This is a genomic window from Croceibacterium xixiisoli (assembly GCF_009827305.1).
In the GTDB taxonomy this organism is placed as follows: domain Bacteria; phylum Pseudomonadota; class Alphaproteobacteria; order Sphingomonadales; family Sphingomonadaceae; genus Croceibacterium_C; species Croceibacterium_C xixiisoli.
Window position 1 is genome coordinate 965,680 of the sequence record NZ_WTYJ01000001.1, and the last position, 53,526, is coordinate 1,019,205.

The following is a 53,526-nucleotide window of genomic DNA, read 5'->3' on the forward strand; positions in this document are numbered from 1 at the left end:
CTGATAACGGATATGGTTCGATCCGCCGGTCCGCTCGCTGCAGCTTTCGCCCCAATCGCGGGTCGGGCGCAGGCGCACGCGGATGCGGGGTGAACCCTGGATCGGGCGCACGATGCGGGCAAAGGCGACCGGGCGATAGGTGCGGCCCATCCGGCGGAAATAGGGGCAGAAATCCACCACCTCTATTTCCCCGCCATGGCTGTCGCGATGGCGGGTGATCACCACCGGTGTGTTGCGGTGGAATTCCTGCGTGGTCGACACGCGGTCTTCCAGATCGATCGCCCACAGCCCTGTATCGGGCTGTTCCCCGCCGAGCAGGGCAGAAAACACCGGATCGCCATCCACCCGGGGGATGCAGCCCCAGACAAACTGACCCTGGCCATCGATCAGCGCGCTGACCTGGCAATTGCCGATAGGCCACAGTTCCAGCGAGGTCATGCCGTTGCCTCGCACGCAGAATGCAGCCAGCCCAGTGTGTCATTCACCCCATCGAGCCGATAGGTGGCGGCGGTGTCACGCGTCGGGCCAATCAGAACCCCGGCGCCGCCCAGTTGCGCGCTGATTGCGAAACCGGCTTCGTCCGTCACATCATCGCCCAGGAACACGGGTGCGGTGCTCTGGAACTGCGGCTGTTCCATCAGGCGGCGGATGGCGCTGCCCTTGTCCCCGCCAGTGGCGCGGACTTCGACCATCATCTTGCCATGCTGCAGGTGCAATTGATGCCGGTCAGCAAGATCCTGCGCCATCGAAAGGCAGTCACTCGCGGCGTCGGGCGCTTGGCGGAAATGCAATGCGGCACCCAAGGGTTTGTCCTCCACGATCAATCCAGGCCGGTCGGCGGCGAACATCTGCATCGCGATCAATGCGGATCCCAGGCCGGGCGGGCGGGGCAGGATGTCAGTTCGCGCGGCAGCCCAATCGAATTCCAGCCCATGGCTGCCGACGATGGTGATGTCGGTGATGCCCAGCAGGGCACGCAGCTCACTGGCAGGGCGACCGCTGATCAGGGCCAGCCTGCCGTGCAGCCGCCGGGCCAGATTGCCGAGCAGATCGCCCAGCCTGGCGTCGATCTCCACCGCATCGGGGCGCTCCGCGATTTCGACGAGCGTGCCGTCGAAATCGAGGAAGAGACTGGCGTTGAAAAGAAGGTCGAGCGGCGGGGGCTGGATGCAATCATTCATAATCAGCAGTAAGCCGGAAGCAGTTCCCTGTCTGAGATGTCGTTGTCATTGTTCCAGATGCTCTGGACTTCATCCGTATGGACGGAAAAGCCGGTCAGGCGGGCTGGGCCAAATGCGGTGGTCAGCGCAGTATCGGTGGCATCGCGCCCCTGCGCCATCAGGATGCGCCCGATGCGCGGTTCATTGTGGCGCGCGTCATAGGTGTACCAGCCCCCATCGATGAAGACATCGAACCAGGCGCTGAAATCCATGGGCAGATCGACCTTGGGCACGCCGATATCGCCAAGATAGCCGGTGCAATAGCGGGCCGGGATGTTGAGGCAGCGGCACAGGGTGATGGCAAGGTGAGCATAATCGCGGCACACACCGACGCCCTGTTCATAGGCATCATGGGCGGAACGCCCCGAATGGGCATATTCATAGCCGAAGGCGATGTGCCGGTGAACGAAATCGACCACGGCATCCACCCGATCGCGGGCAGAGGTGTAATGGCCGAAATTGTTCCATGCCAGTTGCATCAAGCGGTCGGTTTCGCAGTAGCGGCTGCTGAGCAGATAGATCAGCACATCGTCCGGCAGGCATTCGATTGACTGCTGCGGCCCACCAGGCGCGCGACGATCATGCCGGCCGCTGTCTTCGATCACGAAGCTGGTCGCCAGGGTGATGCCGCCGGCCGGGATGGTGAAACGGGTGCAGATATTGCCGAACCGATCAAGATGGTCGCGCATGGTTACATCCGGATGCCCCCGGATGGTGCCCGGGGCACGCAAATCGGAATTGCGGGAAGGGTGCACACTCAACAACGCCAGCATCGGCGTCGGCTGGGCGACCTGGAAAGAAATCTCGAAGCCGGCGCGGATCAGCACGCTTCACCTGTTGGCAGATGATGGAGACGCAGGGCGCAACTGTGCTGGGAACGGATCATCCGCCGGAATCCTTGGTCTGGGTGTGAAGATGGCGCGCATCAGCCCATCTGAATAATGTAACACCCGGATCGGCAGGGCGTTCCCGTCCTGTCTGAAGAGATGGTGAACGGGGATGATGCGTTGGGGCGATTGCGATAGGATGAATCGATGTCATCGACCCTGCCTCTGCTGGCCGCCAACGAAGCGCCGCCCTTTGCCCGGCATCAGGCGCAAGGCCGTTCCCCGTTTCTGTTGATTGGTGATCACGCCGGGCGCGCCATTCCGGGTGGACTGGCTGATCTGGGGCTGGGCGGCGATGATCTTTTGCGGCACATCGCCTGGGATATCGGTGTCCATGGGCTGGGCAGCATGCTGGCTGAGCGGCTGGACGCGGTGTTTATCCGTCAAAACTATTCGCGGCTGGTGATCGACTGCAACCGGGACCCGTCATCGGCGGAGGCGATTCCCCTGGTGTCGGACGAGACGCCGATTCCGGGGAATTGCGGCCTGAGTGAGGGAGACCGACAGGCGCGCGTGGCGCAGATTCATGTGCCCTACCAAGCGGCCATCGCGGCGGAGATCGCCGCGCGGGCCGCCGCCGGCATGCCCACGGTGCTGGTTTCGCTGCACAGCTTCACCCCCGTCATGGCCGGTGTGCCGCGACCTTGGCATGTCGGCGTGCTGCACGACGGGCACAATGATCGCTTCGCGCGGAGTCTGCTGGCCAGGCTGCAGGGCGATGCGGCGCTGCAGGTGGGCGACAACGAGCCCTATCGCATGGATGGTACCGACTACACGGTGCCGCACCATGCCTTCGCGGCGGACTTGCCCTATGTGGAACTGGAAATCCGGCAGGATCTGATTGCCGAGGCTGAGGGGCAGGAGCGCTGGTGCGCCATTCTGGCGGCGGCGCTGGGCGCTGCGTGGGACGGGTGATCAGTCGTCGCGCAGATCCTGCACCATGTAACGCGCTGCCTGACCATAGCTGGCGCGGTTTTCGGCGGGCAGCAGATCGGACGCGTCGTGAAAACCGCAACGGGCCCAGAACGGCGCCGACCCGCCAACCGCGATCAGGCTGAGCGTGGCAAAGCCGGATGCGCGGGCGCGGTCTGAAAGCAGGGTAACGATGGCGCGTGCCGCGCCGCTGCCACGTGCGGAAGGGAGCAGCGCCACATCGTGAATATAGAAGCTGTCGCTATATTGCGGCAGGGTGCCGATCCGGCTGTTGAGCGCAGGCGCGCCGCCCAAGGTCCATGGATGGGCGATGGCATAGCCGCCGACCATGCCGCCATTTTCCAGAATATGTGCGCCGTCGGGGTAAAGCTGCAGCCGTTCGGCAAACACGGCTCGGTCTTCGGGAAAATCGCGATGAACGACGGCGGCGACGGTTTGCACCGCCGCCAGATCCGCCGTTTCCATCGCCCGCCAATGGAAACCGGGCTTCACGCGTCCGCCTGTTCCGTCGCCTTGCCCGTGATCCGGGCGGTTTCACCGCTGGTGCTGGCGACCCCGGTGTTCCGCTTGCTCAGGCCATTGGCGACCGGGTTGCGGTTGAAGGGTTCCGGGTCACCGTCGCGGATCTGCAGGCCGAAGATGTTGGACAGGCCAGGGTGCCGACCGAGCCCGCCATAGAGATCGAACCCACGATCGATCCAGTCGCGCAGGGGGTCATCCTCCACCAGCGCCGGCGTGTCGCAGACCGATGCCAGCCACAGGAAGCAGGCGAGCAGGCGGTGATCGGTGTAATTGGGGGTTTCGCCGCCGAACCAGGGATTTTCCCGCAGCGTGCTGCGCAGCAATTCCAGATTCGCGGAAATCTGCGGCAGGCGATCTTCACGGCCCACGATGATGTCTTCCAGCTTGCGGTTGCCGAACATGCGTTCACGCGTGCTGGTGACATAGTCATGATCCTGCGGCAGCGAGCGGTCGCGATAGGCAACCAGATAGCAGGTCATCCACGGGCCCACGGCGTTCTGCCACAGCCAGGCTTCATTCATTTGCGCACTGGGCCGGATGCCGGGATCGCCGATCAGCGTGGGGCGATCGGGATAGGCCGCGTCGAGATGTTCGGCGATCAGCCAGCTGTCGAGGATCCATTCCCCCTTGTCGACGATGGCGGGCAGGCGTTCGGTCTTTCCGCCGGTCCGTTCCGCAATGCCGGTGAAGCCGCCGGGCACGATATCGGGATCGAAGCCCTTGTGACCCAGGGCAAGCTTGGTGGCCCAGACGAACGGGCTGATCGTTGCGCCGCTGGCCAATTGCAGATCGTAAAGCGTTATTCCGTTGTCAGACATGGGGCATCCTCCGTCTTTAGTTGACTTTGTCCGAGAGGATAGGCCGTGATCGGGCAACCTGCCAGCGCTTCCTTCACCAGTGGCGGCAGGATTTTGCCGCTTTTCCGACAATGCGTGGAAATACTGTCGGGAATTTTGACAAAATTAACCTTTGGTAAGCAGACGGTAACCATGCCTGTCAGCGGAAAAGTGGGAAATTTCTCAACTGGCACGCGACGTGCTATATTTCTGGTACCCGAAAGTCTTCGAACGAGGCGGGACTGACCCCAAGTCCCTGCGGCCAAAAGCCAACGGATCGTCTCCCGGTCCCGCCTCCCCGAAGTTTCCCTCACATCGCAGGAACTGGGCATCGGCGCTGCATGACGCGCGCCAGCGTGAAGCAAGCAAAGAAAAACGCGCGACTTTCGCCGCGCGTTATCTGTTGGGGCCGAAAGCCCGTGCAGAAATGAGCTCTGCGGGATCAGGACGCCTTGGCGACGTTCTGATCGACCAGAAGCTGCTGCAATTCGCCCGCTTCGTACATTTCCTTCATGATGTCGCTGCCGCCGACGAATTCACCCTTCACATAGAGCTGGGGGATGGTCGGCCAGTCAGAAAACTCCTTGATGCCCTGGCGGATTTCCATGTCCTGCAGCACGTCGACGCCATCATAGGCGACACCGCAACGGTCGAGGATGGCAACCGCCAGGCTGGAAAAGCCGCACTGCGGGAACAGCGGCGAACCCTTCATGAACAGGACGACATCGTGTTCGCCCACGATCTTGGCAATGCGTTCATTGGTATCGGACATGATGGCCCCGGATATAGTAAAGTTTGCTGACAATCAGTTGGGAATGGCGGTGACGACTTGCAAGGCGTGCAGTTCGCCGCCCATGCGCCCGCCCAGCGCGTCATACACCATCTTGTGCTGCGCGACGCGGGTTTTCCCGGCAAAGGCGCTGCTTGTCACGCGCGCCCGGTAATGATCGCCGTCCCCGGCCAGATCGTCGATGAAGACGATCGCATCGGGCAGGGCAGCCTTGATAAGCTGTTCGATCTGTTCGGCGGGCATGCCCATCGGATCAGACCTCGCCCATCAACTGGCGGCGCGCTTCGACCTGCTTTTCTTCCAGCGCGGCGCGCACGCCGGCTTCGTCGATGTCCACGCCGGCGGCGGTCAGATCGCCCAGCACCTTGCGGATAACGTCTTCATCGCCAGCTTCTTCGAAATCGGCCTGCACGACGGCCTTGGCATAGGAATCGGTTTCTTCCGGGGTCAGCGCCATCTGCGCGGCGGCCCACTGACCGAGCAGGCGGTTGCGCCGGGCGGCAATGCGGAAGGCGGTGTCTTCGTCCAGCGCGAACTTGGCTTCTTCGGCGCGTTCGCGGTCATTAAAAGCGTTCATGTCGTGCCCCTTGAAGCCTTATGTTCTGAAATTGATATGCTGCAGATAGCGCGCCGGTGACCCGGGCGGCAAGTGTTCACCGCCCGCAGGTCAACCCTTGAGCAGAGCCGGCGCCTCAGGCGGCCAGATCGGTGCCGTGAACCAGCCAGGGCTTTTCCGCGCCCAGCTTCGCTTCATAACCGGCAATGGCGGCATCGCGTGCGAGCGTCAGCCCGACTTCATCCAGCCCTTCGAGCAGGCAATGCTTGCGGAAGGGATCGATTTCGAACCGGAAACGATCCTGGAATGGCGTGGTGACGGTCTGGCTTTCCAGATCCACGCTGATCGGATCGGTCGCGGCAACTTCCAGCAGCCGATCAACCTGTTCCTGCGGCAGGATCACGGTCAGAATGCCGTTCTTGAATGCATTGCCGGAAAATATGTCCGAAAAACTCGGCGCGATTACCGCCTTCACGCCCATGTCCAGCAGGGCCCAGGCGGCGTGTTCGCGGCTCGACCCGCAGCCGAAATTGTCGCCCGCCACCAGAATCGGGGCGCCGACAAAATCGGGCTGGTCGAACACATTGTCCGGATCTTCACGGACGGCTTCGAAAGCGCCACGGCCAAGCCCTTCGCGGCTGATGGTTTTCAGCCAACGTGCGGGGATGATCAGATCGGTGTCGACGTTCTTGAGGCCGAAGGGGATCGCTCTCCCTTCGATATGGCGCACAGGCTCCATCAATCGGTCTCGGGCGGTTCGTTGAACGGGGTGGTGAAGCGCTTCTTCTTGTCGCGTTCCTTGCGCTTGTTCACGAACATCACCGCTGCGGCAATCGCTGCCGAACCGATGGCTCCTGCCAGGGCGGCCTTGCCGCCGGGCCCTATGTCTGATCGCTTGCTCATGGTTTCATAAATGATCGCCACGCGGGATGGTGGCAAGGGGTTCAGGCGAGGAATTCGCACAATTTGCCCCATTGTCGCTGCTTTGCCGCAAGTGGCAGTGCAGCATAGGCGGGGCTGGATGAAGGAAGCGCGATCAGTTCCGCTGTGATGTTCGCCAAAAGGGGGCGGCCAATGCTTTCGGCCTTGCGCCCGTTGAAAGCGATGGCGCGCAGATCGGGCAAAGTGGCGACCAGATCGGACAGCGCGTTGTGCTGCGCATTGCGGATTGCGGAATCGAGACTGCCGCTGCGTTCGGCGGAGGCCACCACATCCCACAAGCCGATGCGCGCGGCGATCAGGGCGTCCAACTGGTCAGGGTAATCCAGCGATACCAGATCGCGCCCGATCGCATCGCCGACAAGCTGCCAGAAACGGTTTTGCGGGTGGGCGTAATAGCGACCGGCCGCGAGCGAGCGTTCTCCGGGCAGACTGCCGAGGATCAGCACGCGTGTGTCAGCGGATACGACCGGCGCGAAGGATGATTTGCGACTCATCCCGGCCACCGCAGGGGCGGCCGGGATGGGCAAAGCTGCAATGCGCGGATCAGCCGACCAGTTCGCGCACGTCGGTCAGCCGGCCGGTGACGGCGGCTGCGGCGGCCATGGCCGGGCTGACCAGATGGGTGCGCGCACCCGGACCCTGGCGGCCGACGAAATTGCGGTTGCTGGTGCTGGCGCAGCGTTCGCCGGCGGGCACCTTGTCCGGGTTCATGCCGAGGCAGGCCGAACAGCCCGGTTCGCGCCATTCCAGACCGGCATCGGTGAAGACCTTGTCGAGCCCTTCGGCTTCGGCCTGTTCCTTCACCAGCCCCGAACCCGGCACGACGATCGCCCATTTGATGTTGGGCGCGGTGTGGCGCCCCTTCAGAACGGCAGCAGCGGCGCGCAGATCCTCGATCCGGCTGTTGGTGCAGGATCCGATGAAGATGTTCTGCACCTCCACCTCTTCCATGCGCGTGCCGGGGACCAGGCCCATGTAATCCAGGCTCTTGCGCGCAGCATCCTGCTTGGACGGATCGGCAAAGCTTTCCGGCGCCGGGACGACGCCGCCGATGGCGACCACGTCTTCCGGGCTGGTGCCCCAGGTGACCGTGGGTTCGACGTCGGCGGCGTTGATCACCACCGTCTTGTCGAACACGGCGCCTTCATCGGTCTGCAGCGTGCGCCAATAGGCGACCGCCTGATCCCATTCGTCGCCCTTGGGGGAGAAGGCGCGATCCTTCAGATAGGCGAAGGTCTTGTCATCGGCGGCAACCAGGCCGGCGCGGGCGCCGCCTTCGATGCTCATGTTGCAGACCGTCAGCCGGCCCTCGACGCTCATATCCTCGAACACGCGGCCGCGATATTCGATGACATAGCCGGTGCCGCCAGCCGTGCCGATCACGCCGATGATGTGCAGGATCAGATCCTTGGAGGTGACGCCCGGCGTCAGATCACCTTCCACGCGCACCTCCATCGTCTTCGACGGTTGCAGCAGCAGGGTCTGCGTGGCCATCACATGTTCGACTTCGCTGGTGCCGATGCCGAAGGCCAGCGCGCCGACGCCGCCATGGGCCGCCGTATGGCTGTCACCGCAAACGATCGTGGTGCCGGGCAGGGAGAAACCTTGTTCCGGGCCGACCACATGGACGATGCCCTGTTCGCGCGCGGTCGCGCCGAAATAGCGGACGCCGAATTCCTCGACATTGCGTTCCAGCGCGGCGAGCTGCTGCGCGCTTTCCACGTCCAGGATCGGGATACGGTTGCCGGCTTCGTCCACACGCGCGGTGGTGGGGACATTGTGGTCCGGCACGGCCAGCGTCAGTTCCGGCCGGCGCAGCTTGCGGCCCGCCATGCGGAGCGCTTCGAAGGCCTGAGGGCTGGTGACTTCGTGAACCAGATGGCGATCGATGAAGATCAGGCAGGTGCCATCATCACGGCGTTCGACGACGTGGGCGTCCCAGATCTTTTCATACAATGTGCGGGGTCGGCTGCTCATGGCGGTGAGCTAGTCCCGCCGACCCCGGCTGACAAGATATCATCGCTTGATCTGCGCAAAGGATTTGCGTGGAAGATCAGCGGCGGTTGCCACCCCGATTGTTGTCGCGGCTGTCATGGCGGTCATTGTCCCGGCGATCATGGTCCCGGCCGCGATTGTCATCATGCCGGCTGTCGCGGGTCTTGGCGGCCAGTTGCGATTTCACGCTGTCGATCCGGTTGCCGAGCGTGCGCAGCTCCGTGCGGGAGAAACCGCCGCGGGCATATTGGCGCGACAGGTTCTGCAGCTGGTCGACCTGGCGGCTCAATTGCTGGGCGTCACGCTGGTTCAGATTGCGGCTGCGCTGGGCATTGCTGATCTGCCGGTCCAGCTGGCTGATCTGGGCGTTGATCTGCTGCCCGCTGTTCCAGACGGCGGCGGAGGCGGGGGTGGCGCTGATGAGCGCTGCGGCCAGGGCGATCGGGGCGGCGAACAGGAATGTCTTCATGGCGTTGTCTCCTTGATCCTTGCGGTCCGGATGCCTGGGGACAATCCCTTTGGTGCCGTTCCGATAACCAGGGTTTGCCACGAATTTTCGCGCTTGAGCGTCGCCTTTGGTAAGATAGTGTCGCGCCGCTGGTGCAAAGCTGTCCCGCAGCTGCACGGGCTTGCGGGTGATTATTCAGGTCGCGTCCACAGCCAGATGCCGACCAGGCTCATCGATCCGATCGACCACCAGGCGGTGGGAAATCCGACCAGCAGCGCCGTGGCGATGCCGGCGATCGTCATGGTGATGACGGCGGCACGCTTGCCCTTGCGCGAGATCGCGCGCCGTTCGCGCCAGCTGATCAGATGCGGGCCGATATGCGGATGGTCGAGCAGCTTCTGTTCCATCACCGGGCTGCTGCGGGCAAAGCAGAACGCCGCCATGATGAAGAACACCACGCCCGGCATCATCGGCAGGATCAGGCCCAGCCAGCCGAGCCCGACACAGACGAAACCCGCTGACAGCCAGAGCCGGCGGGCGATCATGTCAGGCCGCCGCGATCCGCGCGGCGTGTTCCTGCACCAGCGCGATCATGTTGGGCACGCCCTGGGTGCGGTTGGAACTCAGCTGATTGCGCAGATCGAATGGGGCGAGTTCGGCCGCGATATCCATCGCCGCGACCTCCGCTGCGGGGCGATCCTGCACGGCGGAAATCACCAGCGCCACGATCCCCTTGGTGATGGCGGCATTGCTGTCGGCCAGGAAATGCAGCTGGCCGTTGGCTTCGGTGGGATAGACCCACACACTGGCCGAACAGCCGCGCACCAGCGTGGCATCGGTCTTCAGCGCGGCCGGCATCTCTTCCAGCTCCCGCCCGAGTTCGATCAGCAGCCGATAGCGTTCATCGGCTTCGAGGAATTCATATTCTTCCCGGATGTCATCAAGCGCGCGCATGGCGGCGCCCTATCAACATGACCGCCCCGGCGGAAGGGGGTGTGATGCATAATGCGTCAGACCGGATGCGCGCCCTGCGGCAGCGGGGCCGACGCCGGGCGGCGGTGCGCCGCAATGCAGCTGAGCACGCCGGTGACGACCAGGCCGAAGGCGGCGATTTCCAGCACGGTCGGCAGGCGCTGTTCCCAGATGAAGCCATAGATCAGCGCGAACAGCGTTTCGAACAGGATCATCTGCCCGACCAGCGTCAGCGGCAGCAGTCGGCTCATCCGGTTCCACAACGCATTGCCCAGGATGGAGGCGAACAGAGCGACCGCGATCGACACCCCGGCCAGTTGCAGCCAGTCTCCGCCGCTGTGCGATGCCGGATAGAGCCACAGCGCCAGCGGGATCAGCAGCAGGCTCTGCGCCCCGGTGACGATGCCGTTCAGCAGGCTCCAGTCATGCGCCGACACATGGTCGAGCCGGTGGAGCCAACGGCTGTTGCCCACGGCAAAGATCGTCCAGGATGCCAGTGCCCCGACCGCGCAGAGCATGCCGATGATCTGCGTGCCCGATGCGTCCCCGCGCGGGCCGGACTGGGCGGCGATCAGCGATTGCCCGCCGATGCACAGCACGCCCGCTGCGCACAGCAGCAGCGACGGAGCCAGCCGGGCCAGCGGCAAGGCGCCCTTGTCCCGGCTGCCGATAATGGTCACGGTGACGGGGATCAGGCCGATGATCAGCGATGTCATGGCGATGCCGCCCATCTTCACCGCATTGGCAAGCAGGATGTAATAGAGCGTGTTGCCGGTCAGCGCGAGCCAGCCGAGCGCCAGCCATTCGCGCCGCTCGATCCGGGGCACGACGGCGCGCCAGCGCGGCGCCAGCAGCACGGCCGCGATCAGGCCGTAGAAGAGATAGCGGCCGATCGTCTGATGCAGCGGGCTGAATTGGGGCACCAGTTCCGGCGCCAGGAACACCAGCCCCCACAGGGCGCCGGCGCCCATGCCGCACAGAATTCCGATGCCGCGCGCACCCAAGGCTGACTGGCTTTCCACTATCTTGCTTTCATGATTGGCCATCTGCCTGATGTGCCGCAGCTTTACCCGAGCAGGGCAATAGCACCGGGTCGGCGGGAAAGGCGCTCTTGATTGGCGGGGCAAATGCAACAATTACTCGCGGATGGCCGGCTCTCCCACTCCCCGCTCCCCTGACGGTTTCGACCGGGCGATTCTGCGCATCATTCAGCAGGACAATAAGACGCCGCAGCGCAGCATTGCAGAGGCGGTGAATCTGTCGACCGCAGCAGTGCAGCGCCGGATTGCCGCGATGGAAAGGGCCGGGATCATCCAGCACAATGTCGCGATCATCGATCCGGCAGCACTGGCACTGACCATCACCGCCATTGTCGAGGTGTTCATGGCCGACGAGCGGGCGGCGACGATCGACCATGCCAAGGCTGTCTTCCGCGCAGCACCCGAAGTGCAGCAATGCTATTATGTGACGGGCGGGACCAGCTTCGTGGTGGTTATCGTGGCATCGGATATGCCGGCCTATCAGGCCCTGGCCCGCCGCCTGTTCGAACAGAACGAGGCGGTTTCCCACTATCGCACAATGGTGGCGCTGGACCGGGTGAAGATGGGGGCTGAACTCACCATCGATTGAGGCGCGGGCGGATTACAGATCCACGCCGCTCGCGATGGCTTCCAGCTTGCGGATGCGTTCGCGCAGATCGGCGATCTCTATGCGGCCTGTACCATCGCCACGGGTTTCGATTTCGCGCGGTTCGGCCCGCATCGGCGCGGCGTGGCGGGTTTCGAGTTCCCGCACTTTCAGCGCCAGCCATCCCTGCCAGCCGCGCAGCGCGGCGGCGGTGACGATCGTCAGGCCGAACAATGCGGTGACGGCGAGCAAAATGTCCTGGCTCATCTTCGCAAATCCTTTCCTGTCGGAGGTGGCGGGTGGTGCGGGAAACCGTTTCAGCGGTCGCGCAGGCTGTCGATCTCTGCAGAGAGCCGCTTGGTGTCGCGGTCTTCGGTGATGATGCGTTCCAGCACCTTCACCCGTTCGCGCAGATCGGCGATTTCGCGTTCGCGCGCGGCCTTTTCGGCCGGATCCTCAAGGGGCGCATTGATGCGCTCATTGCCCATCCAGTCGGTGGTTACGCCGCGCTTGCCCTTGTAGCGTTCCTGGAGAACGCTGGTGACGCAGCCGATGATGACGATCAGCACGATGGCGGTCCAGAAACTCATGATACGCTTATCTCCCTTTGCGCGGAGCCCTGTGCCGCCGGGCCAAAGGCCTCGGCACGGTCTTCCCGCAGCGTTTCCATTTGTGCGGAGACTTCAAATCCGCGGTCGGTTACGATCCGTTCCAGCACGGCCAGCCGTTTCTCGCTGGCATCCAGCCGCAGTTGCAGCCGCTGGTTTTCCTGTCTCAGCCGGTCTGCCGTCTCGCGGTCCGATGCCGTGGCTGTGCCCTTTGCATCATCATCCAGCGGACAGCCCTGGCTGGCGCGGATCCAGTTGTTGACGATCCAGCCGCCCAAGCAGACCCCTGCGATCGCAACGATGATCAGTCCCTGGCCTCCCCAATCCATTGTTCCCTCCTCGGTGGCTTTGGCGGTCCCTCTCGCCTGGAAGCTCACGGTGCGGTTGTGCGTTTCTCCAGCAGATCTTCCACCCGGCGCTGATCACGCAGCGCTTCGATCTGGGTGGCAACATCATAGCCCTTGTCGGTGACGATCCGTTCCAGCACGCGGACGCGGTCTTCCAGTTCGGTGACCTTGCTCGCATATTGGGCGGCCTTTTCCGCACTCTGTTCCGCCGTTGCAGTCAGCCGCTTTTCTTCCAGCTTCGTCCGGCTGCGGATCCAGACGATGCCGATTACCATCAGGAACGGTGCAAGCGGGATCATCAGGGCCAATGCGTCGGTCATGTTTCAAACTCCCGATAAGGCTTAGCGGAGGTTCTCGATTTCGGCCGAGAGGCGCGGATTGCTGGAGACATAGAAGTTTTCCACTTCCGCCAGTCGCCGGTCGATGTCGCGGAACCGGGCGCGGATTTCGCGTGCGGTGCGCTTCGGGCTCTGCCTCACACGCTGCCAGTACCGTTCTTCCTGGGCATCGACATAGAGGTGGGCAGGCTTGTTCTGCAGCAGGAAACCGGTCACGAAATAGAACGGGATGATGAAGCCGCTGGTCATGAACATCAACATGATGGCGCCGAGCCTGACCCACAGAGCGTTGACTCCCGTGTAGTCGGCAATCCCGGCGCATACGCCCATCAGCTTGCCGTTGTGCTTGTCACGATAGAGCGTGGTGCGTTGGCTGGTCATTTGCGTTCTCCCCGTTTGGCCAGCAGCCGATCCAGTTCGCGCAGCGGCTGATTGTCGGCATCCAGATCGGGCGCGATGCGGGCTGGTTTGAAGGACGGATCATCATTCGCCACCAGGCGCTCGACGGTGTCCATCCGTTCGTCCAGCCGCTTGGCCAGGCGATAGAGTTCTTCCAGCAGCACCTCATCATCATTGGTGATGGTGGCGGCGGTCTTCCATTTGGTGATGTAGTGCAGGATCACCCAGGGCAGGCCGATGAAGATACAGGCGACGGCAATTATCTCTTCCATCGGTCAGCCCTCCTTGTCGGTGGCGCCTTTGCCCAGCGCGCGCTTCATGGCTTCGAGTTCTTCATCGACCTTGTCGGAGCCGGCCAGCGCGGCAATCTCGTCCGACAGACTCTGGCGCTGTTCGCTGGCGATCGACAGGGCATCGGCGCGGCCTTCGGCATGGTCGACCCGGCGTTCCAACTGGTCGAACCGTGCCAGCGCTTCGTCCACGCGCTCGCTGGTCAGCAGTGTGCGCAGCTTGACGCGGTTTTCGGCGCTTTCGAGGCGCGCGGCGATCTGCGTCTGGCGGCTGCGGGCTTCGCGCAGGCGGTTCTGCAGCTTGTTGATATCCAGCTCATAGGCGCGCAGCGATTCGTCCAGCACCGCGATTTCGCGCGTCAGCTGTTCACCCATATCGCTCGCTTTGTTGCGTTCGACCAAAGCGGCGCGGGCCAGATCTTCACGATCCTTGCTGAGCGCCAGCTGCGCCTTTTCGCTCCAGTCATCGGCCAACTGCCGCAGCTTCACCGTGTGGCGATGCATTTCCTTCTGATCGGCAATGGTGCGGGCGGCGCTGGCGCGCACTTCCACCAGCGTTTCTTCCATTTCCATGATGATCATGCGGATCATCTTGGCCGGATCATCGGCCTGATCCAGCAGATCGTTGAAATTCGCGGCGATGATGTCGCGGGTACGGGAAAAAATGCCCATCCAGGGAACTCCGGTTGTAAACAGGTTGCGGTTGCGGCCCGTCTGTTGCGGTCGAGGCGAAGGTTGCGTTTCGGCCGTTCCGGCCAGTCGCGTGGCCAGTGGCCGCAGAACATTGGCACGTAAATCCTGCATTTCGCGGTCGATGCGGGCCAGGGCGCGATCCTTGCTGATCGGGGTCAGCGGGTTGCTGTCGGCGCCGGTCATGCCAGTTCAACCATCGATGCATTGCGCAGGGTGGCGGACTGGGTGCTCGAAAGCGGCTGGCTCAGCGCCAGAATGTTCACGGCGACAACCGCGGCCATGCCCAGCAATGCGGCGTGGCCGAATGCACTGGAGAAGAAGCTGCGATCATTCATCGGTCAATTCCTTAAACGGCCACTTGGCCAGTCTGGTGTTGTTCAGGAATTAGCAAGGAGTGTGCCAGACCGAAATATTGAAGGATTATCAAAGGCATGTTGTTGTCAATAAAAGTGTGATGTGGCGATAATTGCCAAGGGTTGGGTTTCAGCACTATATATTGGGGTATGGAGCGCGACAGCCAGTTCATCGGCCAATCCGGGGCCTTTCTCGATGCGGTCGAACGGGCCAGCCGAGCGGCGCTGATGCGCCGGCCAGTGCTGGTTATCGGAGAACGCGGCACGGGCAAGGAACTGATCGCCGAACGTCTTCACCGCCTGTCCAACCGGTGGGAAGAACCGCTGATCACCATGAATTGCGCGGCCCTGCCCGAAACGCTGATCGAGGCGGAATTGTTCGGCCATGAGGCGGGCGCCTTCACCGGTGCGACGCGGGCGCGCGCAGGCCGGTTTGAAGAGGCGGACCGGGGCACGCTGTTCCTGGATGAATTGGCGACCCTGTCGATGGCGGCGCAGGAGAGACTGCTGCGCGCAGTCGAATATGGCGAGGTCACCCGGATCGGATCATCCCGACCCATGCGGGTGGATGTGCGGATCGTCGCTGCCACCAATGAAAATCTGCCGCAACTGGCGCGGGAAGGGCGGTTTCGGGCCGATCTGCTCGATCGGCTCAGCTTCGAAGTCATCACCTTGCCGCCGCTGCGCGTGCGCGAAGGGGATATCGATGTGCTGGCCGATTATTTCGGGCGGCGGATGGCGGCCGAACTCGATTGGGATGCCTGGCCTGGCTTCGCCACCCATGTCCGGCGGCAGATGAATGATCACCCCTGGCACGGGAATGTGCGCGAATTGCGCAATGTGGTGGAACGCGCCGTGTATCGCTGGGACAATTGGGATGCGGCCATCGGCCATGTCCAGTTCGATCCGTTCGACAGCCCGTGGATGCCGGTCGCCAGCCCTGCGTCAGTTGGCGGCGCGGCGCAGGCCGCGCCCGCGGCTGCCGAGACGCCGCCCGCGATGGTGTCGCGCAGCGATTATGACGCGGTCAGCGATCTGCGCGGCGCGGTCGATGCGCATGAACGGGCGATTCTGGAACATGCCCTGGGCCGCAATCGCTGGAACCAGCGACAGACGGCCAAGGCGCTGGGCCTGACTTATGACCAGCTGCGCCACTGCATCCGCAAGCACGGGCTGACCGAAGAGGGGTAGCCTCAGGCCGGGCGACGGGCAAAGATGCCGAAACTGCCGATCACCGCATAGCATAGTGCGGGCAAGGCCAGAGCCATCGCGATGCTGCCCGACAGATCAGCCAGGGCGCCGGTTGCCAGTGGCACCACCGCCCCGCCGAAGATCGCCACGTTGATGATGCCGGAACCGTCAGCCGCGCGGGGGCCCAGTTTTTCGGACGCGAGCGAGAAGATGGTCGGGAACATGATCGAATTCATCAGCCCGATGGCCAGCAGGCTGTAGCCTGCCGTCGTGCCCGTGGCATTGGCGGAAATGATGATCAGTGTAATGGCGCCCAAGGCCACACCGGCCAGAACCAGCCCGGGGCTGACGAACCGCAGCACCAGCGATCCGATGAAGCGACCGACCATGGCGCCGCCCCAATAGAGCGCGATCAGCTTGCCGGCGGGCTGTTCGTCCAGTCCCATGACTTCCGGCAACATCAGATAGCTGACGATCAGCGATCCAATGGACACCTCGGCGCCAACATACAGGAAAATGCACAGCGCCCCGAAACCGAAGCGCGGCCGCTTGAGCAGATTGAGACCGGCCAGGCCATGGCTGGCTTCATGCTTTTCCCCGCGCAGGCGGTTGCGGAACAGCCAGACCGCGCCTGCAACGACGGCCAGGGCGGCTGCCAACCCCAGATAAGCATGCACGATCGCCTGGCTCTCGGCGCGCCGATATTCATCAAGCGCCGCGCCCGACAGCTGGTCGGCGCTGACCGCTGCCAGGCTGCCCAGGATCAGTGTGGCGCCCACCAGCGGAAACAGGAAAGTACCCAGAGAATTGAACGCCTGGGCAAAGGTCAGGCGGCTATGCGCGGTGTCGGCCCGACCGAGCAGGCTGATCAACGGATTCGCCACGACCTGCACGATCACAACACCGCTCGCCAGCACGAACAGGGCGAACAGGAATAGCCCATAGGTGGCGTAGTGTGATGCCGGGATGAACAGCAGGCAGCCGGTCATCATCAGCAGCAAACCGATGACGGCGCCGCGCATGTAACCAACCCGCTGCACCAGTCTGGCGCCGGGAATGCCGACCAGCAGGTAAGCGGTAAAGAAGCAGAACTGCACCAGCATCGCCTGGGTGAAGTTGAGCGTGAACAGCTCTTTCAACTTGGGGATGATGACATCGTTCAGGCTGGTGATGCCGCCGAAGATGAAAAACAGCGCAAAGACGAAAACCTGCAGGCCGAGGATTTTCCCCTGCGGCGCGTCGTCTTGCGAAGGTTCCTGGTGCGTCACATTTGTCTGCGTGGTCGAAAATGCCATGACGCCCCTCAATTCCCGCTGTCTGGGCCTTTCAGCTCAGGCGCGGTTTCCTTCAGTCCGATCGCGCCGAGTAGCGGGATTTGCCCCTTGGGGCGAGAGGCTTGCTGTATCAGCCGCGAATGACCTGTTCGATCGTCAGCGTGCGATCCTTGCCAGTGCGGTCTGGCCAGCTGATGGACTGGCCAGCCCGCAAGCCGATCAGCCCGGCACCCACCGGTGTCAGGATCGACAGGCGCCCTGCGTCGAGATCGGCATCGCCGGGAAACACCAGCTGCACCCTGTGCTGTTCGCCGCTCTTCTGATCGACGAAGGTCACGGTCGATCCCATGGTGACGACGTCAGCGGGAATCTGCGCGGCGTCCACCGTTTCGGCGCGGTCGATTTCCTCGATCAGCAGGTTGGCGACAGTCGGGTTGCGGCTCCGGATGCTGAAGGCCAGATCGGAAAGGGCGTCAGCCTCGCTTTCGATCAGCACGATCGGCGGGCGTTCGGTCAGCTGGGTGGCAGCCATGGTGGTAATCCTTGATATCATGGGGTTTGCCGGCCGGCTTCATGCGGCGGATACGGCAAATTTCGGTGAGTCTTCGCCCCGGGCGCGGGGGGCACGAACCACCGGACCCGGGGCTAACTGCCCGCGAGAAGCTGACCCCCGTGATATCGGATATGCGCCTTGATCATGGGACAAATGCTGTCAGCTTGAGGCAGGGCTGTCAAATGTCACAGCTGTTTCCAAGGCTGTAAAATGGGAGCGAAGCCGTTGTACGGCAGGCGATAAGCAAACCGCTTGATGCCGGACGGGGTTTCGCCTATATGGGCGCAATCCAGACATTGTCGTGACAAAGTCAGGTGCTGGCGCCTCCGGGGGCCGGCCCCAAGTCTCGTGAGCATGATTTAACAGGAATCCCGATGGCCGATACCACGCGCCTTACTGAAGTGATCGAACCTCTGGCCGCTGCGCTGGGCTTTGATCTCGTGCGCGTGAAGCTGAGCGGGCAGGGCGAAGAGCGCACGCTGCAGATCATGGCGGAAGATCCGGCCACCGGCCAGCTTGTGGTGGAACAGTGCATGGCGCTGTCGCGCAGCATTTCTGCCGAAATCGATTCGCTTGAGGAAGCTGGCGAGGATCTGGTCGTGGGCGCCTACAATCTCGAAGTCAGTTCGCCGGGCATCGACCGGCCGCTGACGCGGGAAAAGGATTTTGCCAACTGGGCCGGGCACGAAGCCAATTTCTCCCTGTCGCAGCCGGTGGACGATCACCGCAAGCTGCGCGGGACGCTGGTCGGCATCGAAGACGGCATCGTCACGGTTGAGGACAAAAAGGCGGGGCGGGTTGCCGTTCCGCTTGCACATATTCATTCGGCCAAGCTGGTGCTGACCAATGCGTTGATCGCGGCGACCAGGCCGCTCGACATGAGCGGCGCGGACGAAGTCGAAGAGATAATCGAAGATACACTCGAAGAAGAGAAGGCAGACGACTGATGGCCAGTCCGATTTCCGCCAACAAGGCAGAGTTGCTTGCGATCGCCAATTCGGTCGCTTCGGAAAAGATGATCGACAAGTCGATCGTCATCGAAGCGATGGAAGAGGCGATTCAGAAGGCTGCCCGCGCGCGTTATGGCGCTGAAAACGATATTCGCGCGAAGCTGGACCCGCTGACCGGCGACCTGCGCCTGTGGCGCGTGGTCGAAGTGGTCGAAGACGTCGAAGACTACTTCAAGCAGGTCGATCTCAAGCAGGCGCAGAAGCTGGACGGCAAGGCTGCGCTCGGCGATTTCATCGTCGATCCGCTGCCGCCGGTCGATCTGGGCCGTATCGACGCGCAGAGCGCCAAGCAGGTGATCTTCCAGAAGGTCCGCGATGCCGAGCGTGAACGCCAGTATGACGAGTTCAAGGATCGTGCCGGCGAAGTGATCACCGGTGTGATCAAGTCGGTCGAATTCGGCCATGTGATCGTCAATCTCGGCCGCGCCGAGGGTGTCATACGCCGCGACCAGCAGATCCCGCGTGAAGCTGCCCGTGTCGGTGAACGCGTGCGGGCGCTGATCCTGAAGGTGGAACGCAACAATCGCGGTCCGCAGATCTTCCTCAGCCGCGCGCATCCCGAATTCATGAAGAAGCTGTTCGCGCAGGAAGTGCCGGAAATCTACGACAGCATCATCGAAATCAAGGCTGCCGCCCGCGATCCGGGCAGCCGCGCCAAGATCGGCGTGATCAGCCATGATTCGAGCATCGACCCGGTCGGTGCCTGCGTCGGGATGAAGGGCAGCCGCGTTCAGGCCGTCGTGCAGGAACTGCAGGGCGAGAAGATCGACATCATTCCCTGGAGCGATGATGCGGCAACCTTCGTCGTGAACGCGTTACAGCCGGCCACCGTCAGCCGCGTGGTGCTGGACGAAGAAGAAGGCCGCATCGAAGTGGTGGTGCCGGACGATCAGCTGTCGCTGGCCATTGGCCGCCGCGGCCAGAACGTGCGCCTGGCCAGCCAGCTGACCGAAAGCCAGATCGACATCATGACCGAGGAAGAAGCCTCGGAAAAGCGGCAGAAGGAATTCTCCGAACGCTCCAAGCTGTTCGAAGAGGAACTGGACGTCGACGAAACCCTGTCGCAGTTGCTGGTGGCCGAAGGCTTCGCCGAGCTGGACGAAGTGGCCTATGTCGATCTGAGCGAACTGGCTGCGATCGAAGGCTTCGACAACGAACTGGCGGAAGAGCTGCAGAACCGTGCGCTCGATGCGATCGAGCGCCAGGAAGAAGCCTATCGCGTGCAGCGCCGTGAACTGGGCGTGGAAGATGCGCTGGCCGACATCGAAGGCCTGACCGAACAGATGCTGGTCGTGTTGGGCAAGGCCGGGATCAAGACGCTTGACGATCTGGCCGATCTGGCCACGGACGAGCTGATTTCCAAGAAGCGCGAAGCACCGCGCCGCCGTGGCAATGCCGATGGCCCGCCGCAGCGCCGGCCGCAGCGTTCGGAAGACAAGGGCGGTGTGCTGGGCGAATTCGGCCTGACCGAAGAACAGGGCAATCAGATCATCATGGCTGCGCGTGCGCACTGGTTCGAAGATGAGGACGATGCCGCAACGGCTGACGCGCCCGTAACCGAGGAGGCCGCTGATGCGGAATCCTCACAATGATCCGCTAGCGGACCACGACATTGCCGGGCGTAAGGGGCGTGGTGACACGCCCGAGCGCCGCTGTGTGCTGTCCGGGCGCAATGATGCGCGGGATGGCCTGATACGGCTTGCGCTGTCTCCGGAAGATCCGGATGGGCAGATCCATGTGCTGCCCGATGCCCTGGCGCGTGCGCCGGGGCGTGGGGCGTGGATCGGTGTCGATCGCGCCACCTTGGAAGACGCGGTGGCCAATGGCCGGCTGAAATCGGCAATCGCCCGGGCATTCCGCACCGGCGCCCTTGCCATACCGGCGGATCTGGCCGAGCGGACGGAAGTCGCATTGCGGCGGGCGTTGCTTGACCGGCTGGGACTCGAATTCCGGGCCGGACGTCTTATCTTGGGGTCTGACAAGATCGCCAATGAAGCACGAATGGGGCGCGTGGCGGCGCTTTATCACGCGGCGGATGCCAGCGCCGACGGCAGCAGGAAGCTGGATCAGGCCTGGCGGGTCGGTAGTGACGCCGAAGGCACAGGTATGACCGGCGAACGTCTGCCACTGGACCGAACGACCCTGTCTGTGGCATTGGGCCGCGACAATGTCGTCCATCTGGCGCTGGCCGATCGGGCCTCGGCCGAGCGGGTCATGATTCCGCTTCGGCGCCTGCTGAACTTTACGGGGGCTGCGCAGGCAGCCTGCAGCACTGCTGGCCGGGACGCGGAAGTATCCGCACCGGAAAGCGGGGCGACGGATTTGATGAAGGATTATTGAAGGCGTATGAGCGACAACGAAGAGACACCGACGCGCGACCGTAAGCCCCTGGGGCTGAAGCGCTCGGTCGACGCCGGGGAGGTCAAGCAGACCTTCAGCCACGGCCGCACCAACAAGGTGGCGGTCGAGGTAAAGCGTCGTCGCAAGCTGACCCGTCCGGGCGGATCGCCCGTGGAAGAAAGCGCGGCACCGGTTGCTGCGCCCGAAGTGGTCGCGCCTGCGCCTGCCCCCACGCCGGCTCCGGCCCCGGTCGTACGCCGCCCGGCGCCGAGCATTCCGGCCAATGAAACGCCGCAGGAACGCGTCGCGCGCATGCAGCGTGAAGCCGAGGAAGAACGCCTGCTGCGTGCCGAAGAAGCGCGTCGCCGTGAACAGGATGAACGGCTCCAGGCGATAGAAGAAGAAAAGCGCCGCGCGGAAGAAAACCGCCGTGCGGAAGAAGAGGCGAAGGCCAGTGCGGAAACGCCGGCTGAGCCCGAAGCCCCGGCCGCGCCAGTGGTGACGGAAGCGGTGGAAACGCCCGCTGCCGATCCTGCGCCTGCAGCAGAACCCGCCACGCCGGTGGCCGCTGCAGAGGTGGTCGAAGCGCCGCAGGAACCCGTGGTCGAACAGGTGGTGACGCCTGCGCCGCGCCGGTTTACCCCGGTTGCCCGCCCCGAGCCGAAGCGGCCCGCACCTGAAAAGGTGGAAAAGACCGAAAACAAGGCTGAGGCGACTGCCGATAAGGCCGACAAATCGGACAAGGCCGACAAGAAGCGCGACGATCGCAAGGTTGCCGCACCGCCGGCCAATCGCGGCACGCCCGATCGCGGGGCGGATCGCCGTCGCGGCGGCAAGCTGACCGTCAATCGTGCGCTGAACGAAGACGAAGGCGCGCGTGCGCGTTCGCTCGCTGCCTTGAAGCGTGCGCGGGAAAAGGAACGCCGTTCGCAGGGTGGCCAGACGCGCCAGCGTGAAAAGCAGGTGCGTGACGTTGTCGTGCCCGAAGCGATCACCGTGCAGGAACTCGCCAACCGGATGGCCGAAAAGGGCGCCGATCTGGTCAAGGCGCTGTTCAACATGGGCATGATGGTCACCGTCAACCAGTCGATCGACGCTGATACGGCGGAACTGCTGGTCGAAGAATTCGGCCACAATCTGCAGCGTGTGAGCGAAAGCGACGTCGACATCGACGCGAGCGTGGATGTCGATCCGGAAGAAACGCTGCAGTCGCGCCCGCCCGTGGTTACCATCATGGGCCATGTCGACCACGGCAAAACCAGCCTGCTCGATGCGCTGCGTGGTACCGATGTGGTGAAGGGTGAAGCCGGCGGCATTACCCAGCATATCGGCGCCTATCAGATCACGACGAAGGACAAGCAGAAGCTGACCTTCCTCGATACGCCGGGCCACGCTGCCTTTACCCAGATGCGTGCGCGCGGTGCCAATGTCACCGATATCGTGGTGCTGGTGGTGGCCGCCGATGACGGCATCATGCCGCAGACGATCGAGGCTATTCATCACACCAAGGCCGCTGGCGTGCCGATGATCGTGGCGATTACCAAGTCGGACAAGCCGGAAGCCAACCCGCAGAAGATCCGTGAACGTCTGCTCGAACACGAAGTGATCGTGGAAGACATGAGCGGTGACGTGCAGGACGTTGAAGTTTCGGCCAAGACCGGTGCCGGTCTGGACGAACTGATCGAGAAGATCCTGCTGCAGGCGGAACTGATGGATCTGAAGGCGCGCTATGATCGCGATGCCGAAGCCACGGTGATCGAAGCCAAGCTCGACAAGGGTCGTGGCCCGGTTGCCACGGTTCTGGTGACGCGCGGCACGCTGAAGCGCGGCGACACCTTTGTTGTCGGCACGGAAAGCGGCCGCGTGCGCGCGCTGGTGGACGACAAGGGCAAGCAGGTGAAGGACGCTGGTCCGTCGGTACCGGTCGAAGTGCTGGGCCTGGGCGGCGTGCCGCAGGCCGGCGACGTGCTGACCGTGGTCGAGAACGAACAGCGGGCCCGCGAGGTGGCGGAATATCGCCAGCAGCAGGCAACCGCCAAGCGGACAGCGACGGTCGCGCCGAATCTGGAAGCGATGTTTGCCGGGTTGAAGAGCGATGTCATCGAATTCCCGGTTGTCGTGAAGGGTGACGTTCAGGGTTCGGTCGAAGCGATCAACAATGCGCTGAACAATCTGTCGAACGACGAGATCAAGGTCCGCATCCTGCATTCGGGTGTCGGCGCGATCACGGAAAGCGATGTGACGCTGGCATCGGCTTCGAAGGCGCCGATCATCGGCTTCAACGTCCGCCCGAACGCCAATGCGCGCACGCAGATCGAACGGACCAAGGTGGAGTTGAAGTATTTCGACGTCATCTATCACCTGACCGAGGAAATCGCGAAGGAAATGGCCGGCGAACTGGGCCCGCTGCGGATCGAAAACGTTGTCGGTCGTGCAGAGGTCAAGCAGGTCTTCCCTGCGGGCAAGCGCGACAAGGCGGCAGGTCTGCTGGTGCTGGAAGGGGTTATCCGCAAGGGTCTCCATGCCCGGCTTACCCGCAACGATGTCATCGTTTCGGCAACGACCATTTCGTCGCTGCGGCGCTTCAAGGATGATGTGGACGAAGTCCGCACCGGTCTGGAATGCGGTGTGGTGCTGGCCGATACCAACGACATCAAGGCCGGCGATCACCTCGAAGTGTTCGAGGTCGAGGAACGCGAACGGACGCTGTAAGCGTCCTTCGCAAGGAGGGGGAAAAGGCCCGTGTTTGGTGCACCGACGCCAATCCTGCGCAGTTTTGACGAACAGCGCACGAAAGCCTTCTACCTCGACTTCCTCGGGTTCGAGCTTGAGTTCGAACACCGGTTTGCCGATTGGGCGCCGCTCTACCTCGGTGTGAGGAAGGGCGGCTGCCGGTTGCATCTGTCCGAACATTATGGGGATTGCACGCCTGGTTCGGCCATTCGCATCCCGGTGGATGATGTATCTGCCTATGCGGAGAAGTTGCGGGCGCTGGAATTCGGCAATTCCCGCCCGGGTGAGCCGCAGCGCACGCCCTGGGGCACGCGCGAAATCACGATTGCCGACCCGGCGAGCAACCGGCTGACATTTTACACCGAAGACGTGGAAGACGAAGACTGATGGCCCGCCAGACTGCCAATTCAGAAGACCAGACGGTTCGCCTGCTCAAGGTGGGTGAACGCGTGCGCCACGTCATCAGCGAGATCCTGACGCGGCAGCAGGTGCATGACGATACGCTCAATGCGACGACTGTGTCCGTTACCGAAGTGCGCATGTCGTCGGATCTGCGGCAGGCGAAAATCTTCGTAAAGCCGCTGCTGGGTGACGATGAGGAGGTGGTGCTGCAGGCGCTGCGTCGCAACACTGCCTATCTGCAGCGCGAGGTGGCCAAGCGCATTGGCCTGAAATTCGCGCCCAAGCTGAAGTTCGTCGGCGATGAAAGCTTCGACGAAGCCAGCCGGATCGACCGCCTGCTGGCCGATCCGCGCGTCTCCCGCGATCTGGGCGAAGACGAAGAATAAGCCCGATCGCCCTTAGCAATCGGGCGGTCTCCGCTGGTTAAAATCGTGGCTTGAGCCGGACCTGCGCCATTTCCTTCGCCACCATACGGTTCACGATGGTGCCAGCGGACAGGATGCAGATCACGAAGGCCAGATAGAGGATGGCGATGATCGAGCCGACTTCGTCCGGCATCCCCAGATCCTGGCTGCCCAGGATAGCCCAGCGATGGATGACCCAGACCGCGACCGCCACGAATATGGCCCGTGTCTGCCCCAGCCGGATCATCAGGCTGTTCCAGCGCCACCACAGCCCGCCGATCAGATTGCCCTTCATCTTGGCCGATGCCAGCAGGGAGAGGGCGTTGATGTCGGTCGGCGCCTGCGCCAGGGCGGCCAGCGCCAGCTGAACCGCCTCGTCCGTATTGCCGGACATCAATTGGGCATGACCGGTCAGCACCAGCCCGGCATCATGATTGGGGTTGAGGCTCAGAATTTCCCGCCCGGCCGCTGCCACATCCGCCGTGCGCCCGTCTTCCAATGCGGAATAGCCGAATTCGGCAATCACTTCGGGGGAGGTGGGGGCAAGTTGCTGGGCGATGCGCAGGCTGTCTTGCGACTCACGCCGGCGCCCGGTGACACGCAGGATGCCGGCGCGAACCAGATGGGCGGCGGCGCTGTCCGGGGCGAGTTCGATGGCGTGGTCTGCCGATTGCAGCGCCTGGCGCTGGCGCTGCTTGAGCATCAGCGTCTGCGAGCGTTCCAGATGGGCTGCGCTCCACATGGGAGAGAGCGCGATCGCCTGATCCGCCTCATACAGCGCGCCTTCGATCCGCCCCTGTTGCCGGAGCGCGCGGGCCAGCAGCAGATGGGGATAGGGATCGTCGGGTTCTGCGGTCAGCGCATCGCGCAGGGCATCGATGGCCGCGGCGCTGTTGCCGATGTCGAGCAGTGCCTCTGCCCGGCGCATGGCCATGTCGTAGGGGTACATGTCAGCGCTGCTGCAGATATCGACGAAGCTGGGTCGTCTGTTCCTGCCAGACATAGGCGGAAGCGGCAAAGATCAATCCCACCCCGACCGCGCCGATGAAGACGTAGTCAGCCTGGCTGTGGGTCAGCCAGGCGCGGCTGACGGCCGTATCAAGACCAGCCAGCGTCAGGAAATACAGCGCCACTGGTATGATTGCGAAGGCGATTTCCCGATTGCGGTGCACGCCGTTCAGCGCGATCGCATTGACCGCGATCAGCAGCCAGCCCCAGGGAAGCAGGAACCCCGTGATCAGGAACACCAACAGCGGCGGCAGGGCAAAGCGCTGCAGCGGGCCGGGGCGGGGTTCGTCGATGATGCGATAACGCAGCGAATCGCTCACAGCCCATTGGCTTTCAGGAAGGCGGCGACATCGTCATACTGGCCGCCATTGTTGGAATATTTGGCGTAATTGCGCGCGGTGGTCAGCCATTCCAGCGTGGTCGGGCGGACTTCCTGCAGGGCATCGAGCAGATGGCGCTGGGCCACCGGGGCTTCGACGCCGGACGACAGCGTTTCCTCGATCGCGACATCGACTGCCGTGTTGACCAGATTTTCCAGATCCGCACCCGAATAGCCGGCGGTCTTGGCGGCGATGGCATCGGCGTCGCAATCATCGGCCAGCGGGCGGGCCGCGAGATGAAGGCGCAGGATTTCCGCCCGTGCCGCGCGATCGGGCGGGGGCACGAACTGGACGCGGTCGAACCGGCCTGGTCGCCTGAAAGCAGCGTCCACGCCCCAGGGCATATTGGTGGCGGCCAGGATCAGCACGCCGTCATTGTTGTTGGCGAAACCATCCATTTCCGTGAGGAAGGTGGAGACCAGGCTGACATGGCTCTGGCTGGCATGATTGCTGCGCGAACCGGCCAGCGCCTCCAGTTCATCGAAGAACAGCACGGTCGGAGTGTCACGGCGCGCATCGGCGAAGATTGCCGACAGCTTGCGCTCGGCCTCTCCGATATATTTGTCGACCACATCGACGACCGAGACATTGACGAAGCGGGCTTCGCATTCGCCGGCGGTGGCGCGGGCGAGCAGGGTCTTGCCGCAGCCCGGCGGGCCGAACAGCAGCACCCCGCCGCCGGCCTTGCGTCGGTATTTAGCAAACAGCGAAGGCTTGCGGAACGGGGTGACGATCCGGCGGATGATCTGTTTCTTCACATCATCCAGCCCGCCGACATCGGCAAAGCTGATCGCGCTGACCTTCTCGCTGTAAAGCGCCCGCGCGGCGGCGGCCTCTTCACGGTCGCTGCGTTCATGCCCGCGCAGGCCGCGTGCGGCATCGGCGAAACCGATGACGTTGGAGGCGGCCATCGGCGTTGCCGCCAGTGCCTGTTTCAGCCGGGCGGCGATGTCGGGATCTTCCAGCACCGGATCGGCAGCGACGGCCGCCAGATAGGCGGCTTCGGCCTCGGCCGCGCGTTCGGCCACCAGCAGCGCGTCGACCCGCAGCGCCAGCAGGGCGTTGTCTTCGCCGCACAGGCTGATCGCATCCAGCGCATCGCCCATGTCCAGCGCGGCTTGAGCCAAGGGGCGGCGCGTATCGGTGTCGAGCCCGTCGGCGGGTGCCGCCAAGGCAGCGGCGACAATGCTGCGCCGATCGGCATCATGGCCAGCGAGGCCGAGAGCGGCGCCAAGCAGGCGCGCGTCGCCGCTGGCGGAAAACGCATTCAACAAGGCTTCAATGGCCGGATTGGCTGTCACGCAGGGCACCCTCTTTGCTTGGCGCCAACATAGTGGCTGACTGGCGCCCGGCAATGTCCTGCGCGGGTGAAAATCACCGCCTATTTGACACGGGTAAAAATATAAATATATACCGGGTAAATATGAAAGGAGGAGCGCATGGCATTCACCGTGTTCTTCAAAAGTGAAATCCTGGCGCGGGGTACGGCCGATCAGATCGCGGCACCCATGCGGGCGTTGCAGCCGCTGGCGCGCAGTTCGGATTTGCTGGTGTTCGACGATGAAACCGGTCGTCAGGTGGATATCGACCTGCAGCCTGATACCGAGGTGCCGCGCGGCAGGGGGCGGCCGGCGCTGGGTGTCAAGGCGCGGGAGGTGACGCTGTTGCCGCGTCATTGGGACTGGCTGAATGCCCAGCGTGGCGGCGCATCGGCAGCGCTACGCCGGCTGGTCGATGATGCGCGGGCACAGGCCAGAAGCCCGGAACAGGCGCGCGATGCGGCCTATCGCTTCCTGTCGGCCATCGCCGGCGATCTGCTCGGGTTCGAGGATGCGGTGCGCGAACTCTATGCCGGCAATCTTGTGGGGTATGACCATTTCGCCCAGGCATGGCCGCCGGCCATTCGCGATCATGGGCGCGCTATGGGCTGGCCTGATCTGTCGGGATCGGGCACCGGGCCGGCAACTGGAATGGAGAATTCACAATGACATCGCCCCGTCCGACGGCCCAACCGCATGGCTGGCTGGTGCTGGACAAGCCGCGCGGGCTGGGATCGACCCAGGCTGTGGCCGCTGCCAAGCGCGTGTTGCGCAGCGCCGGTTATGGCAAGGTCAAGATCGGGCATGGCGGAACGCTGGACCCGCTGGCCGAAGGTGTGTTGCCGATCGCTCTGGGCGAGGCGACGAAGCTGGCCGGGCGGATGCTCGATGCCAGCAAGATCTACGCCTTCACCATCGCCTTCGGAGAAGAAACCGATACGCTCGACACCGAAGGGCCGGTGATCGCGACCAGCGACCATCGCCCGCCCCGCGCGGCGGTGGCGGCGATCCTGCCGCATTTCACCGGCGCGATCGAACAATTGCCGCCGGCCTATTCGGCGCTGAAGGTGGATGGGCGCCGGGCCTATGATCTGGCCCGCGCGGGCGAAGAGGCGGTGCTGCAGCCGCGCCAGGTGACGATCCATTCGCTGGAACTGGCGGGCGGGGTGGAAGAACGGCCGATCGAATCCGCCTTCGCATCTGCCGAAGGACGCCCCGATCTGCTCGATCCCGCCGTGCCGCTGGTGCTGGCCGACAAGGTCACGCTGATCGCCCATGTCAGCAAGGGCACCTATATCCGATCCCTGGCACGGGATATCGCGCACGCCCTTGGAACCGTGGGCCATGTGTCCTATCTGCGCCGGATCAAGGCCGGTCCCTTCGCCGAAGGTCAGGCGATTTCGCTGGACATTCTGGAGGAAATCGGGAAGGGCGCGCCCCTTGAAGATCACCTTCTGCCGCTGGAGGCAGGGCTGGACGGTATCCCGGCCTTTTCCCTCTCCCCGGACAGCGTGCAGGCGGCCCGTCAGGGTCGGATCATTTCCGGATTGCCCCATCCCGACGGGCTCATCCTTGCGACGGACGGCAACGTTCCGGTGGCATTGATGGAAGTTCAGGCGGGGACGGCGAAGGTCGTCAGGGGTTTCAACCTTGCAGATACCGCGGAGTAGAAGAATGTCGGTTTCACCGGAACAGAAGCAGGAAATCATTGCGGACAACGCCCGTGGCGCGGGCGATACGGGTTCTCCCGAAGTGCAGGTCGCCATTCTGACCCAGCGCATCCGCAACCTGACCGAACACTTCAAGAGCAACCATAAGGACAACCACTCGCGTCGCGGGTTACTGACCATGGTCAACAAGCGCCGCACCCTTCTCGCTTATCTCAAGAAGAAGGATGTTGAGCGTTACAACTCCCTGATCCAGAAGCTGGGTCTGCGGAAGTAAGAATTCAGCGGCGGCTCCCCAAAAGGGAGCCGTTTGCTTTTGCAGCTTAAGCGCGCCGCAGAAAGCAGCGCGATGGAAGGGCAAGGCTCGCAATTCGGCGGGCAGGGCCCTGGGGCCGAAAGTGCCCCACACCGGACCGGGACGGCACCCCGGCAGTAGGCCCCGCCGCGCAATAGGGTGCTGCGGGTGTTCAAGGAAACATGATGTTCGAAACCAAAACCGTATCGGTGGAGTGGGGCGGAAAGACCCTCACGCTGGAAACCGGCCGCGTTGCCCGTCAGGCTGATGGCGCCGTTCTGGCCACCTATGGCGAAACCGTGGTGCTGTGCGCCGTGACTGCCGCCAAATCGGTCAAGGATGGGCAGGATTTCTTCCCGCTCACCGTCCACTATCAGGAAAAATTCTCTGCCGCCGGTCGTATCCCGGGTGGCTTCTTCAAGCGTGAACGCGGCGCGACGGAAAAGGAAACACTGGTTTCCCGCCTGATCGACCGCCCGATCCGCCCGCTGTTCCCGGAAGGGTTCTACAACGAAATCAACGTGATCTGCCAGGTCCTGTCGTATGACGGTGAAACCGATCCCGATATCGTTGCCATGGTTGCGGCCTCTGCCGCGCTGACCATTTCCGGCGTTCCCTTCATGGGCCCGATCGGCGCTGCCCGCGTCGGTTTCCAGGATGGCGAATATCTGCTGAACCCGTCCGCCGCCAAGGTTGCCGAAGGTCGCCTGGACCTGGTCGTCGCCGCGACGCAGGACGCGGTGATGATGGTCGAATCCGAAGCCAAGGAACTGACCGAAGACGAAATGCTGGGCGCAGTGATCTTCGCCCATGAAGAAAGCCGCAAGGTCATCGGTGCAATCATCGATCTGGCCGAAAAGGCTGCCAAGGATCCGTGGGAACTGACCATTGCCGACAATTCGGCGATGAAGGCAGAGATCAAGGGCCTGATCGGCGACGATATCGCCGCCGCCTACAAGCTGACCAACAAGTCGGAACGTTCGGACGCGCTGAATGCCGCCCGCGCGAAGGTGAAGGCGCATTACGAAGGCCAGGACGGCCAGACCGTGATGACCGCCATCAAGCTGACCAAGAAGATCGAAGCGGATGTCGTCCGTACCGCGATCCTCAAGGACGGCCAGCGCATCGACGGCCGCAAGCTGGATCAGGTTCGCCCGATCGAAGCCATGGTCGGCTTCCTGCCCCGCACCCATGGTTCTTCGCTGTTCACGCGCGGTGAAACGCAGGCGATCTGCACCACCACGCTGGGCACCAAGGACGCTGAACAGATGATCGACGGCCTAGACGGCCTGACCTATCAGAACTTCATGCTGCACTATAACTTCCCGCCCTATTCGGTCGGCGAAGTGGGCCGTTTCGGCGCCCCGGGCCGTCGCGAGATCGGCCATGGCAAGCTGGCCTGGCGCGCGCTGCATCCGGTGCTGCCGTCCAAGGCGGATTTCCCCTACACCATCCGTATTCTTAGCGACATCACCGAATCCAACGGTTCGAGCTCGATGGCGACCGTGTGCGGTGGCTGTCTGTCGATGATGGACGCTGGCGTTCCGATTGAACGCCCGGTTTCCGGCATCGCCATGGGCCTTATCCTGGAAGGCAGCGAATTCGCCGTGCTGAGCGACATCCTGGGTGATGAAGATCACCTGGGCGACATGGATTTCAAGGTGGCAGGCACCGAAGCGGGCATCACCAGCCTGCAGATGGACATCAAGATTGCCGGCATCACCAAGGAAATCATGGGCCAGGCCCTGGCGCAGGCCAAGGAAGGCCGTGCGCATATCCTGGGTGAAATGACCAAGGCGCTGGGCTCTGCCCGCACCGAGCTGTCGGCCCATGCTCCGCGCATCGAAACCATCCAGATCGACAAGTCGAAGATCCGCGATGTCATCGGCACGGGCGGCAAGGTCATCCGCGAAATCGTGGCGGAAACCGGCGCGAAGGTCGACATCGACGACGAAGGCGTGATCAAGATCTCGTCCAGCGACATCGCGCAGATCGAAGCGGCCAAGAAGTGGATTCTGGGCATCGTCGAAGAAGCGGAAGTCGGCAAGATCTATGACGGCAAGGTCGTCAACATCGTCGATTTCGGTGCCTTCGTGAACTTCATGGGTGGCAAGGACGGTCTGGTCCATGTGTCGGAAATGAAGAACGAACGCGTTGAAAAGCCGACCGATGTCGTTTCCGAAGGCCAGGAAGTTAAGGTCAAGGTTCTGGAAATCGACAACCGCGGCAAGGTTCGCCTGTCGATGCGCGTTGTCGACCAGGAAACCGGTGCGGAACTGGAAGATACCCGCCCGCCCCGCGAACCGCGTGAACCGCGCGGCGACCGTGGTGATCGCGGCGATCGCCGTGGCCCGCGCAACGATCGCGGTGGTGATCGGGGTCCGCGGCGTGACAGCCGGGGTCCGCGTCGGGACCGGGATGACAATGGCGGTGGCAACCCCGACCATCTTCCGGCATTCCTGAAAGATGACTGATTGAATTGTGTGACCCCCGCAACTATGATGCGGGGGTCATTCAGTTTTTCATGCCAGTTACCTGGTTGGAGAGGCGGGCCGCAGGACTATGTATCCTGCGGCCCGAATTCGTTTCGGGCCCCACCAGAACCCGATCTGGGTACGCGTAGCCACGCCCTGCCACCGCCTGAACACGCGCCACCGCCGCATGGCCGCGCAAGAGCTGCCGAATGGGTGGACGGGCATCCCCGCCTCTGCCAGATTGCCGCCACGCAGCCGGCCAGCGACAGGTTCGCCGGACAAGACGTGGGAGAGATGTGTGCCGATCAGCGATTTCGACGGGAAGATTGCGTTCATCACCGGCGGGGCCAGCGGCATTGGCCTGGGCATCGCCCGCGTGCTTTCCGATCGTGGCGCTCAGGTCGTGCTGGCCGATCTGCGGCAGGATCATATCGACAAGGCCCTGGCCGGATTTGCCGGTGGCGGGCGGTCCAATGCGGTCAGCGCGCTGCAACTGGATGTGACCAATCGCACCGCCTATCGCGAAGCGGCGCAGCGGATGCAGGATGAATTCGGCGGCATCGATATTCTGGTCAACAATGCCGGTGTCGGGCTGGAAGGGCCGATCCTGGAGGCGACCTATGCCGATTATGATTTCGGCTTCGGGGTCAATGTCGGCGGGGTGATCAACGGCTTTGTCGAATTCCTGCCGCAGATGCTGGCGCATGGGCGCGGCGGGCATATCGTTTCCACCGCCAGCCTGGCCGCAGAGGTGGTGATGCCATCGGCCATGGCGATCTATGGCGCGAGCAAGGCGGCGGTGTGCCATTATTGCGAATCGGTGAAGGCGGAACTGGCGGAAAAGGATATCGGCGTGTCGATCCTGCTGCCCGGCCCGGTCAAATCCAACATCCACGAAACCCAGCAGAACCGCCCGGCGCATCTGCTGGAAGGCAGCGGTTACAAGAACAGCGAGGCGAAGCTGGCGCGGCGGATCGTGGGCGACAACTGGATGGAACCCGAAGAGGCCGGCCGACTGGTGGCCGAAGGCATCTTGGCCAATTCCACCTACATCGTGACCCACGGCTTCTACAAACCGGCAATGGCCGCCCGGGCAGAGGCGGTGCTGGCCGCCACACCGGACCAGGCGGAAGAAGCGCCCGATTTCGGCCAATTCCGGGACGAATAGGTTCCGGGACGAATAGTTCCGACAATGGACGCCACCACCACAAGGCGGGGCGATGGGAGAGAGCAATGGATGATCTGAACGGCAAGGTGGCCTTCATCACCGGTGGGGCCAGCGGTATTGGCCTGGGTATGGCGCGCGCGTTTTTGGAACAGGGCATGAAAGTGTCGCTGGCCGACTGGAACGAAAAACATATCGATCAGGCGCGCGATTTGCTGGCCGGCAACAATGCCGTGCATTTCGTGAAGGCCAATGTGGCCGATCGCGACAATCTGCGCGCGGCGGTGGAGGAAACCCTGGCCGCCTTCGGCAAGATCCACGTGCTGTGCAACAATGCCGGGGTGAATGGCGGCGGGACGGCCGCATCGGAGGATTTCGGCGATTGGGACCGGGCGCTGGCCGTCAATCTGGGCGGGGTGGTGAATGGCACCAAGATCGTGGCCCCGATCATCCGCGCGCAGGGGGAGGGCGGGCATATCGTCAACACCAGTTCGATGGCCGGCGTGGTGCCGCTGCCGGGGCTGGCCGCCTATTCCACCGCGAAATATGCCGTGCGCGGTTTTTCGGAAAGCCTGCGCATCCAGCTGGCGCCCAAGGGCATTGGCGTATCCTGCCTGTTCCCCGGCGCCACCCGCACCGCGCTGGTGCCGCTGCCCGAAGATGACCCGGAGAATATCCGCGAGGAAGGCGCGCCGCAGTTCCTGAAGGATCTGTGGGATGCGATGCGCGCGGCGATCGATCCGCTGGAAACCGGGCGCATGGTGGTGGACGCGATTCTGGCCAACCGGTTCTACATCTTCACCAACAATGAATTCCTGGACGAGGTGAAGCAGCGCCACCGCGAGATCGAGGAGGCCTTCCCGCAGGAAGTGGCCCCGGCAGGGCGGTTGAAGTTCGAGAATATGCGGGCCGAAATGGTTCGCGATCTGATGGCGCCGGGCAATCGCCCCGTGCCGCTGGAAAGCGCGGAAGACATGGCGCTGGACCTTGGATCGCAATCGCCGGCCGGTGGACAATGATGCAGCGCCGTCAGGGGCTGCGAAGAGAGGATCGATAATGGCAGTGACATTCAGCGACGCCGTCTCGCGTCGCCCCATGGGCATGTTCCAGTGGGTGACGGTGGCGGTGTGCATGCTGGTGCTGGTGTGCGACGGCGTGGACATGCAGTTGCTGGGGCTGGTGGCGCCGACGATCATCGAAGACTGGGGCATCGATCGCGGCAGTTTCGGCATTGCGATGAGCGCGGCGCTGGTCGGCATGGCGATCGGCGCCTGGGCCGGCGGCTGGCTGGGGGACCGCATCGGCCGGCGCTACTCGCTGGCGCTGGCGGCGGTTTCGTTCGGGCTGGCGACCATTGTGGCGAGCACGGCCGGCAATGTCTGGATCATGGCGTTCTGGCGCGTGCTGGGTGGGTTGGGCTTTGGCGCGGCCTATTCCAACGCGCTGGCCATGGGCAGCGAATGGCTGCCGGAAAAATGGCGCCCGCTGGCGATCACCACCCTGTCCGTCGGCACACCGGCGGGCGGTTCGGTGGCGGCGGCGCTGGCGCCGGGGCTGATCGCGGAACATGGCTGGCAGGGCACCTTCGTGATCTTCGGCGTGGCCACCCTGCTGCTGCTGGTGCTGATCCTGGGCGTGCTGCGCGACAGTCCGTCCTTCCTGCTCGGCAAGGGCAAGGTGGCAGCGGCGCAGGCCGCCGCGCGCAATGTGCTGAAAGAAGATGTCGAACTGCGGCCGGAAGAGCAGGGCGGCGCCCATGGCGGCACGGATGGCGGAAAGGCAATCGGCGTGCTGCACCGGAGCAATCTGCGCCTGAATGTCGGGGTGGGCATTTCCTTCACCGCGCTGACCATGTGTGCCTATGGCATCCTCAATTGGTCGACGACGCTGCTGACATCGGTCGGCTTTGCCTTTGACCAGGCGTCCTATGCCGTCTCGATCGCCGGCATGACATCGATCGCCGGGGCCATCGGTGCGGGCGTGCTGACCCGCTGGCTGGGATCGCGCAAGGTGATGGCCGGGGTCTGCGTGACCTTGATCGCAACCTATGCGGTGCTTGCCGTGGTGCTGGAGGCGATGCCGGTGGCGCCGGACGCCGCCTATCGCGCGATGATCGTGGCGCTGATCGGACTGGCCGCAGCGATTTTCAGCACCGGGATTGCCACCACTTATGTGATCATCGCCATGGGCTATCCGCTGTCATGCCGTTCCGCCGGGGTCGGCTTCGGCATTTTCATGAGCCGGGTAGGCGCGATTGCGGCCAGTGGGTTCGGCGGCGCGCTGATCGAAATGGGGCAGGGCAGCACCATCCCCTTCTTCGCGGTGCTGGGCGTCAGCGCGGCGCTGGTATCGACGGCGGTGTTCGTGATCGACCGCCATGTGCCGCCGGCGGGCGCAGCGGGGAAGCTGGCGGAGGCGACCTGACCGTCCACTCGCTCCCGGTATGAGGCGCAAAGAAAAGGGGCGCGTTCCGGGTGGAACGCGCCCCTTTTCTCAGCTTGAGGCCGGGATCAGCGCACGCGCGGACCGCCGAAAGGCAGCGGCGGCGGGGGACGGCGGACGCCGCGCGGCAGCTGGGCCTGATAGGCGCGGCCGCAATGTTCGACGCAATAGGGGAAGCCGGGGTTCACCTTTTCCCCACAGAAATGGAAATCCGCTTCGCCCGGGTGGCCCATCGGCCAGCGGCAGACGCGATCGCTGAGATCGAGCAGGCTGGTCTTGTCGGCAATGTCCGGGCTCGGCTTGGCCGGCACGAGCCGGCGCGGCGGGGCCGGGGGAATCGGGGCCTGCTGATCGCCGGGGCCCTGACGCAGGAAGCCGCCCGGACCGACCGAAACGATCTTGGGCGTGTTGGCCGCCGGTGCCGCCGGTGCGGCATCCGCAGCCGGAGCAGCGGCCACAGGGGCGGGCGCTTCGCGGCGCGGTGCGGGTGCAGGGGCCGGAGCGGGCTCAGGCGCGGGGGCCGGCTTGGGCTTGGCCACCGCTTCTGCTGGCTTAGCCTCGGTTTCCTTGGGCTTGGCAGCGGCGGCAGGCTTGGCCTTCTTTTCGCCGGTCTTGACCGGGGAGGGGCGCGCCTTGAGTTCAAGGCGGTGGGCCTTGCCGATCACCGCGTTGCGCGACACGCCGCCAAGCTCTTCAGCGATCTGGCTGGCGGTGGCGCCGCCTTCCCACATCCTGGTCAAGATGGCGATGCGTTCTTCGGTCCAGCTCATCTGCAATCCATACTTTCTGACGGCCAGAATCCCCGGCCGGAATTTCGTAAACCTCGCCTATAGCAGGGCGGGGCGCGCAGGGCACAAAAACTTGCCAGCGCCATTGGGGGCAGATAGGCGGCGCAGCATGGCCGATCAAGCCCAAGCCGCAGCAGCGCCCACGAACGAGACAGCAATCATGCCCGCAGAACACAATGCACCGGCGCGCCGGGCCTTTCCGGCCAAGGGTGCCCCGCTGATCACGGGGATCAACCGGATCGGTTTGTGGAGCCTGTACCGCAAGGAAGTGCGCCGTTTCATGAAGGTGCAGACGCAGACGGTGTGGGCCCCGGCGGTGACCACCCTGCTGTTTCTGGTGATCTTTTCCGTGGCCATGGGCCGCAGCGGGCGGGAAGTGCTGGGCGTGCCCTTCGCCACCTTCGCCGCGCCCGGGCTGATCATGATGGGCATGATGCAGAATGCCTTCGCCAATTCCAGCTTCACCCTGCTGACCGGCAAGCTGCAGGGCACGATTATCGACGTGTTGATGCCGCCGCTGTCATCGGCCGAGCTGATGATGGGCATCGTGGCCGCCGCCGTGACCCGCGCGGTGATGGTGGGCGGGGCGGTGGCGCTGGCCATGCTGCTGTGGCCGGGCGTGAGCGTGGCCGTGGCACACCCCTGGGCGGTGGTGTGGTTCGGCCTGATGGGATCGATGCTGCTGGCGCTGATGGGACTGATCACCAGCATGTGGGCGGAAAAGTTCGACCATGCGGCAGCGGTGACCAATTTCGTGGTTGCGCCGCTCTCCCTGCTTTCCGGCACATTCTATGTGATCGATCATCTGAGCCCGCTGTTCCAGACGATCAGCCGGTCCAACCCGTTCTTCTACATGATTTCCGGCTTCCGCTTCGGCTTCCTGGGCGAAAGCGACATCGGCAACAGCAATCACGCCGTGATCGGCGCGGCGATCGGCGTGGGGGTGCTGAATCTGGTGATCGGGCTGATCGCCTATCGCCTGGTCAAGACCGGCTGGAAGCTGAAGAGCTGAGGCCGACAGGCAGGCCGGAAACCGGGGGCGGCGGGGCCGCCCCGGGATATCAATGCGTCAGGCTGCGCAGCAGGCGATAACGGCCGCTGGCGAATTCTTCGAACAGCTGGCCCAGCCCCGGGTGATCGACCGGGCCGCCATCGCCATCATCCTGCAGGTTTTCCTGGCTGACATAGGCGACGTAGGAGCTTTCCTCATTCTCCGCCATCAGGTGGTAGAACGGCTGTTCCCGGCGCGGGCGCAGATCCTCTGGAATGGCTTCATACCATTCATCGCTGTTGGCGAAGACGGGATCGATATCGAACACCACGCCGCGGAAACCGAACTTGCGATGCCGCACCACATCCCCGATCGCAAAACGCGCCCGGGAGTGGAGGGGGGCCTCTATCTGGCGGCCGGCCTGGGCAGAATAGAAATGTGCACGATCCATATGCTGGCCAATATATACCGCTGTGACATAACGACAAGCGCCCGCCGTGTACCGCAGGGCACAGTGATGCGCCAAAGCCACGTTTGCGGGCCAGAAATGTGCCCGGGCGGTGGCAAAATCGCATATTCAGGGCTTGGCAAGCGCAACACCATGGGCTAACCGCCCGCTTCTTCGACCGACCGGCAAGCCCGGCTCGCAACTCGCTTCGCGGAGAGGTGGCAGAGTGGTCGATCGCGCCGCACTCGAAATGCGGTTTACGGGTGACCGTAACGTGGGTTCGAATCCCACCCTCTCCGCCATGAGTTGTCTGAGCGATTGTGGCTCCTAAATCTTTCGGGAAAGCATAAGGCTACACAACTAGCGGAAGGTGAACGGCTCGGCGTAATTCCCTGCGGTCTGCCATAGCTTGGCGGCGATGCCGTGCATCTGCTTCATAGCTGGCTTTTTCAAGTCGTTCGCGTGATAGGGGATCACGACATGCGCCTTCGCGCGCGAGATCGCGACATTAATGATCCTGTCGCCTTCTGTCCCGTTGAAGAAAGTGCTCGACGCATCCACCGGGTCGAAAATGACCAATGTCCGCTCGCTACCTTGCGCACGATGCACCGTGCTCACATTCACCTGCCCGTGATCGCGGCGGAGCATCGATCTCAGCAACGCCACCTGTGCCCGGTAAGGCGTGAGGACCACGATGTCCTTTGCGTCCACATAGGAACCGGCAAGTTCATCAAGCGCGGCGAGCACGAGCTTCGCTGACTCGAACCGGATGAAGCCGCCATATTTCGCCGAGAATGTCGCTTCCTCATGCACGGGATCAAAACAGACCCTCGGCACTTCACGCCCGTTGACGAAGAAGGGCGAACGGCTCGCCCGCCATCCCTCATCGCGGCTGGCCTTCTTGCAGACCAGCAGATCGCCGCCATAGAATGTCGTCCCGACGATGTGGCAGATAGCCTGCGCCATACGCGATTGCTCATTCAGTCGCGCGGTTTTCACATGGGCGAATACATCGAAGGCAGTGCGGGTAAGAGCCCCCCGAACAGCCGCGCTGTCCGATCTGGCGATGGGGGAAAGCTGCTGGGGATCGCCCGCGAAGATGGTTTGCGCGCCCAGCGCGGCCATCATCATCGCGGCGGGGCCGAGCACCTGTGAGGCTTCATCGCAGAGCACGAACGGGAAGCGTGGGTTTTGCAGGCAGTGGTGCCAGCGCACCGCCGTCGCGACGGTGACGCCGACGACGCGTGCGGAAGCGGCGGTCGTCTCGATGTCCGCACTGAGATTTTGACGGGCGGCATCCATCCGGCCTTTCCATTTCACATAGTCGGCGATCTTCGCCTTGGGCGGCTCGGAGGCTTCGAGCACCAGATACTCGTTGACCTTCTCTGCGATCCCCGGTGCTAGCAGATGTGGTCGATCGACATATTTGCGCGGATCGAAGTGCGCGCCGATCCGCTTCATCTGCGCTGCCAGATCATGCCTGCCGATCCGCTGTAGCCAGTCGTCGATCGAGAGGATCGCTGTATCCACGGCGACATTGGTCGGCCCGACGACGAGGATGCGGGCCTTGGGGAAGCGGCGCAGCAGATAGGCGGCGATGGCCCCGATCGTATAGCTCTTGCCGGTACCGGGAGGGCCAATCACGATGGAGCATCGATAGGCGGTGTTCTGGACGGCCTCAATCTGTCGTTTTCGCAGGTTCGCGAAGTCAGGCGGAAGGGGCCTGATCTCCTGTATGGGATCGACATCCAGCTTCGACTGCTTGAGCGCTTTGGCGGCTCGATCCGCCATCGGCCCCTGCCACATCTCGATCAGCGGGCCGAGGAAGTCGTTGAGGAAGACCCACGCGGTCTCACCCTCCTTGGGTGCGGCTCCTTCCAGCGGTTGCACCACCACCCGGTCGTTGTCGACATCGACCAACTTGATGATCCCGCCGAACTCAAGCTCGCGGCCCCAGCGGATGCGACCGCCCTCCAGCCCCTCGTCCAGCGGCACCTTCTTTCGCGCAGCCCCTGGCTTCATTGACAGAACTATGAACTCGTCCGCCCATTCGGCTGAATTCACAGTGAAGGGCGCTCCTTGAAGTGTTAGTGCACGTTCTCTCGTTAGCGCCTCAATGATGCCGGTGCGGGTAATCCCCATTTCTTCCCCCATTATTTATTATATAAGTGAGGGTTTAATTGTAATTTTGCAACAAGGTAATATGACTAGAAAAGGCATTCTGTTCTTTTGAAGAATGTTTAAAATCAGGTGCTTATGTGACATTCGGTGGTTGTAATTGGAATTACGTTTTTTGAACTGAACTCTTGGTGCGTTGCCTGCCATCACTCACCCCTACCGTTCCACTGGAAATGTGGCACAAAGTCGGGAAGGCACGACGAGGGACGAATGAACTCATACAATCTCGGAAAGCTGATGAAGATTGAGCTTCGCGATATCTGGATCAGTGAATCATCTGACTTCACACCTTGGCTGGCGCGGGATGAAAATCTTCTTACCCTTGGTGAGACGCTAGGCCTTGAACTTGAGCTGGAAGCGCAAGAGCGCGCCGTTGGGCCGTTCCGAGCTGATATCTTGTGTAAGGACATTGGTACCAACGCTTGGGTGCTAATCGAGAACCAGCTTGAGCGCACCGACCATACCCACCTTGGACAATTGCTCACCTACGCTTCGGGCCTTGAGGCCGTCACCATCGTGTGGATTGCCGCCCGGTTTACAGAGGAACATCGTTCCACGCTCGATTGGCTTAACCGCATCACTGACGAGACTTTCCGGTTCTTCGGCGTGGAGGTGGAGCTTTGGCGGATCGGGGACTCACCAGCCGCACCCCGGTTCAATATCGTATCCAAGCCGAACAATTGGGCTAAGATGGTAACGCAAGCCGCCCGCGCGATCGACGAGGCGGAGCTTACCGGAACCAAGGCCCTCCAACTTGCCTATTGGGGCGGGCTGGGAGCGTCGCTCATGGCGAAAGGCGGGCCGTTCTCGACAGAGCGCAAGCCACAACCGCAGTCGTGGATGTCGTACAAGATTGGACGCAGCGGCTTCAGCGTGAATGCTTCCATGTCGCGACCGAAGCGGCAGGTGAGGGCCGAGCTGTATATGTCTCACCCCAACGCCAAGCCTTGGTTTCATCTGCTCCGTGCTCAAAAAGAAGCGATTGAGGCAGAGCTTGGTTATTTGCTTGATTGGGAAGAGCTACCGGAAGGCAAGGACACCCGGATTTCCACGCCGCTCAACGACATTGACCCGGAGGACCAAATGGATTGGCCTCGCCAACACGAATGGCTCACCGCCCGCATGAACGAGTTTTACCGGGTGTTTGTGCATCGAGTGAAGGCGCTCGACGCGAATGCGTGGAGGCCGGAAGCCGATACTGGCGCCGATGTGCTCTAAAGCTGACTCGCGGCGCTGGCGTAGCGATGTTGGAAGTTCACATTGAGGCAGTCGATGCCGGCATGGAACACGAGGTTCACGTTGATGCCATCGCTAGACAGCCACTCCGCAGTGGAGAAGGAATCTGGCGACTCGTCCATCTCCACTTCCGCGCCATATCGAAGCCGAAGCGCGTTTGAGATATCGCGGAAATCTCCAAGTGTTGGCCCCCCATTGGTTGCGATTGTCACCTGTGTCAGTGTCCCACCCTTGAAGTAAAACTCCACGGAGTAGTCGTGCGAACCAAGCTTCAGGTGTGGGATCGACAAATCCGCTGTGGACCCGTCGTGGAGCTTGTCGGCTTTGACGCTGCTTCGCACTTCGGGGCGCACAGCCTTCACCTCAGCGGCCGTCATACCGTAGCGAACATTTTGCCACAGGACCGGACCAAGCTGCGTCAAACGCGTTTCATCGGGGATGGTCGGTGCCAATGCTGTCGCTGGCGATGACGAAGACACAGGTTGATCGGGCTTGGCGGCCCCCGATGTCCCCTTCTTGAACAGACCAAACACCATGGCTTCAACCCTCGCAATTCCAATCAGCCGTTTACGCTCCCGTTCTTCGAGCTTTCTGCCATTTATCGGGATCGACGCCAAGCGGAGTCGGTGCATGCTGGCGAGCAAGATATGCGCGCGGTGCTGGATCACGCTCTGGCCGAGGTGGTCACGGAATAACCGAATTGGCAGTAGTCGGCGTCGCCGAGTTGGCTCTTGCCATCGAATTTTTCGCCCACAGGAACAGCACCGCTGTCAGAATAGAAAAGTCGAACACCTCCCTCACACCTCCTATCTAAACCATCAGGGCGAACAACGATGTAAGCAAAGAGCTGGTCAATCAGCTCTCTACCCATCGCCCTCAAGTCCCAGATAACACCCCCACATACTCGCCATCCACTGTTTCAATGGCGGGGGCGAAGTCGCCATGCTGGGTGGATTCGAAGATGATCAGCACGGCGATCCGGCCATCGCCATAATAGGCGGCATCGCTCACCTCGATCTGACAGGGCAGCAAATTCTGCCAGATGGCGTCCGGCGCTGATCCCAGATCGGCCGGCAGCAGCCCGCTTTCCTCATGAACGGCGACCATCTCCGCGCTGGCAGCCGCCCTGATGTTGGCAGCTTCCGCCAGCACGCGCGCGAGGGCGGCGGTCTGGGAAGGAGTGGGGCCGTCGCTGGTGGCGCGCAGGATCAGCGGGAAGGGGCCGCCGAATGCGGGCAGATCCAGCGATCCTTCCCAGTAATGGCTGCCATATCGCAGGGTGCCGAAGGTGGGCCAGTCGGCGGTCGGGCGGTTAGACGGGGGCATGGCTAGCCCCTGCCGCAATGGCGCCACACGAGAACTGTCCCTGATTTTCGTGTCTCATCCAAAGGGTGCACTTCACTTGATTCTTCGGATCTTCTAGATCCCCTGCCGAAGAGCGTAGCTGGACTCACTCGCGACTACAGGTTGAGTATCGTGTCCCCGGAACGTCAAGCCAGACCTCGAACCGATGAGAGGTGACGTCACCATTGTCGATCCGCTCCAGCAGGTCCAGACTGGCCGTCATCGTCTCGGGCGCCCACAGGCCGCCCCGTTCCAGCACGATCGCTTCCAGGCCGTGGCGCGCATAGGCCTTGCCGCCCAGGCCGGTTTTTCGCAGGGGCTGCGGTTCCTGAACCAGCAAGGTGTCGATGACCGCGATCTCGAACGGGCCGTATGCCTGTCGCTTGATGCCAAGCGCGCCGATCCCGTCGCCAGAGCTGCCCGAAAGTTTCAGCATTCGCGTCGCACCTCAGGCCTTTTCGACGCGCAGCGTTTCGGGATCAAGCGCGACGGCGACGACGTCCGCCGGGGCGATCGGCTGGGCGCCGATCTCGCCGCACATCTTCAGATAGGCGGGCCAGAACACATCGTCCTGCGTGAAGGGCAGGACCTCGTTCGGCATCGGGCCGTCAAGATAGCTCTCGACATGCACCGGAGACAGCCCGAGGGCGATGCGGCGCATGTTGACGGACCGGATGTCGTAATCGTTAAGCAACAGAAAGTCGTCAACGATGTAGACCCGCTTGCCCATGGGTTCATCCTTGATGAAGGTCGTGCCGAGGTTCATGTCGCGAACGGCCTGCAAGGCATTGCGCACCTTCGCGGGGTCAGGATCGTCCCAGACCTGCGCCAGCATCCAGTATGGTCCGAGGCTGTCTGCATCCGGATCATAGCCATGCCTGCGCCACAGATCCAGGTCCACCGTGGTCATGGTCGTGAACCATGCGGGCTTCTGGACCAGATAGGGGTTCGAATGTTCGTTGACCCATGCGCCGGGGTTGGGATTGCCGAACTTGACGTCCAGATTGGCACTGCTTTCTTCGCGATAGCCGGTCCAGATATCACGCGCGAAGAAGGCGGCGTGATCGATCCAGCCCGCCGCCTGCCATGTGGGAACAAGCATCCCAAGAACGAGCGACATATTGTAGTTGCTGCCGATCTTTACCCCGGTGCCACGCTTTTTGACGACGAGATCCGACATCATCAGCAACACCGAGGCGCGATACGCGGTCGTCAGTGTCTTGTCCGACGCGGCGCATTGCAGCGTGAAACGCAGATCGATGCCGATCGCGGAAAAAGCCTGCCCCGCACCGATCGCATTGGGCGCGTCCCCGCGCATGTAGCGATCCACCTTGCCGATGTAATGCGCCACGTCCTCGCGGCTCTGCTCTCCTGCGGCAAGCGAGCAAAGCGACGCGGCATGATCGTCGACGCGTTTCTGTTCGAGCATCCTCGACCGACATTCCCCAAGTGGCATGTTGATTGTGGTAAGGTTTGCTTGAATTTGACCGAGTGACAAGCCTTTTCCACCCCGCGCGACCTCTGCGGTCGCGCGGGCTGCTGGGACAGGATGGACCAGACCGGGAAGCCGCCGAGTCCTGGCCCGGGGGCGGTGTTTTTCAGCGCAGCGGGCAGACCTTCCCAGTAATGGCTGCCATATCGCAGGGTGCCGAAGGTGGGCCAGTTTGCGGTCGGGCGGTTGGAAAGCGGCATCTGTGTCTCGGGCGTCAGCGGCGGAAGGCGGTGGGGCCGTGTTGGCGCAGCAGCTGTTTCAGCGATAGCGGGCCGCCCATGCCGGTGTAATCGGCCAGCGCGGCGGGGGTGAGGATGCTGCAGGTGGCGGCCTGTTCGTCGGTTGCGATATCCTCCTGCGCCAGGCCATCGGGCAGGCGCAGCAGCCAGGCCTGGCCGTTGTCATCCTCCTCGACGAGGATCGGAGTGGTGGTGGGGGTGGTGATGGTCCAATGGCTGGGCTCGGCCTCGCCCTGCCGGATCTGCGCGAACAGCGCGCCCTGGGCGCCGCCGGTGTGGAGCGGGAAATCGGCCATCACCGTGACCGGGGCGGCAAGGGTGCCGGTGCAGCGAAGGCGCCCGGTCGATCCCTCCTGACCCAGCACCACGCCCGAGACGCGGAGATCGCCCCGGACCATCAGTTCGAATTGCTGGGTGAGAAAGATGTTGGTCGCCGCCAGATCGCCGGTCACCAGCAGATAGCCGGGCGTGCCGACATCCCATTGTTCGACATCCAGATCGCCCGCGATGGTCAGATTGCCATCGACGATGATCATGTCGGCTGTGGGATCGATGAAGCTGTTGGTGTCGAACGCAAGGCCGGGCAGCGTCAGATCGCCCTGATGGAGCAGCACGCGGATGCGGTCGGGCGCGCGCCAGACGATGGCCGGGCTGACATTGGGCGCGAGGCCGCTGGCATGATCGAACAGGCCGTCGCGGGCAAGCTCTTCAAAATCCACTGTCTGCCAGGTCACCCATGCTCTCCCTGTGTTTGCGATCATTATAGGCAAGAGCGGATACCGATCCAATTGCATCGGATCGCCGCTCTATTTCCTTTTGTTTGCCGCAATTTCCGAGTCAGCATGTGATTCCACCTGCTTAGAAATTGCTCAAGGCGGCGCGCCGGGCGGAACCCCTGCGTTTGTCTGCTGTATCGCTGCGCTGCGGTTCAGTCCGGGTTAGGCGGCAATCGGGCCATCTGCCGGCGCAGGAAAATCCGGTCTGCTTCCCGGTCTGATGCGGCGATGGCGGCCAGCCAGGCTGCGCGGGCTTCGGCCGGTTTGCCAGCGCGCGCACATATGGCCGCCGCAGCCGCGTGGAACGGCTGGAACCCGTCCAGCTCCGCCTCAATTGCGGCGATGATGGACAGTGCGGAGCGCAGCTGGCCGGTCTCGGCCAGGGCGACCGCATGGTTCAGGCGGACCACCGGGGTTGGTTCCTGCAACAGCAGCGCGGTGTAGAGTTGCACGATTTGCGGCCAATCCGGTTGCGGCCGCTCCATCTGACAGGCGCTGATCGCGGCCTTGATCTGGAACGGGCCGGCCCGCCTTCGCAACAGCGCGGTGTGCAGCAGCAGGCGCCCTTCTTGCAGTTGGGCATCATCCCACAATGCCCGGTCCTGTTCGGCGGGAGGAACCGTTCCCCCATCCGGGCCTGTCCGGGCCAGGCGCCGGGCATCGGTCAGCAGCATCAGCGCCAGGGCCCCTTCCACCTCGGCCTGGTCGGGGCAGAGACTCAGCAGCATGCGGGTCAGATAGATGGCTTCCCGGCACAGATCGCGGGTTTCGGCAGGGTCGGATGTGTAGCCGGCGGTGAAGATCAGATAGAGCGTGGTGAGGACCGTCTGCAGGCGATCGCTCCAATCATCCGGGCCGGGCACCGTGAAGGGAATGCGGGCGGCCCTGATCTTGTTTTTGGCGCGGCTCAGTCGCTGGCCCATGGTGGCAGCGGTATCGAGAAAGGCGCGGGCAATTTCATCGGTATGCAGGCCGCAGACCGTGCGCAGGGTCAGGGCGATACGGGATTTTTCCTCCAGCGCCGGGTGGCAACAGGTGAAGATCAGGCGCAGCCGATCATCGGGAATATCCGCCGCTTCTTCCTGCTGGTCCAGCGATGCGAGTTCGGCCAGCGCGGCTTCGCGGCTGGCGCTTCGGCTCTCTGTACGGAGCCGATCCAGCGCCTTGCGCCCGGCAACCTTGATCAGCCATGCCCGCGGATGGGCGGGCAGGCCCGCGCGCTGCCAATGGATCAGCGCGGAGGCCGCGGCATCCTGCAGCGCATCTTCCGCCAGCTGAAAATCGCCCAGCCGGGCGATCAGCGCCGCCATCAGCCGCCCCCGATCCTGTCGCATCACCCGCGCCAGGGCGCGGGTGATGGCAAGCGCCGGCGGGGCGGCTGCGACCATCAGCCGTTGGCCGGGTTGTAGCTCATCAGCGGGCGGACCTCGATCGTGCCGAATGCGGCGACGGGCAGCATGGCGGCATAACGCAGCGCTTCGTCCAGATCGGGCACGTCGAGAATGTAATAGCCGCCCAGATGTTCACGGGTTTCCGCAAAGGGACCGTCCATCGTTTCGACCCGGTCATCCCGGCGGCGGAGCGAGGTTGCGGTTTCGATGCCCTGCAGCGCCTCCCCCGCGCGGAGCACGCCGTCTGCATTCGCGCGGTCGTTGAAATCGGAGAATCCCTGCATCATCGCCTGGAATTCCGGCGTGCCATAGACGGGTTCAGCATCCGGGGCGGTGTAGATCAGAAGCATGTATTGCATGATTGTTCTCACAGACCGAAAGAGGTGAAGACGAGGCAGACCATGGCATTGAGCGCCGCCAACAGGCTGCCGGTGTTGCCCATGATGCGCAGCGGATGCGCGGCATTGCCGGCGGTCAGGCCGAACGGATGCAGGATCCGGCCCGCCAGCAGCAGCGCGCCCGATACATGCAGCCAGATGGCATCGGCGCCATTGCCCTCTGCCAGGATCATCAGGATCAGGACGATGGCGGTCCATTCCACGAAATTGCCGTGCTGGCGTATCTTTTCATGCAGGGCGGCATTGCCCGCATCCCCGATGGATATTTTCAGGCTGGACCGGGTGATCGTGACCCGGAACCACAGGATCAGAAACAGAATGGCGAGTGGCAGCGCGTACAGCGCGGTAACCTCAAACAGCATGGCAATGTCCTCCCTTGGCGTTGCGACACCCCCAAGACGCCGCAGGCCGGGCCGATTTCGACATCGGCAGCCGAGCTAGCCATTTTTTCGTGACTGTTTGGAGGCGCACCGGGCCTGCAGGACAGAGGGCAGGACGGAACCGGGCGGCCGATCGCCGGTTCTGTTACAACTGCAAAAGAGGAGGCATGTATGCGATCTGGACTGCTCTGGCTGATCGGTGTGCCGATCCCCCTCATCCTGCTGCTCGCCTATTGCACCGGCCATTTCTGAGGCTGCTGCGCGGTTGAGCGCTTGATCTGTTTCCCCCGGCTGCAATAGCGGGGCTGTTGCAACCGGGGAAAACAGGCATGAGCGTTGAGCTGACCATATTGGCCATCGGCTGCGTGTTCGCCGTGGTGCAGATTTTCGTCGCCGCCGAATTCGAGGCGGGGCAGCGCGGGTTCAAATGGGCGGTTTCCTCTCGTGAAGGAGATGCGCCGGAATGGTCGCCGCTGGTCGGGCGACTGAAGCGCGCGCAGGCCAATTATCTCGAGACATTTCCGGTGTTCGTGGCGGCTGTGCTGATTGTTGAGGTCGCCGGGCGCACCTCTGGCCTGACCGAGGCGGGGGCGATCGTGTGGCTGGCGGCGCGGGTGGCGTTCTGGATCGTCTATGCGATCGGCATTCCGGTGCTGCGGTCGCTGCTGTTTGCGGTCAGCATTGGCGGGATCGGCATGGTGTTGTGGCCGGCGCTGTTTGGATAATAGCCCCGATCAATCCCTGGTGTCGGTGCTCTCCGGCTTGAAACGCACCACGCGCCACAGATACCAGGCCAGCAGCAGGCCGACGACCACATTGGACACCGGATTGAGGAAGGCGGCGACGCGGTCATATTGCCCTTCCAGCCAATAGCCGGCCAGCATCAGCAGGCTGGTCCAGGCGCCGGTGCCGAGCGCGGAGAGGGCGAGGAAGGCGGGCAGCGGCATGGCGGCAATGCCGGCGGGGAAGGAAATGGCCGAGCGGATCGCCGGGATCAGCCGGCCGAGCAGCACCGCCATATGGCCGTGGCGGGCAAACCAGCCCTCTGCCTGTTCGAGATCGGCCGGGGTCATGGTCAGCCAGCGGCCGTGCCGTTCGGCGAAGCGCTGCACGCCTGCCTGGCCCAGCCGGCGTCCGACCGCGTACCAGAACAGCGCCCCGCCGACCGAACCGGCGGTGCCGGCCGCAATGGCCAGCGGCAGCGACAGCGCGCCTTGTGCGGATTTGAAGCCGGCCAGCGGCATGATCAGTTCGGACGGGATCGGCGGAAAGATGTTTTCCAGCAGGGCGAGCAGGGCGATGCCCCAATAGCCGGTTTTCTCGACCATTTCGGCCACCCAATCGAACATGCAGATTCACCTTTGATGCCGCACCGCAGCGAGGCGGGCAGGGCGGCAACGAGCGGGCGGAGCGGCCGGTTCCGCGCAGCTTGCTGGAGATCGTCGGGCCAGGCGCGGGAAAAAAATCCGCCTTCGGGGGTTAGGGTTGCATCGCCGCCATCAAAACATCCAAACGGGGAGATACGGGCATGGCCCCGGCCAGCATCCATTTCGCCAGCCCGCTGCACCGGCTGCTATTGGCCTTTCCCATCGCGCTTTATGCCGGGGGACTGGCGAGCGACATCACCTATCTGAACAGCGAAGTGGTGCAGTGGAGCCATTTTGCCGCCTGGATGATCGCCGGGGCGCAGGCCTTTGGCGCGCTGGTGCTGGTGTTTGCGCTGTTCGGCGCGATCCGGCGACGCAAGCACGCCTGGCGCGGGCGTTCGATGGTCTATCTGCTGCTGGTGGTGGTGATGTGGACCGCCGGGCTGATCAATTCCTTCCAGCACAGCCGCGATGGCTGGAGCTCGGTCGGGAACACGGGCCTGGTGCTGTCGATCGTCTGCACGCTGGCGGCGCTGGTGGCCGGCTGGATCGCTTATTCCAATCCTGTCCTTCGGGAGGATGCACGATGAACCCCCGTTTCATACTGAGCCCGGCGGCGCTGCTGCTGGCGCTGGCCGGTTGCGGATCGGGCGATCTGCCCGCGCAAGATGGGGCCAATCCCGATCTGCCGAAGATCAACCAGACCCTGTTGCCGCCGATGCGCATTGCCGCGCCGGCCGGCTGGGGCGATCAGCTGCCCACGGTGCCCGATGGCTTTACCATCACCGCGCTGGCGACCGATCTGAAGATTCCGCGCCAGATGCTGGTGCTGCCCAATGGCGATGTGCTGGTGGCGGAAGGGACCGGCGGCGGCGCGCCGAAGATCCGGCCCAAGGATGTGATTGCCGGGGTGATCAAGGCGCGCGGCAAATCCGGGGTGGAGGGCGGCGATCAGGTGACCCTGTTGCGCGATGCCGATGGCGATGGCCGGGCGGAGGTGCGCAGCGTGCTGATCTCCGGCCTGGACGCGCCCTATGGCCTCGCCTTTGCGGGGGGCAATATCTATGTCGCCAACCAGGGCGCGCTGCTCGAATTTCCCTATCAGCCGGGGCAGACCCGGATCACGGCACCGGGGCGCGAGGTGGCGGCCCTGCCGGCGGAGCTCAACCATCACTGGACCAAGGCGCTGGCCGCCAGCCCCGATGGGGCGCGGCTCTATGTCGGGATCGGATCGAACAGCAATGTGATGGAGCGCGGGCCGGAGGCGGAAGCGGGCCGGGCGATGATCTGGGAAATCGACCGGCTGACCGGGGCGCATCGCCCCTTCGCCACCGGGCTGCGCAACCCGACGGCGCTGGCGTTCAACCCGGACAGCGGCGCGCTGTGGACGGCGGTGAATGAGCGGGACGAGCTGGGCGACAATCTGGTGCCCGATTACATCACATCGGTGCGCGATGGCGGGTTCTATGGCTGGCCCTATAGCTATTGGGGCAAGCATGTGGACCCGCGCGTGCGGCCGCAGCGGCCCGATCTGGTGGCCAGGGCGATCACGCCCGATTACGCGGTGGGATCGCATGTGGCCGCGCTGGGGCTGGCGTTCGGCGGGTTCGGGGCGGATTTTCCGCCCGGGGCGTTCGTCGGGCAGCATGGCAGCTGGAACCGGCGGCAACTGGCCGGCTACAAGGTGGTCTGGATCCCCTTCGCCAATGGCCGCCCGGCCGGCAAGCCGCGCGATTTCGTCAGCGGGTTTCTGGACAGCAATGGCAAGGCGCGCGGGCGGCCCGTCGGGGTGACGATCGACCCGGTGAGCAATGCCCTGCTGGTGGCGGATGATCTGTCCAACACGGTCTGGCGGGTGGCACCGAACCGGCCGGTTGCGGCGCCGGCCGTGCCTGTAGCGGCGCCTTCTCCACTGCCTGCGCCTGCGCCTGCGCCTGCGCCTGCGCCAACGCCTGCGACTGGCACATAGGATGGGGTGGATAGGGGCGTGACACGCTGGATTACCTATTGCGGGGCGGCACCGCTGCCGGCCGACTGGCTGTCACGCTGGAATTTCGACCCGGTGCTGCTGCTCGCCATGGCGGGCGCGGCGATCGCCTGGCGGCTGTGGCCGCAGCGGGGCGATGCGCGGGCGGCGGGCGGGCTGCTGGCATCCGGCCTGATCCTCTATGTCAGCCCGCTCTGCGCGCTGGGGGCGGCGTTGTTCCTGGTACGCATCCTGCATGATCTGGCGCTCTCGGCGCTGATCGCACCGCTGGCGGTGGCGGCGTTTGGCATGCGGCGGATGCATCTGCCGGGGACTTTGCTGCAGTGGACGGTCGTGCATATCCTGGTGTTCTTCGCCTGGCATGCGCCGCAGCTCTACGCCGCGGCGATGCAGTCCGATGCGTTGTTCTGGGCGATGCAGATCACCATCGCCGGCAGTGCGGCGCTGTGGTGGGCCAAGCTGCTGGATGAAAAGGCGGCGGGGGCGGCTCTGTCGCTGTTGGCGATGATGGTGGCGATGGGGATGCTGGGTGCGTTGCTGACCTTTGCCGAACATGCATTCTATGCGCCGCACTGGCTGACCACTGGCGACTGGGGTTTCAGCCCGCTGGAAGATCAGCAACTGGCCGGCATCGTGATGTGGGCGCCGGCATCGGCGGCCTATCTGCTGGCTGCGATGGTGATCCTCTATCGCGGTGTGTTGCGCGGCGGAGCGCAGGAGCCGGCCGAATGAAGCTGCTCGATCTGATCGGCGACTGGGCGCGCAGCCATACTGAACGCGGCAAATATTCGCCGGTCGGAATCTGGTTCCATTGGGTGATGGCGGTGATCGTGCTGTATCAGCTCTATTCGGGTTGGATGATGCAGCGGATCCCCGTCGGCGGCGACAAGATCGAGGCCTATGCAAGGCATAGCGAGATCGGGCTGACGCTGCTGGTGTTGGCGGTGCTGCGGTTGCTGTGGCGGCTGGCCGTTCCCGGGCCGACCAATGACTCCGATTCCCCCAAATGGCAGCGGCAGGCCGCGTTCGGCACGCATGTGCTGTTCTATTCGCTGTTCGCCTTGCTGCCGCTGAGCGGCTGGTGCCTGTGGTCGGCGATCCAGCCGGCCGAACCGCTGGCGATCGCCGGCATCATCCCTGTACCGCCGATGCCGTTCTATGCCCTTTCACCGGAATGGCAGTATGAGGTGATGGGCTGGGCGCATCAGCTGCATTTCTGGGGCGTGGTCGGGCTGGCGCTGCTAGTGCCGGCGCATGTCGGCGCGGCGTTGAAGCATCACTTCATCGATCGGGACGATGTGGTGGAGGGCATTCTGCCGGAGATCCAGGATCACCCGGCGACCCGCGCAAACTAGCGCTGTAGACCGCGACCGCCTCGATTTCGTCTTCACGCAGCAGGCGCGCGGCGGCGAGCATCGCCCCCTGTGGATCGCCATAGCGCTTGCCTTCGCGCCATTGGGTCAGCTGATGGGCGATATAGCGCGCCGGCTGGCCCGCAATGGCAGGATTGCCGCGCCCGATGCCTTCGCCCGCGTCGCCATGGCAGGACGCGCAGGATGCCATGCCACGCGCGGGATCGCCCTGATGATAGATTGCCGCCGCCCTGGCGTCGCAGGTGGTGCTGGCAGGCGCAGGCGGGGCCTGGAACGCCATGTCCGCGTAATAGCCGGCGACCAGTTCCTGCTCGGCCGGAGTCAGCCGTTTGGCGATCCAGTGCATCTGCGCATGGTTGCGCAGCCCATCGGCGAAGAAATTCATCTGCCGCGTCAGATAGCCGCGCTCGATCCCGGCGAGGCGCGGGGTAAGATCTCCATCGCCTTCGCCCTGCATGCCGTGGCAGATGTGGCAGGCGGCCTGCGGTCCGCCGTCGCCGCCCGACAGCGCCAGCAATTCGCCGGTGCGGGAATAGGGGCGGTCCACCGGCGCCGGGCTGCATCCGATCAGCGCCAGAACGCAGGCGCCAGTGAGCAAGAGCTTTGGGGAAAGTTCCATCAAGACGGGAACATTTGGCGCCGCCGGATGGTTCCAATTTGTAACGGCAGCGGGGCAGGATGGTTTGCGCATAGCGAAAAACAGGGATGTGCGGCGCTTCAGGCAGCGCGCCGGAAAGGTTTTTTGCCTGGCTGCTGCCCTGATCTCGATGGGCGTACTGACTGCCTGCAAACCGCCCGCGCAGACCCGGCAGCATGACGATGCTGCTGCACAGAAGCGCGGTTTGAAACTGATGGAGACCAAGGGATGCGGCGCCTGCCACGAAATACCCGGGCTGAACTGGCCCCGGGGGCAGCTGGGGCCATCCCTGATGCGATTTAACGATACCGGGCTGATCGCCGGTTACCTGCCCAACACCCCGGTCAACCTGGCCGCTTTCATCCGCAATGCCCCGGCGACAAAGCCGGGTTCGACCATGCCGGCCATGCCGGTGACGGTGAGCGAAGCCGTGGACATGGCAGCCTATCTGCAAGGAGGTGGGCGTGACTGAGGGATTGGCAGGCGCGCTGTGGGGCTGGCCGCCGCCGGTGCTCGATCCGGCCGGGCCCTATGCCGACAGCGTGACCGTGCTGGCCTGGGCGCTGTTTGCCATGGGCGTTGTGGTCACCGGTATTGTGGTGGCTGCGCTCTGGGTCGCCCTGCGCGGGCCGGAACGCTGGCGCCGCGTGCTGGGCGGCGAAAAGGCGGTGTGGATCGGCGGTGTGGCCTTTCCCGGCGTGGTGCTGACCGTGCTGCTGATCTGGGGCCTGACGCTGACCGCCAGCCTGACCAAGCCGATCACCGGCGATGAGATGCGCATCCGCGTCACGGGTGAGATGTGGTGGTTCCGGGTCGAATATCTCGACGCGGCGGGCAATGTGGTGATGCGCGACGCGAATGAGGTGCGCATTCCGGTAGGCGTGCCGGTGGTGTTCGAACTGCGATCGGCCGATGTGCTGCACAGTTTCTGGATCCCGCATCTGTCAGGCAAGCTCGACATGGTGCCGGGGCGGACCAATCTGCTGCGGGCCGAGGCGACGCGGACCGGGCAGTTCGGCGGGGTCTGCGCCGAATATTGCGGCGGGCCGCATGCGCTGATGGGTTTTGTCGCCATCGCCAAGGAGCCGG

Annotated in this window: 68 protein-coding genes and 1 tRNA gene (2 of these 69 cut by a window edge); 26 read left to right on the forward strand and 43 right to left on the reverse strand. The window is 63.5% G+C overall.

What is annotated here, in order from left to right:
- The 3 genes in view from GRI97_RS04575 to GRI97_RS04585 are tightly spaced (at most 2 nt apart) and all read right to left on the reverse strand, a layout consistent with a single transcriptional unit that may run on beyond the window.
- A protein-coding gene (locus tag GRI97_RS04575; RefSeq protein ID WP_161389917.1) for a glycoside hydrolase family 15 protein crosses the window boundary here: on the reverse strand, positions 1-438 show its 5' end (the start). 1,344 nt of this gene lie to the left of the window's left edge; only the first 438 of its 1,782 coding nucleotides appear in the window; the start codon lies at positions 436-438; its stop codon lies beyond the left edge, outside the window.
- Entirely contained in the window at positions 435-1,181 is a 747-nt protein-coding gene (otsB, locus tag GRI97_RS04580; protein WP_161389918.1) for a trehalose-phosphatase, read from the reverse strand. The genes GRI97_RS04575 and otsB overlap by 4 nt, the downstream gene beginning before the upstream one ends.
- Before the next feature lie 2 nt (positions 1,182-1,183).
- Entirely contained in the window at positions 1,184-2,047 is an 864-nt protein-coding gene (locus GRI97_RS04585; RefSeq protein ID WP_161389919.1) for a transglutaminase-like domain-containing protein, read from the reverse strand.
- Between the two features lie 207 nt (positions 2,048-2,254).
- Between GRI97_RS04585 and GRI97_RS04590 the strand changes: the two genes are divergently transcribed.
- Positions 2,255-3,022, forward strand: coding sequence for an N-formylglutamate amidohydrolase (locus GRI97_RS04590; protein ID WP_161389920.1), 768 nt, complete (start codon positions 2,255-2,257; stop codon positions 3,020-3,022).
- Here the strand turns inward: GRI97_RS04590 and GRI97_RS04595 are convergent, their stop codons facing one another.
- From GRI97_RS04595 to GRI97_RS04655, 13 genes are all read right to left on the reverse strand, one after another.
- Positions 3,023-3,532 (reverse strand): GNAT family N-acetyltransferase, encoded by a 510-nt coding sequence (locus GRI97_RS04595; RefSeq protein ID WP_202392577.1) that lies wholly within the window; start codon positions 3,530-3,532, stop codon positions 3,023-3,025.
- The gene (locus GRI97_RS04600) at positions 3,529-4,380 is read right to left on the reverse strand and encodes a beta-etherase (protein WP_161389921.1); all 852 of its coding nucleotides are present in this window, start codon (positions 4,378-4,380) and stop codon (positions 3,529-3,531) included. The genes GRI97_RS04595 and GRI97_RS04600 overlap by 4 nt, the downstream gene beginning before the upstream one ends.
- 460 nt (positions 4,381-4,840) lie before the next feature.
- A complete protein-coding gene (grxD, locus tag GRI97_RS04605; protein ID WP_161389922.1) occupies positions 4,841-5,170 on the reverse strand; it encodes a Grx4 family monothiol glutaredoxin in 330 nt (109 codons plus the stop codon).
- Positions 5,171-5,203: 33 nt separating this feature from the next.
- On the reverse strand, positions 5,204-5,437 hold the full coding sequence (locus GRI97_RS04610; protein ID WP_161389923.1) for a BolA family protein: 234 nt from the start codon (positions 5,435-5,437) through the stop codon (positions 5,204-5,206).
- A 4-nt stretch (positions 5,438-5,441) separates the two neighbouring features.
- Positions 5,442-5,765: a DUF1476 domain-containing protein gene (locus tag GRI97_RS04615; RefSeq protein ID WP_161389924.1), complete on the reverse strand. Its 324-nt coding sequence runs from the start codon at positions 5,763-5,765 to the stop codon at positions 5,442-5,444.
- A gap of 115 nt (positions 5,766-5,880) precedes the next feature.
- Positions 5,881-6,483 carry a 3-isopropylmalate dehydratase small subunit gene (leuD, locus tag GRI97_RS04620; protein WP_161389925.1) on the reverse strand — a complete coding sequence of 201 codons (603 nt, stop codon included), beginning with the start codon at positions 6,481-6,483 and terminating at the stop codon, positions 5,881-5,883.
- Positions 6,483-6,647 (reverse strand): isopropylmalate isomerase, encoded by a 165-nt coding sequence (locus GRI97_RS04625; RefSeq protein WP_161389926.1) that lies wholly within the window; start codon positions 6,645-6,647, stop codon positions 6,483-6,485. Before GRI97_RS04625 ends, leuD begins: the two co-directional genes overlap by 1 nt.
- Before the next feature lie 41 nt (positions 6,648-6,688).
- The gene (locus GRI97_RS04630) at positions 6,689-7,213 is read right to left on the reverse strand and encodes a DNA-deoxyinosine glycosylase (RefSeq protein WP_235917605.1); all 525 of its coding nucleotides are present in this window, start codon (positions 7,211-7,213) and stop codon (positions 6,689-6,691) included.
- Positions 7,214-7,229: 16 nt separating this feature from the next.
- Positions 7,230-8,663, reverse strand: coding sequence for a 3-isopropylmalate dehydratase large subunit (leuC, locus tag GRI97_RS04635; protein WP_161389927.1), 1,434 nt, complete (start codon positions 8,661-8,663; stop codon positions 7,230-7,232).
- A gap of 76 nt (positions 8,664-8,739) precedes the next feature.
- The gene (locus GRI97_RS04640; protein ID WP_161389928.1) at positions 8,740-9,150 is read right to left on the reverse strand and encodes a hypothetical protein; all 411 of its coding nucleotides are present in this window, start codon (positions 9,148-9,150) and stop codon (positions 8,740-8,742) included.
- A gap of 170 nt (positions 9,151-9,320) precedes the next feature.
- Entirely contained in the window at positions 9,321-9,674 is a 354-nt protein-coding gene (locus GRI97_RS04645; RefSeq protein WP_202392578.1) for a YbaN family protein, read from the reverse strand.
- 1 nt (position 9,675) lies between these two features.
- Positions 9,676-10,083: a SufE family protein gene (locus GRI97_RS04650; protein ID WP_161389929.1), complete on the reverse strand. Its 408-nt coding sequence runs from the start codon at positions 10,081-10,083 to the stop codon at positions 9,676-9,678.
- A 56-nt stretch (positions 10,084-10,139) separates the two neighbouring features.
- A complete protein-coding gene (locus GRI97_RS04655) occupies positions 10,140-11,147 on the reverse strand; it encodes a DMT family transporter (protein WP_161389930.1) in 1,008 nt (335 codons plus the stop codon).
- A 100-nt stretch (positions 11,148-11,247) separates the two neighbouring features.
- Between GRI97_RS04655 and GRI97_RS04660 the strand changes: the two genes are divergently transcribed.
- Positions 11,248-11,730, forward strand: a complete 483-nt coding sequence (locus tag GRI97_RS04660) for an Lrp/AsnC family transcriptional regulator (protein ID WP_161389931.1) — start codon at positions 11,248-11,250, stop codon at positions 11,728-11,730.
- A gap of 12 nt (positions 11,731-11,742) precedes the next feature.
- Here the strand turns inward: GRI97_RS04660 and GRI97_RS04665 are convergent, their stop codons facing one another.
- From GRI97_RS04665 to GRI97_RS04700, 8 genes are read right to left on the reverse strand one after another with little or no spacing between them, the layout of a single operon-like run.
- On the reverse strand, positions 11,743-11,994 hold the full coding sequence (locus tag GRI97_RS04665; protein WP_161389932.1) for a hypothetical protein: 252 nt from the start codon (positions 11,992-11,994) through the stop codon (positions 11,743-11,745).
- Between the two features lie 50 nt (positions 11,995-12,044).
- Complete coding sequence (locus GRI97_RS04670; protein WP_161389933.1) at positions 12,045-12,317, reverse strand: hypothetical protein; 273 nt, start codon at positions 12,315-12,317, stop codon at positions 12,045-12,047.
- Complete coding sequence (locus tag GRI97_RS04675; RefSeq protein ID WP_202392579.1) at positions 12,314-12,664, reverse strand: hypothetical protein; 351 nt, start codon at positions 12,662-12,664, stop codon at positions 12,314-12,316. Before GRI97_RS04675 ends, GRI97_RS04670 begins: the two co-directional genes overlap by 4 nt.
- A gap of 44 nt (positions 12,665-12,708) precedes the next feature.
- Complete coding sequence (locus GRI97_RS04680) at positions 12,709-13,002, reverse strand: phage shock protein B (protein ID WP_161389934.1); 294 nt, start codon at positions 13,000-13,002, stop codon at positions 12,709-12,711.
- A gap of 21 nt (positions 13,003-13,023) precedes the next feature.
- Complete coding sequence (pspC, locus tag GRI97_RS04685; protein WP_161389935.1) at positions 13,024-13,401, reverse strand: envelope stress response membrane protein PspC; 378 nt, start codon at positions 13,399-13,401, stop codon at positions 13,024-13,026.
- Complete coding sequence (pspB, locus tag GRI97_RS04690) at positions 13,398-13,691, reverse strand: envelope stress response membrane protein PspB (protein WP_161389936.1); 294 nt, start codon at positions 13,689-13,691, stop codon at positions 13,398-13,400. The genes pspC and pspB overlap by 4 nt, the downstream gene beginning before the upstream one ends.
- A 3-nt stretch (positions 13,692-13,694) precedes the next feature.
- A complete protein-coding gene (pspA, locus tag GRI97_RS04695) occupies positions 13,695-14,585 on the reverse strand; it encodes a phage shock protein PspA (RefSeq protein ID WP_235917606.1) in 891 nt (296 codons plus the stop codon).
- Complete coding sequence (locus tag GRI97_RS04700) at positions 14,582-14,737, reverse strand: hypothetical protein (protein WP_161389937.1); 156 nt, start codon at positions 14,735-14,737, stop codon at positions 14,582-14,584. Before GRI97_RS04700 ends, pspA begins: the two co-directional genes overlap by 4 nt.
- Positions 14,738-14,905: 168 nt before the next feature.
- On the opposite strand from GRI97_RS04700, the gene pspF reads away from it, so the two are divergent.
- A complete protein-coding gene (pspF, locus tag GRI97_RS04705; RefSeq protein WP_161390816.1) occupies positions 14,906-15,946 on the forward strand; it encodes a phage shock protein operon transcriptional activator in 1,041 nt (346 codons plus the stop codon).
- Between the two features lie 2 nt (positions 15,947-15,948).
- Here the strand turns inward: pspF and GRI97_RS04710 are convergent, their stop codons facing one another.
- Both GRI97_RS04710 and rnk read right to left on the reverse strand, forming a co-directional pair.
- A complete protein-coding gene (locus GRI97_RS04710; protein ID WP_161389938.1) occupies positions 15,949-17,241 on the reverse strand; it encodes a sugar MFS transporter in 1,293 nt (430 codons plus the stop codon).
- Positions 17,242-17,350: 109 nt separating this feature from the next.
- Positions 17,351-17,752: a nucleoside diphosphate kinase regulator gene (rnk, locus tag GRI97_RS04715; protein WP_161389939.1), complete on the reverse strand. Its 402-nt coding sequence runs from the start codon at positions 17,750-17,752 to the stop codon at positions 17,351-17,353.
- A 395-nt stretch (positions 17,753-18,147) separates the two neighbouring features.
- On the opposite strand from rnk, the gene rimP reads away from it, so the two are divergent.
- The 6 genes from rimP to rbfA are packed head-to-tail and all read left to right on the forward strand — an operon-like array spanning position 18,148 to position 24,644.
- Complete coding sequence (gene rimP / locus GRI97_RS04720) at positions 18,148-18,720, forward strand: ribosome maturation protein RimP (protein ID WP_161389940.1); 573 nt, start codon at positions 18,148-18,150, stop codon at positions 18,718-18,720.
- On the forward strand, positions 18,720-20,375 hold the full coding sequence (nusA, locus tag GRI97_RS04725; protein WP_161389941.1) for a transcription termination factor NusA: 1,656 nt from the start codon (positions 18,720-18,722) through the stop codon (positions 20,373-20,375). The genes rimP and nusA overlap by 1 nt, the downstream gene beginning before the upstream one ends.
- On the forward strand, positions 20,356-21,123 hold the full coding sequence (locus tag GRI97_RS04730) for a DUF448 domain-containing protein (RefSeq protein WP_161389942.1): 768 nt from the start codon (positions 20,356-20,358) through the stop codon (positions 21,121-21,123). The genes nusA and GRI97_RS04730 overlap by 20 nt, the downstream gene beginning before the upstream one ends.
- 6 nt (positions 21,124-21,129) lie before the next feature.
- Positions 21,130-23,835, forward strand: a complete 2,706-nt coding sequence (gene infB, locus GRI97_RS04735) for a translation initiation factor IF-2 (protein ID WP_161389943.1) — start codon at positions 21,130-21,132, stop codon at positions 23,833-23,835.
- Positions 23,836-23,865: 30 nt separating this feature from the next.
- Positions 23,866-24,243 (forward strand): glyoxalase superfamily protein, encoded by a 378-nt coding sequence (locus GRI97_RS04740; protein WP_161389944.1) that lies wholly within the window; start codon positions 23,866-23,868, stop codon positions 24,241-24,243.
- Complete coding sequence (rbfA, locus tag GRI97_RS04745) at positions 24,243-24,644, forward strand: 30S ribosome-binding factor RbfA (RefSeq protein ID WP_161389945.1); 402 nt, start codon at positions 24,243-24,245, stop codon at positions 24,642-24,644. The genes GRI97_RS04740 and rbfA overlap by 1 nt, the downstream gene beginning before the upstream one ends.
- A gap of 37 nt (positions 24,645-24,681) precedes the next feature.
- Here the strand turns inward: rbfA and GRI97_RS04750 are convergent, their stop codons facing one another.
- The 3 genes from GRI97_RS04750 to GRI97_RS04760 are packed head-to-tail and all read right to left on the reverse strand — an operon-like array spanning position 24,682 to position 27,351.
- Positions 24,682-25,611, reverse strand: a complete 930-nt coding sequence (locus GRI97_RS04750) for a tetratricopeptide repeat protein (RefSeq protein WP_161389946.1) — start codon at positions 25,609-25,611, stop codon at positions 24,682-24,684.
- Between the two features lies 1 nt (position 25,612).
- Positions 25,613-25,990: a hypothetical protein gene (locus tag GRI97_RS04755; RefSeq protein WP_161389947.1), complete on the reverse strand. Its 378-nt coding sequence runs from the start codon at positions 25,988-25,990 to the stop codon at positions 25,613-25,615.
- Positions 25,987-27,351, reverse strand: coding sequence for an ATP-binding protein (locus GRI97_RS04760; RefSeq protein WP_161389948.1), 1,365 nt, complete (start codon positions 27,349-27,351; stop codon positions 25,987-25,989). Before GRI97_RS04760 ends, GRI97_RS04755 begins: the two co-directional genes overlap by 4 nt.
- Before the next feature lie 138 nt (positions 27,352-27,489).
- Between GRI97_RS04760 and GRI97_RS04765 the strand changes: the two genes are divergently transcribed.
- The 7 genes from GRI97_RS04765 to GRI97_RS04795 all read left to right on the forward strand — a co-directional run bounded on the left by GRI97_RS04765 (position 27,490) and on the right by GRI97_RS04795 (position 35,394).
- The gene (locus GRI97_RS04765; protein ID WP_161389949.1) at positions 27,490-28,038 is read left to right on the forward strand and encodes a DUF2239 family protein; all 549 of its coding nucleotides are present in this window, start codon (positions 27,490-27,492) and stop codon (positions 28,036-28,038) included.
- Entirely contained in the window at positions 28,035-29,039 is a 1,005-nt protein-coding gene (gene truB, locus GRI97_RS04770; protein ID WP_161389950.1) for a tRNA pseudouridine(55) synthase TruB, read from the forward strand. Before GRI97_RS04765 ends, truB begins: the two co-directional genes overlap by 4 nt.
- Before the next feature lie 4 nt (positions 29,040-29,043).
- On the forward strand, positions 29,044-29,313 hold the full coding sequence (gene rpsO, locus GRI97_RS04775; RefSeq protein WP_161389951.1) for a 30S ribosomal protein S15: 270 nt from the start codon (positions 29,044-29,046) through the stop codon (positions 29,311-29,313).
- Between the two features lie 203 nt (positions 29,314-29,516).
- Positions 29,517-31,805, forward strand: coding sequence for a polyribonucleotide nucleotidyltransferase (gene pnp / locus GRI97_RS04780; protein WP_161389952.1), 2,289 nt, complete (start codon positions 29,517-29,519; stop codon positions 31,803-31,805).
- A 298-nt stretch (positions 31,806-32,103) separates the two neighbouring features.
- A complete protein-coding gene (locus GRI97_RS04785) occupies positions 32,104-32,973 on the forward strand; it encodes an SDR family NAD(P)-dependent oxidoreductase (protein WP_161389953.1) in 870 nt (289 codons plus the stop codon).
- Positions 32,974-33,038: 65 nt separating this feature from the next.
- A complete protein-coding gene (locus GRI97_RS04790; protein WP_161389954.1) occupies positions 33,039-33,989 on the forward strand; it encodes an SDR family oxidoreductase in 951 nt (316 codons plus the stop codon).
- A 37-nt stretch (positions 33,990-34,026) separates the two neighbouring features.
- Positions 34,027-35,394: an MFS transporter gene (locus GRI97_RS04795; RefSeq protein WP_161389955.1), complete on the forward strand. Its 1,368-nt coding sequence runs from the start codon at positions 34,027-34,029 to the stop codon at positions 35,392-35,394.
- Positions 35,395-35,480: 86 nt separating this feature from the next.
- Here the strand turns inward: GRI97_RS04795 and GRI97_RS04800 are convergent, their stop codons facing one another.
- A complete protein-coding gene (locus GRI97_RS04800; protein ID WP_161389956.1) occupies positions 35,481-36,182 on the reverse strand; it encodes a GcrA family cell cycle regulator in 702 nt (233 codons plus the stop codon).
- 127 nt (positions 36,183-36,309) lie between these two features.
- On the opposite strand from GRI97_RS04800, the gene GRI97_RS04805 reads away from it, so the two are divergent.
- Positions 36,310-37,212, forward strand: coding sequence for an ABC transporter permease (locus tag GRI97_RS04805; protein ID WP_161389957.1), 903 nt, complete (start codon positions 36,310-36,312; stop codon positions 37,210-37,212).
- Positions 37,213-37,261: 49 nt separating this feature from the next.
- On the opposite strand, the gene hspQ is transcribed toward GRI97_RS04805, so the two are convergent.
- Complete coding sequence (gene hspQ, locus GRI97_RS04810; RefSeq protein ID WP_161389958.1) at positions 37,262-37,642, reverse strand: heat shock protein HspQ; 381 nt, start codon at positions 37,640-37,642, stop codon at positions 37,262-37,264.
- 209 nt (positions 37,643-37,851) lie between these two features.
- Here hspQ and GRI97_RS04815 point away from each other — a divergent pair.
- Positions 37,852-37,941: transfer RNA gene (locus GRI97_RS04815), tRNA-Ser, on the forward strand.
- Positions 37,942-37,999: 58 nt separating this feature from the next.
- On the opposite strand, the gene GRI97_RS04820 is transcribed toward GRI97_RS04815, so the two are convergent.
- A complete protein-coding gene (locus GRI97_RS04820) occupies positions 38,000-39,781 on the reverse strand; it encodes an AAA domain-containing protein (RefSeq protein WP_161389959.1) in 1,782 nt (593 codons plus the stop codon).
- Positions 39,782-40,054: 273 nt separating this feature from the next.
- On the opposite strand from GRI97_RS04820, the gene GRI97_RS04825 reads away from it, so the two are divergent.
- On the forward strand, positions 40,055-41,035 hold the full coding sequence (locus GRI97_RS04825; protein ID WP_202392580.1) for a DUF4268 domain-containing protein: 981 nt from the start codon (positions 40,055-40,057) through the stop codon (positions 41,033-41,035).
- On the opposite strand, the gene GRI97_RS04830 is transcribed toward GRI97_RS04825, so the two are convergent.
- The 9 genes from GRI97_RS04830 to GRI97_RS04870 all read right to left on the reverse strand — a co-directional run bounded on the left by GRI97_RS04830 (position 41,032) and on the right by GRI97_RS04870 (position 47,055).
- The gene (locus GRI97_RS04830; RefSeq protein ID WP_161389961.1) at positions 41,032-41,670 is read right to left on the reverse strand and encodes a hypothetical protein; all 639 of its coding nucleotides are present in this window, start codon (positions 41,668-41,670) and stop codon (positions 41,032-41,034) included. The genes GRI97_RS04825 and GRI97_RS04830 overlap by 4 nt on opposite strands.
- A gap of 47 nt (positions 41,671-41,717) precedes the next feature.
- Entirely contained in the window at positions 41,718-41,924 is a 207-nt protein-coding gene (locus GRI97_RS04835) for a hypothetical protein (protein WP_161389962.1), read from the reverse strand.
- Between the two features lie 5 nt (positions 41,925-41,929).
- Positions 41,930-42,379 carry a hypothetical protein gene (locus GRI97_RS04840; protein ID WP_161389963.1) on the reverse strand — a complete coding sequence of 150 codons (450 nt, stop codon included), beginning with the start codon at positions 42,377-42,379 and terminating at the stop codon, positions 41,930-41,932.
- 124 nt (positions 42,380-42,503) lie between these two features.
- Complete coding sequence (locus GRI97_RS04845; RefSeq protein WP_161389964.1) at positions 42,504-42,833, reverse strand: hypothetical protein; 330 nt, start codon at positions 42,831-42,833, stop codon at positions 42,504-42,506.
- 12 nt (positions 42,834-42,845) lie between these two features.
- The gene (locus GRI97_RS04850; protein ID WP_161389965.1) at positions 42,846-43,895 is read right to left on the reverse strand and encodes a hypothetical protein; all 1,050 of its coding nucleotides are present in this window, start codon (positions 43,893-43,895) and stop codon (positions 42,846-42,848) included.
- A gap of 208 nt (positions 43,896-44,103) precedes the next feature.
- Positions 44,104-44,862 carry a hypothetical protein gene (locus GRI97_RS04855; RefSeq protein ID WP_161389966.1) on the reverse strand — a complete coding sequence of 253 codons (759 nt, stop codon included), beginning with the start codon at positions 44,860-44,862 and terminating at the stop codon, positions 44,104-44,106.
- Between the two features lie 194 nt (positions 44,863-45,056).
- Positions 45,057-46,292 (reverse strand): RNA polymerase sigma factor, encoded by a 1,236-nt coding sequence (locus tag GRI97_RS04860; RefSeq protein ID WP_161389967.1) that lies wholly within the window; start codon positions 46,290-46,292, stop codon positions 45,057-45,059.
- Positions 46,292-46,654 carry a YciI family protein gene (locus GRI97_RS04865; RefSeq protein ID WP_161389968.1) on the reverse strand — a complete coding sequence of 121 codons (363 nt, stop codon included), beginning with the start codon at positions 46,652-46,654 and terminating at the stop codon, positions 46,292-46,294. The genes GRI97_RS04860 and GRI97_RS04865 overlap by 1 nt, the downstream gene beginning before the upstream one ends.
- Positions 46,655-46,662: 8 nt before the next feature.
- Entirely contained in the window at positions 46,663-47,055 is a 393-nt protein-coding gene (locus tag GRI97_RS04870; protein ID WP_161389969.1) for an MAPEG family protein, read from the reverse strand.
- 347 nt (positions 47,056-47,402) lie between these two features.
- Here GRI97_RS04870 and GRI97_RS04875 point away from each other — a divergent pair, with 347 nt between their 5' ends.
- Complete coding sequence (locus GRI97_RS04875; RefSeq protein WP_161389970.1) at positions 47,403-47,798, forward strand: MAPEG family protein; 396 nt, start codon at positions 47,403-47,405, stop codon at positions 47,796-47,798.
- Between the two features lie 9 nt (positions 47,799-47,807).
- Here GRI97_RS04875 and GRI97_RS04880 read toward each other — a convergent pair whose 3' ends face one another.
- Positions 47,808-48,422 carry a DedA family protein gene (locus tag GRI97_RS04880; RefSeq protein WP_161389971.1) on the reverse strand — a complete coding sequence of 205 codons (615 nt, stop codon included), beginning with the start codon at positions 48,420-48,422 and terminating at the stop codon, positions 47,808-47,810.
- Between the two features lie 179 nt (positions 48,423-48,601).
- Between GRI97_RS04880 and GRI97_RS04885 the strand changes: the two genes are divergently transcribed.
- The 4 genes from GRI97_RS04885 to GRI97_RS04900 are packed head-to-tail and all read left to right on the forward strand — an operon-like array spanning position 48,602 to position 51,782.
- A complete protein-coding gene (locus tag GRI97_RS04885) occupies positions 48,602-49,030 on the forward strand; it encodes a DUF2231 domain-containing protein (RefSeq protein ID WP_161389972.1) in 429 nt (142 codons plus the stop codon).
- Positions 49,027-50,409: a PQQ-dependent sugar dehydrogenase gene (locus tag GRI97_RS04890; RefSeq protein WP_161389973.1), complete on the forward strand. Its 1,383-nt coding sequence runs from the start codon at positions 49,027-49,029 to the stop codon at positions 50,407-50,409. The genes GRI97_RS04885 and GRI97_RS04890 overlap by 4 nt, the downstream gene beginning before the upstream one ends.
- Before the next feature lie 18 nt (positions 50,410-50,427).
- Entirely contained in the window at positions 50,428-51,159 is a 732-nt protein-coding gene (locus tag GRI97_RS04895; RefSeq protein WP_328598496.1) for a cytochrome c oxidase assembly protein, read from the forward strand.
- Positions 51,156-51,782: a cytochrome b gene (locus GRI97_RS04900; RefSeq protein WP_161389974.1), complete on the forward strand. Its 627-nt coding sequence runs from the start codon at positions 51,156-51,158 to the stop codon at positions 51,780-51,782. Before GRI97_RS04895 ends, GRI97_RS04900 begins: the two co-directional genes overlap by 4 nt.
- Here GRI97_RS04900 and GRI97_RS04905 read toward each other — a convergent pair.
- On the reverse strand, positions 51,709-52,419 hold the full coding sequence (locus tag GRI97_RS04905; RefSeq protein ID WP_161389975.1) for a c-type cytochrome: 711 nt from the start codon (positions 52,417-52,419) through the stop codon (positions 51,709-51,711). The two genes, GRI97_RS04900 and GRI97_RS04905, sit on opposite strands and share 74 nt — an antisense overlap.
- A gap of 148 nt (positions 52,420-52,567) precedes the next feature.
- Between GRI97_RS04905 and GRI97_RS04910 the strand changes: the two genes are divergently transcribed.
- Together GRI97_RS04910 and GRI97_RS04915 are read left to right on the forward strand one after the other, a co-directional pair.
- The gene (locus GRI97_RS04910; protein ID WP_161389976.1) at positions 52,568-52,909 is read left to right on the forward strand and encodes a c-type cytochrome; all 342 of its coding nucleotides are present in this window, start codon (positions 52,568-52,570) and stop codon (positions 52,907-52,909) included.
- Positions 52,902-53,526: the 5' portion of a cytochrome c oxidase subunit II gene (locus tag GRI97_RS04915; protein WP_328598497.1), read on the forward strand. The gene runs 359 nt beyond the window's last position; 625 of the gene's 984 nt are visible here — the first part of the coding sequence; its start codon is at positions 52,902-52,904; the stop codon falls past the right edge of the window. Before GRI97_RS04910 ends, GRI97_RS04915 begins: the two co-directional genes overlap by 8 nt.

Coding starts and splice junctions, on each gene's coding strand:
- otsB (WP_161389918.1), bottom strand. CDS start 1,181: ATGAATGATTGCATCCAGCCCCCGCCGCTCGACCTTCTTTTCAACGCC.
- GRI97_RS04590 (WP_161389920.1), top strand. CDS start 2,255: ATGTCATCGACCCTGCCTCTGCTGGCCGCCAACGAAGCGCCGCCCTTT.
- GRI97_RS04600 (WP_161389921.1), bottom strand. CDS start 4,380: ATGTCTGACAACGGAATAACGCTTTACGATCTGCAATTGGCCAGCGGC.
- grxD (WP_161389922.1), bottom strand. CDS start 5,170: ATGTCCGATACCAATGAACGCATTGCCAAGATCGTGGGCGAACACGAT.
- GRI97_RS04610 (WP_161389923.1), bottom strand. CDS start 5,437: ATGGGCATGCCCGCCGAACAGATCGAACAGCTTATCAAGGCTGCCCTG.
- GRI97_RS04615 (WP_161389924.1), bottom strand. CDS start 5,765: ATGAACGCTTTTAATGACCGCGAACGCGCCGAAGAAGCCAAGTTCGCG.
- leuD (WP_161389925.1), bottom strand. CDS start 6,483: ATGGAGCCTGTGCGCCATATCGAAGGGAGAGCGATCCCCTTCGGCCTC.
- GRI97_RS04625 (WP_161389926.1), bottom strand. CDS start 6,647: ATGAGCAAGCGATCAGACATAGGGCCCGGCGGCAAGGCCGCCCTGGCA.
- leuC (WP_161389927.1), bottom strand. CDS start 8,663: ATGAGCAGCCGACCCCGCACATTGTATGAAAAGATCTGGGACGCCCAC.
- GRI97_RS04640 (WP_161389928.1), bottom strand. CDS start 9,150: ATGAAGACATTCCTGTTCGCCGCCCCGATCGCCCTGGCCGCAGCGCTC.
- GRI97_RS04645 (WP_202392578.1), bottom strand. CDS start 9,674: ATGATCGCCCGCCGGCTCTGGCTGTCAGCGGGTTTCGTCTGTGTCGGG.
- GRI97_RS04650 (WP_161389929.1), bottom strand. CDS start 10,083: ATGCGCGCGCTTGATGACATCCGGGAAGAATATGAATTCCTCGAAGCC.
- GRI97_RS04655 (WP_161389930.1), bottom strand. CDS start 11,147: ATGGCCAATCATGAAAGCAAGATAGTGGAAAGCCAGTCAGCCTTGGGT.
- GRI97_RS04660 (WP_161389931.1), top strand. CDS start 11,248: ATGGCCGGCTCTCCCACTCCCCGCTCCCCTGACGGTTTCGACCGGGCG.
- GRI97_RS04665 (WP_161389932.1), bottom strand. CDS start 11,994: ATGAGCCAGGACATTTTGCTCGCCGTCACCGCATTGTTCGGCCTGACG.
- GRI97_RS04670 (WP_161389933.1), bottom strand. CDS start 12,317: ATGAGTTTCTGGACCGCCATCGTGCTGATCGTCATCATCGGCTGCGTC.
- GRI97_RS04675 (WP_202392579.1), bottom strand. CDS start 12,664: ATGGATTGGGGAGGCCAGGGACTGATCATCGTTGCGATCGCAGGGGTC.
- GRI97_RS04680 (WP_161389934.1), bottom strand. CDS start 13,002: ATGACCGACGCATTGGCCCTGATGATCCCGCTTGCACCGTTCCTGATG.
- pspC (WP_161389935.1), bottom strand. CDS start 13,401: ATGACCAGCCAACGCACCACGCTCTATCGTGACAAGCACAACGGCAAG.
- pspB (WP_161389936.1), bottom strand. CDS start 13,691: ATGGAAGAGATAATTGCCGTCGCCTGTATCTTCATCGGCCTGCCCTGG.
- pspA (WP_235917606.1), bottom strand. CDS start 14,585: ATGACCGGCGCCGACAGCAACCCGCTGACCCCGATCAGCAAGGATCGC.
- GRI97_RS04700 (WP_161389937.1), bottom strand. CDS start 14,737: ATGAATGATCGCAGCTTCTTCTCCAGTGCATTCGGCCACGCCGCATTG.
- pspF (WP_161390816.1), top strand. CDS start 14,906: ATGGAGCGCGACAGCCAGTTCATCGGCCAATCCGGGGCCTTTCTCGAT.
- GRI97_RS04710 (WP_161389938.1), bottom strand. CDS start 17,241: ATGGCATTTTCGACCACGCAGACAAATGTGACGCACCAGGAACCTTCG.
- rnk (WP_161389939.1), bottom strand. CDS start 17,752: ATGGCTGCCACCCAGCTGACCGAACGCCCGCCGATCGTGCTGATCGAA.
- rimP (WP_161389940.1), top strand. CDS start 18,148: ATGGCCGATACCACGCGCCTTACTGAAGTGATCGAACCTCTGGCCGCT.
- nusA (WP_161389941.1), top strand. CDS start 18,720: ATGGCCAGTCCGATTTCCGCCAACAAGGCAGAGTTGCTTGCGATCGCC.
- GRI97_RS04730 (WP_161389942.1), top strand. CDS start 20,356: ATGCGGAATCCTCACAATGATCCGCTAGCGGACCACGACATTGCCGGG.
- infB (WP_161389943.1), top strand. CDS start 21,130: ATGAGCGACAACGAAGAGACACCGACGCGCGACCGTAAGCCCCTGGGG.
- rbfA (WP_161389945.1), top strand. CDS start 24,243: ATGGCCCGCCAGACTGCCAATTCAGAAGACCAGACGGTTCGCCTGCTC.
- GRI97_RS04750 (WP_161389946.1), bottom strand. CDS start 25,611: ATGTACCCCTACGACATGGCCATGCGCCGGGCAGAGGCACTGCTCGAC.
- GRI97_RS04765 (WP_161389949.1), top strand. CDS start 27,490: ATGGCATTCACCGTGTTCTTCAAAAGTGAAATCCTGGCGCGGGGTACG.
- truB (WP_161389950.1), top strand. CDS start 28,035: ATGACATCGCCCCGTCCGACGGCCCAACCGCATGGCTGGCTGGTGCTG.
- rpsO (WP_161389951.1), top strand. CDS start 29,044: ATGTCGGTTTCACCGGAACAGAAGCAGGAAATCATTGCGGACAACGCC.
- pnp (WP_161389952.1), top strand. CDS start 29,517: ATGTTCGAAACCAAAACCGTATCGGTGGAGTGGGGCGGAAAGACCCTC.
- GRI97_RS04790 (WP_161389954.1), top strand. CDS start 33,039: ATGGATGATCTGAACGGCAAGGTGGCCTTCATCACCGGTGGGGCCAGC.
- GRI97_RS04795 (WP_161389955.1), top strand. CDS start 34,027: ATGGCAGTGACATTCAGCGACGCCGTCTCGCGTCGCCCCATGGGCATG.
- GRI97_RS04800 (WP_161389956.1), bottom strand. CDS start 36,182: ATGAGCTGGACCGAAGAACGCATCGCCATCTTGACCAGGATGTGGGAA.
- GRI97_RS04805 (WP_161389957.1), top strand. CDS start 36,310: ATGGCCGATCAAGCCCAAGCCGCAGCAGCGCCCACGAACGAGACAGCA.
- hspQ (WP_161389958.1), bottom strand. CDS start 37,642: ATGGATCGTGCACATTTCTATTCTGCCCAGGCCGGCCGCCAGATAGAG.
- GRI97_RS04820 (WP_161389959.1), bottom strand. CDS start 39,781: ATGGGGATTACCCGCACCGGCATCATTGAGGCGCTAACGAGAGAACGT.
- GRI97_RS04825 (WP_202392580.1), top strand. CDS start 40,055: ATGAAGATTGAGCTTCGCGATATCTGGATCAGTGAATCATCTGACTTC.
- GRI97_RS04835 (WP_161389962.1), bottom strand. CDS start 41,924: ATGGGTAGAGAGCTGATTGACCAGCTCTTTGCTTACATCGTTGTTCGC.
- GRI97_RS04840 (WP_161389963.1), bottom strand. CDS start 42,379: ATGCCCCCGTCTAACCGCCCGACCGCCGACTGGCCCACCTTCGGCACC.
- GRI97_RS04845 (WP_161389964.1), bottom strand. CDS start 42,833: ATGCTGAAACTTTCGGGCAGCTCTGGCGACGGGATCGGCGCGCTTGGC.
- GRI97_RS04860 (WP_161389967.1), bottom strand. CDS start 46,292: ATGGTCGCAGCCGCCCCGCCGGCGCTTGCCATCACCCGCGCCCTGGCG.
- GRI97_RS04865 (WP_161389968.1), bottom strand. CDS start 46,654: ATGCAATACATGCTTCTGATCTACACCGCCCCGGATGCTGAACCCGTC.
- GRI97_RS04870 (WP_161389969.1), bottom strand. CDS start 47,055: ATGCTGTTTGAGGTTACCGCGCTGTACGCGCTGCCACTCGCCATTCTG.
- GRI97_RS04875 (WP_161389970.1), top strand. CDS start 47,403: ATGAGCGTTGAGCTGACCATATTGGCCATCGGCTGCGTGTTCGCCGTG.
- GRI97_RS04880 (WP_161389971.1), bottom strand. CDS start 48,422: ATGTTCGATTGGGTGGCCGAAATGGTCGAGAAAACCGGCTATTGGGGC.
- GRI97_RS04885 (WP_161389972.1), top strand. CDS start 48,602: ATGGCCCCGGCCAGCATCCATTTCGCCAGCCCGCTGCACCGGCTGCTA.
- GRI97_RS04890 (WP_161389973.1), top strand. CDS start 49,027: ATGAACCCCCGTTTCATACTGAGCCCGGCGGCGCTGCTGCTGGCGCTG.
- GRI97_RS04900 (WP_161389974.1), top strand. CDS start 51,156: ATGAAGCTGCTCGATCTGATCGGCGACTGGGCGCGCAGCCATACTGAA.
- GRI97_RS04905 (WP_161389975.1), bottom strand. CDS start 52,419: ATGGAACTTTCCCCAAAGCTCTTGCTCACTGGCGCCTGCGTTCTGGCG.
- GRI97_RS04910 (WP_161389976.1), top strand. CDS start 52,568: ATGGGCGTACTGACTGCCTGCAAACCGCCCGCGCAGACCCGGCAGCAT.